The organism is Yoonia vestfoldensis, assembly GCF_002158905.1.
Classification (GTDB): Bacteria; Pseudomonadota; Alphaproteobacteria; order Rhodobacterales; family Rhodobacteraceae; genus Yoonia; species Yoonia vestfoldensis_B.
Genome location: NZ_CP021431.1, coordinates 2339744 through 2393491 on the forward strand (window position 1 = coordinate 2339744; position 53748 = coordinate 2393491).

General features: G+C 55.3%; 64 protein-coding genes and 1 tRNA gene (2 of these 65 only partly in view). 26 read left to right on the top strand and 39 right to left on the bottom strand.

Annotated features, from left to right (window positions below; genetic code table 11):
- Both LOKVESSMR4R_RS11650 and LOKVESSMR4R_RS11655 read right to left on the bottom strand, forming a co-directional pair.
- On the bottom strand, window positions 1-16 hold the 5' end (the start) of the coding sequence (locus LOKVESSMR4R_RS11650) for an ABC transporter permease (protein ID WP_087208575.1). The gene continues 2366 nt to the left of window position 1, outside the view; 16 of the gene's 2382 nt are visible here — the first part of the coding sequence; its start codon is at window positions 14-16; the stop codon falls past the left edge of the window.
- The gene (locus LOKVESSMR4R_RS11655; RefSeq protein WP_087208577.1) at window positions 13-672 is read right to left on the bottom strand and encodes an ABC transporter ATP-binding protein; all 660 of its coding nucleotides are present in this window, start codon (window positions 670-672) and stop codon (window positions 13-15) included. Before LOKVESSMR4R_RS11655 ends, LOKVESSMR4R_RS11650 begins: the two co-directional genes overlap by 4 nt.
- Window positions 673-800: 128 nt before the next feature.
- Here LOKVESSMR4R_RS11655 and bktB point away from each other — a divergent pair, with 128 nt between their 5' ends.
- From bktB to LOKVESSMR4R_RS11665, 3 genes are all read left to right on the top strand, one after another.
- Window positions 801-1976 carry a beta-ketothiolase BktB gene (gene bktB, locus LOKVESSMR4R_RS11660; protein ID WP_087208579.1) on the top strand — a complete coding sequence of 392 codons (1176 nt, stop codon included), beginning with the start codon at window positions 801-803 and terminating at the stop codon, window positions 1974-1976.
- A gap of 222 nt (window positions 1977-2198) precedes the next feature.
- Window positions 2199-2402 (top strand): hypothetical protein, encoded by a 204-nt coding sequence (locus tag LOKVESSMR4R_RS20165; RefSeq protein WP_157898193.1) that lies wholly within the window; start codon window positions 2199-2201, stop codon window positions 2400-2402.
- A gap of 52 nt (window positions 2403-2454) precedes the next feature.
- Entirely contained in the window at window positions 2455-2781 is a 327-nt protein-coding gene (locus tag LOKVESSMR4R_RS11665) for a type II toxin-antitoxin system death-on-curing family toxin (protein ID WP_157898194.1), read from the top strand.
- A gap of 16 nt (window positions 2782-2797) precedes the next feature.
- Here the strand turns inward: LOKVESSMR4R_RS11665 and yaaA are convergent, their stop codons facing one another.
- Together yaaA and hspQ are read right to left on the bottom strand one after the other, a co-directional pair.
- Window positions 2798-3568, bottom strand: coding sequence for a peroxide stress protein YaaA (gene yaaA, locus LOKVESSMR4R_RS11670; RefSeq protein ID WP_087208583.1), 771 nt, complete (start codon window positions 3566-3568; stop codon window positions 2798-2800).
- A 72-nt stretch (window positions 3569-3640) separates the two neighbouring features.
- Entirely contained in the window at window positions 3641-3967 is a 327-nt protein-coding gene (gene hspQ, locus LOKVESSMR4R_RS11675; RefSeq protein WP_087208585.1) for a heat shock protein HspQ, read from the bottom strand.
- Between the two features lie 197 nt (window positions 3968-4164).
- Between hspQ and LOKVESSMR4R_RS11680 the strand changes: the two genes are divergently transcribed.
- Window positions 4165-4752 (top strand): lytic transglycosylase, encoded by a 588-nt coding sequence (locus tag LOKVESSMR4R_RS11680; RefSeq protein WP_087213129.1) that lies wholly within the window; start codon window positions 4165-4167, stop codon window positions 4750-4752.
- 25 nt (window positions 4753-4777) lie between these two features.
- Here LOKVESSMR4R_RS11680 and LOKVESSMR4R_RS11685 read toward each other — a convergent pair whose 3' ends face one another.
- The 5 genes from LOKVESSMR4R_RS11685 to ttcA all read right to left on the bottom strand — a co-directional run bounded on the left by LOKVESSMR4R_RS11685 (window position 4778) and on the right by ttcA (window position 10137).
- A complete protein-coding gene (locus tag LOKVESSMR4R_RS11685) occupies window positions 4778-5386 on the bottom strand; it encodes a LolA family protein (RefSeq protein ID WP_087208586.1) in 609 nt (202 codons plus the stop codon).
- Window positions 5387-5458: 72 nt separating this feature from the next.
- The gene (locus LOKVESSMR4R_RS11690; protein ID WP_087208588.1) at window positions 5459-6604 is read right to left on the bottom strand and encodes an N-acetylglucosamine-6-phosphate deacetylase; all 1146 of its coding nucleotides are present in this window, start codon (window positions 6602-6604) and stop codon (window positions 5459-5461) included.
- On the bottom strand, window positions 6597-7505 hold the full coding sequence (locus LOKVESSMR4R_RS11695; RefSeq protein WP_087208591.1) for an ROK family protein: 909 nt from the start codon (window positions 7503-7505) through the stop codon (window positions 6597-6599). Before LOKVESSMR4R_RS11695 ends, LOKVESSMR4R_RS11690 begins: the two co-directional genes overlap by 8 nt.
- A 99-nt stretch (window positions 7506-7604) precedes the next feature.
- A complete protein-coding gene (locus LOKVESSMR4R_RS11700) occupies window positions 7605-9140 on the bottom strand; it encodes a PstS family phosphate ABC transporter substrate-binding protein (protein ID WP_157898195.1) in 1536 nt (511 codons plus the stop codon).
- Window positions 9141-9285: 145 nt separating this feature from the next.
- Window positions 9286-10137, bottom strand: a complete 852-nt coding sequence (ttcA, locus tag LOKVESSMR4R_RS11705) for a tRNA 2-thiocytidine(32) synthetase TtcA (protein WP_087208595.1) — start codon at window positions 10135-10137, stop codon at window positions 9286-9288.
- A 90-nt stretch (window positions 10138-10227) separates the two neighbouring features.
- On the opposite strand from ttcA, the gene LOKVESSMR4R_RS11710 reads away from it, so the two are divergent.
- On the top strand, window positions 10228-10764 hold the full coding sequence (locus tag LOKVESSMR4R_RS11710; protein WP_087213132.1) for a DUF3833 family protein: 537 nt from the start codon (window positions 10228-10230) through the stop codon (window positions 10762-10764).
- 55 nt (window positions 10765-10819) lie between these two features.
- Here LOKVESSMR4R_RS11710 and yidD read toward each other — a convergent pair whose 3' ends face one another.
- Genes yidD through rpmH form a run of 3 tightly spaced genes read right to left on the bottom strand, consistent with a single transcriptional unit; the run spans window position 10820 to window position 11581 of the window.
- Window positions 10820-11041, bottom strand: a complete 222-nt coding sequence (yidD, locus tag LOKVESSMR4R_RS11715) for a membrane protein insertion efficiency factor YidD (protein ID WP_087208598.1) — start codon at window positions 11039-11041, stop codon at window positions 10820-10822.
- On the bottom strand, window positions 11038-11421 hold the full coding sequence (gene rnpA, locus LOKVESSMR4R_RS11720; protein WP_420645915.1) for a ribonuclease P protein component: 384 nt from the start codon (window positions 11419-11421) through the stop codon (window positions 11038-11040). The genes yidD and rnpA overlap by 4 nt, the downstream gene beginning before the upstream one ends.
- A gap of 25 nt (window positions 11422-11446) precedes the next feature.
- Window positions 11447-11581, bottom strand: coding sequence for a 50S ribosomal protein L34 (gene rpmH, locus LOKVESSMR4R_RS11725; RefSeq protein WP_007204042.1), 135 nt, complete (start codon window positions 11579-11581; stop codon window positions 11447-11449).
- A 311-nt stretch (window positions 11582-11892) separates the two neighbouring features.
- Between rpmH and LOKVESSMR4R_RS11730 the strand changes: the two genes are divergently transcribed.
- The 3 genes from LOKVESSMR4R_RS11730 to LOKVESSMR4R_RS11740 all read left to right on the top strand — a co-directional run bounded on the left by LOKVESSMR4R_RS11730 (window position 11893) and on the right by LOKVESSMR4R_RS11740 (window position 14864).
- Window positions 11893-13311, top strand: coding sequence for a dihydrolipoyl dehydrogenase family protein (locus tag LOKVESSMR4R_RS11730; RefSeq protein WP_087208602.1), 1419 nt, complete (start codon window positions 11893-11895; stop codon window positions 13309-13311).
- 15 nt (window positions 13312-13326) lie between these two features.
- Window positions 13327-14727, top strand: a complete 1401-nt coding sequence (locus LOKVESSMR4R_RS11735) for a sensor histidine kinase (protein ID WP_087208604.1) — start codon at window positions 13327-13329, stop codon at window positions 14725-14727.
- A 60-nt stretch (window positions 14728-14787) separates the two neighbouring features.
- Window positions 14788-14864: transfer RNA gene (locus tag LOKVESSMR4R_RS11740), tRNA-Arg, on the top strand.
- 225 nt (window positions 14865-15089) lie between these two features.
- On the opposite strand, the gene LOKVESSMR4R_RS20785 is transcribed toward LOKVESSMR4R_RS11740, so the two are convergent.
- From LOKVESSMR4R_RS20785 to LOKVESSMR4R_RS11760, 4 genes are all read right to left on the bottom strand, one after another.
- Window positions 15090-15386 carry an HGGxSTG domain-containing protein gene (locus LOKVESSMR4R_RS20785; RefSeq protein WP_420645889.1) on the bottom strand — a complete coding sequence of 99 codons (297 nt, stop codon included), beginning with the start codon at window positions 15384-15386 and terminating at the stop codon, window positions 15090-15092.
- Window positions 15387-15718: 332 nt separating this feature from the next.
- The gene (locus tag LOKVESSMR4R_RS11750; RefSeq protein WP_237331774.1) at window positions 15719-15949 is read right to left on the bottom strand and encodes a helix-turn-helix domain-containing protein; all 231 of its coding nucleotides are present in this window, start codon (window positions 15947-15949) and stop codon (window positions 15719-15721) included.
- Window positions 15950-16022: 73 nt separating this feature from the next.
- On the bottom strand, window positions 16023-16298 hold the full coding sequence (locus tag LOKVESSMR4R_RS11755) for a BrnT family toxin (protein ID WP_087208608.1): 276 nt from the start codon (window positions 16296-16298) through the stop codon (window positions 16023-16025).
- Between the two features lie 159 nt (window positions 16299-16457).
- On the bottom strand, window positions 16458-17663 hold the full coding sequence (locus tag LOKVESSMR4R_RS11760) for a site-specific integrase (RefSeq protein ID WP_087208610.1): 1206 nt from the start codon (window positions 17661-17663) through the stop codon (window positions 16458-16460).
- A 702-nt stretch (window positions 17664-18365) separates the two neighbouring features.
- Between LOKVESSMR4R_RS11760 and LOKVESSMR4R_RS11765 the strand changes: the two genes are divergently transcribed.
- The 11 genes from LOKVESSMR4R_RS11765 to LOKVESSMR4R_RS11810 all read left to right on the top strand — a co-directional run bounded on the left by LOKVESSMR4R_RS11765 (window position 18366) and on the right by LOKVESSMR4R_RS11810 (window position 28358).
- A complete protein-coding gene (locus LOKVESSMR4R_RS11765) occupies window positions 18366-20669 on the top strand; it encodes a beta strand repeat-containing protein (protein WP_087208612.1) in 2304 nt (767 codons plus the stop codon).
- 234 nt (window positions 20670-20903) lie between these two features.
- A complete protein-coding gene (locus LOKVESSMR4R_RS11770; RefSeq protein WP_087208614.1) occupies window positions 20904-21779 on the top strand; it encodes a SapC family protein in 876 nt (291 codons plus the stop codon).
- Between the two features lie 62 nt (window positions 21780-21841).
- Window positions 21842-22045 carry a DUF6447 family protein gene (locus LOKVESSMR4R_RS11775; protein ID WP_087208615.1) on the top strand — a complete coding sequence of 68 codons (204 nt, stop codon included), beginning with the start codon at window positions 21842-21844 and terminating at the stop codon, window positions 22043-22045.
- A 45-nt stretch (window positions 22046-22090) separates the two neighbouring features.
- Entirely contained in the window at window positions 22091-22288 is a 198-nt protein-coding gene (locus tag LOKVESSMR4R_RS11780; RefSeq protein WP_087208617.1) for a DUF6447 family protein, read from the top strand.
- A 4-nt stretch (window positions 22289-22292) separates the two neighbouring features.
- Complete coding sequence (locus LOKVESSMR4R_RS11785; RefSeq protein WP_087208619.1) at window positions 22293-22571, top strand: hypothetical protein; 279 nt, start codon at window positions 22293-22295, stop codon at window positions 22569-22571.
- 455 nt (window positions 22572-23026) lie between these two features.
- The gene (locus LOKVESSMR4R_RS11790; protein ID WP_087208621.1) at window positions 23027-24301 is read left to right on the top strand and encodes a tyrosine-type recombinase/integrase; all 1275 of its coding nucleotides are present in this window, start codon (window positions 23027-23029) and stop codon (window positions 24299-24301) included.
- Window positions 24298-24948: a hypothetical protein gene (locus LOKVESSMR4R_RS20170; protein WP_157898196.1), complete on the top strand. Its 651-nt coding sequence runs from the start codon at window positions 24298-24300 to the stop codon at window positions 24946-24948. The genes LOKVESSMR4R_RS11790 and LOKVESSMR4R_RS20170 overlap by 4 nt, the downstream gene beginning before the upstream one ends.
- 83 nt (window positions 24949-25031) lie before the next feature.
- A complete protein-coding gene (locus LOKVESSMR4R_RS11795; RefSeq protein ID WP_087208623.1) occupies window positions 25032-25241 on the top strand; it encodes a helix-turn-helix domain-containing protein in 210 nt (69 codons plus the stop codon).
- Window positions 25238-25774, top strand: coding sequence for a DNA-primase RepB domain-containing protein (locus LOKVESSMR4R_RS11800; protein WP_087208625.1), 537 nt, complete (start codon window positions 25238-25240; stop codon window positions 25772-25774). The genes LOKVESSMR4R_RS11795 and LOKVESSMR4R_RS11800 overlap by 4 nt, the downstream gene beginning before the upstream one ends.
- 1 nt (window position 25775) lies before the next feature.
- Window positions 25776-27650 carry a phage/plasmid primase, P4 family gene (locus LOKVESSMR4R_RS11805; RefSeq protein ID WP_087208627.1) on the top strand — a complete coding sequence of 625 codons (1875 nt, stop codon included), beginning with the start codon at window positions 25776-25778 and terminating at the stop codon, window positions 27648-27650.
- A gap of 201 nt (window positions 27651-27851) precedes the next feature.
- Complete coding sequence (locus tag LOKVESSMR4R_RS11810) at window positions 27852-28358, top strand: hypothetical protein (RefSeq protein ID WP_087208629.1); 507 nt, start codon at window positions 27852-27854, stop codon at window positions 28356-28358.
- A 42-nt stretch (window positions 28359-28400) separates the two neighbouring features.
- Here LOKVESSMR4R_RS11810 and LOKVESSMR4R_RS20175 read toward each other — a convergent pair whose 3' ends face one another.
- The 7 genes from LOKVESSMR4R_RS20175 to LOKVESSMR4R_RS11845 all read right to left on the bottom strand — a co-directional run bounded on the left by LOKVESSMR4R_RS20175 (window position 28401) and on the right by LOKVESSMR4R_RS11845 (window position 33763).
- Complete coding sequence (locus LOKVESSMR4R_RS20175; RefSeq protein WP_157898197.1) at window positions 28401-29111, bottom strand: hypothetical protein; 711 nt, start codon at window positions 29109-29111, stop codon at window positions 28401-28403.
- Between the two features lie 173 nt (window positions 29112-29284).
- The gene (locus LOKVESSMR4R_RS11820) at window positions 29285-29566 is read right to left on the bottom strand and encodes a hypothetical protein (RefSeq protein WP_087208634.1); all 282 of its coding nucleotides are present in this window, start codon (window positions 29564-29566) and stop codon (window positions 29285-29287) included.
- A gap of 4 nt (window positions 29567-29570) precedes the next feature.
- Window positions 29571-29768 (bottom strand): DUF6447 family protein, encoded by a 198-nt coding sequence (locus tag LOKVESSMR4R_RS11825; protein ID WP_087208636.1) that lies wholly within the window; start codon window positions 29766-29768, stop codon window positions 29571-29573.
- A 45-nt stretch (window positions 29769-29813) separates the two neighbouring features.
- Window positions 29814-30017 carry a DUF6447 family protein gene (locus LOKVESSMR4R_RS11830; RefSeq protein WP_087208639.1) on the bottom strand — a complete coding sequence of 68 codons (204 nt, stop codon included), beginning with the start codon at window positions 30015-30017 and terminating at the stop codon, window positions 29814-29816.
- A 62-nt stretch (window positions 30018-30079) separates the two neighbouring features.
- Window positions 30080-30955 carry a SapC family protein gene (locus tag LOKVESSMR4R_RS11835; protein ID WP_087208641.1) on the bottom strand — a complete coding sequence of 292 codons (876 nt, stop codon included), beginning with the start codon at window positions 30953-30955 and terminating at the stop codon, window positions 30080-30082.
- Window positions 30956-31178: 223 nt separating this feature from the next.
- On the bottom strand, window positions 31179-33185 hold the full coding sequence (locus LOKVESSMR4R_RS11840) for a beta strand repeat-containing protein (protein ID WP_087208643.1): 2007 nt from the start codon (window positions 33183-33185) through the stop codon (window positions 31179-31181).
- A gap of 215 nt (window positions 33186-33400) precedes the next feature.
- On the bottom strand, window positions 33401-33763 hold the full coding sequence (locus LOKVESSMR4R_RS11845; protein ID WP_087208646.1) for a helix-turn-helix domain-containing protein: 363 nt from the start codon (window positions 33761-33763) through the stop codon (window positions 33401-33403).
- A gap of 57 nt (window positions 33764-33820) precedes the next feature.
- Between LOKVESSMR4R_RS11845 and LOKVESSMR4R_RS11850 the strand changes: the two genes are divergently transcribed.
- The gene (locus LOKVESSMR4R_RS11850) at window positions 33821-35026 is read left to right on the top strand and encodes a site-specific integrase (RefSeq protein WP_087208648.1); all 1206 of its coding nucleotides are present in this window, start codon (window positions 33821-33823) and stop codon (window positions 35024-35026) included.
- A gap of 81 nt (window positions 35027-35107) precedes the next feature.
- Here LOKVESSMR4R_RS11850 and LOKVESSMR4R_RS11855 read toward each other — a convergent pair whose 3' ends face one another.
- Both LOKVESSMR4R_RS11855 and LOKVESSMR4R_RS11860 read right to left on the bottom strand, forming a co-directional pair.
- A complete protein-coding gene (locus LOKVESSMR4R_RS11855; RefSeq protein WP_087208650.1) occupies window positions 35108-35494 on the bottom strand; it encodes a type II toxin-antitoxin system VapC family toxin in 387 nt (128 codons plus the stop codon).
- Window positions 35491-35730, bottom strand: a complete 240-nt coding sequence (locus tag LOKVESSMR4R_RS11860; protein WP_087208653.1) for a type II toxin-antitoxin system Phd/YefM family antitoxin — start codon at window positions 35728-35730, stop codon at window positions 35491-35493. Before LOKVESSMR4R_RS11860 ends, LOKVESSMR4R_RS11855 begins: the two co-directional genes overlap by 4 nt.
- 431 nt (window positions 35731-36161) lie before the next feature.
- On the opposite strand from LOKVESSMR4R_RS11860, the gene LOKVESSMR4R_RS11865 reads away from it, so the two are divergent.
- The gene (locus LOKVESSMR4R_RS11865; RefSeq protein WP_087208069.1) at window positions 36162-37547 is read left to right on the top strand and encodes a transposase; all 1386 of its coding nucleotides are present in this window, start codon (window positions 36162-36164) and stop codon (window positions 37545-37547) included.
- Window positions 37548-38004: 457 nt separating this feature from the next.
- Here LOKVESSMR4R_RS11865 and LOKVESSMR4R_RS11870 read toward each other — a convergent pair whose 3' ends face one another.
- The 10 genes from LOKVESSMR4R_RS11870 to LOKVESSMR4R_RS11915 all read right to left on the bottom strand — a co-directional run bounded on the left by LOKVESSMR4R_RS11870 (window position 38005) and on the right by LOKVESSMR4R_RS11915 (window position 47299).
- Window positions 38005-39435, bottom strand: coding sequence for a hypothetical protein (locus LOKVESSMR4R_RS11870; RefSeq protein WP_087208655.1), 1431 nt, complete (start codon window positions 39433-39435; stop codon window positions 38005-38007).
- A gap of 418 nt (window positions 39436-39853) precedes the next feature.
- The gene (locus LOKVESSMR4R_RS20185) at window positions 39854-40564 is read right to left on the bottom strand and encodes a hypothetical protein (protein WP_157898198.1); all 711 of its coding nucleotides are present in this window, start codon (window positions 40562-40564) and stop codon (window positions 39854-39856) included.
- Window positions 40565-40724: 160 nt separating this feature from the next.
- On the bottom strand, window positions 40725-41006 hold the full coding sequence (locus LOKVESSMR4R_RS11880) for a hypothetical protein (RefSeq protein ID WP_087208659.1): 282 nt from the start codon (window positions 41004-41006) through the stop codon (window positions 40725-40727).
- A 4-nt stretch (window positions 41007-41010) separates the two neighbouring features.
- Window positions 41011-41208, bottom strand: a complete 198-nt coding sequence (locus LOKVESSMR4R_RS11885; RefSeq protein WP_087208660.1) for a DUF6447 family protein — start codon at window positions 41206-41208, stop codon at window positions 41011-41013.
- Window positions 41209-41258: 50 nt separating this feature from the next.
- Entirely contained in the window at window positions 41259-41462 is a 204-nt protein-coding gene (locus tag LOKVESSMR4R_RS11890; protein ID WP_087208662.1) for a DUF6447 family protein, read from the bottom strand.
- A 62-nt stretch (window positions 41463-41524) separates the two neighbouring features.
- The gene (locus tag LOKVESSMR4R_RS11895) at window positions 41525-42406 is read right to left on the bottom strand and encodes a SapC family protein (RefSeq protein ID WP_087208664.1); all 882 of its coding nucleotides are present in this window, start codon (window positions 42404-42406) and stop codon (window positions 41525-41527) included.
- Window positions 42407-42480: 74 nt separating this feature from the next.
- Window positions 42481-43146 (bottom strand): class I SAM-dependent methyltransferase, encoded by a 666-nt coding sequence (locus LOKVESSMR4R_RS11900; RefSeq protein ID WP_087208666.1) that lies wholly within the window; start codon window positions 43144-43146, stop codon window positions 42481-42483.
- A gap of 4 nt (window positions 43147-43150) precedes the next feature.
- The gene (locus LOKVESSMR4R_RS11905; RefSeq protein WP_162290729.1) at window positions 43151-44359 is read right to left on the bottom strand and encodes a tetratricopeptide repeat protein; all 1209 of its coding nucleotides are present in this window, start codon (window positions 44357-44359) and stop codon (window positions 43151-43153) included.
- Complete coding sequence (locus LOKVESSMR4R_RS11910; protein WP_087208671.1) at window positions 44281-44706, bottom strand: tetratricopeptide repeat protein; 426 nt, start codon at window positions 44704-44706, stop codon at window positions 44281-44283. The genes LOKVESSMR4R_RS11905 and LOKVESSMR4R_RS11910 overlap by 79 nt, the downstream gene beginning before the upstream one ends.
- A 307-nt stretch (window positions 44707-45013) precedes the next feature.
- A complete protein-coding gene (locus LOKVESSMR4R_RS11915; RefSeq protein WP_087208673.1) occupies window positions 45014-47299 on the bottom strand; it encodes a beta strand repeat-containing protein in 2286 nt (761 codons plus the stop codon).
- Between the two features lie 196 nt (window positions 47300-47495).
- Here LOKVESSMR4R_RS11915 and LOKVESSMR4R_RS11920 point away from each other — a divergent pair, with 196 nt between their 5' ends.
- The 4 genes from LOKVESSMR4R_RS11920 (at window position 47496) to LOKVESSMR4R_RS11935 (ending at window position 49925) form a co-directional block, all read left to right on the top strand.
- Entirely contained in the window at window positions 47496-48650 is a 1155-nt protein-coding gene (locus tag LOKVESSMR4R_RS11920) for a site-specific integrase (RefSeq protein ID WP_087208676.1), read from the top strand.
- 219 nt (window positions 48651-48869) lie between these two features.
- Window positions 48870-49109 carry a type II toxin-antitoxin system ParD family antitoxin gene (locus LOKVESSMR4R_RS11925; protein ID WP_087208678.1) on the top strand — a complete coding sequence of 80 codons (240 nt, stop codon included), beginning with the start codon at window positions 48870-48872 and terminating at the stop codon, window positions 49107-49109.
- Window positions 49109-49411, top strand: coding sequence for a type II toxin-antitoxin system RelE/ParE family toxin (locus tag LOKVESSMR4R_RS11930; protein ID WP_087208680.1), 303 nt, complete (start codon window positions 49109-49111; stop codon window positions 49409-49411). Before LOKVESSMR4R_RS11925 ends, LOKVESSMR4R_RS11930 begins: the two co-directional genes overlap by 1 nt.
- A 34-nt stretch (window positions 49412-49445) precedes the next feature.
- Window positions 49446-49925 (top strand): hypothetical protein, encoded by a 480-nt coding sequence (locus tag LOKVESSMR4R_RS11935; RefSeq protein WP_087208681.1) that lies wholly within the window; start codon window positions 49446-49448, stop codon window positions 49923-49925.
- 57 nt (window positions 49926-49982) lie between these two features.
- On the opposite strand, the gene LOKVESSMR4R_RS11940 is transcribed toward LOKVESSMR4R_RS11935, so the two are convergent.
- A complete protein-coding gene (locus LOKVESSMR4R_RS11940; protein WP_087213136.1) occupies window positions 49983-50555 on the bottom strand; it encodes a tyrosine-type recombinase/integrase in 573 nt (190 codons plus the stop codon).
- Between the two features lie 923 nt (window positions 50556-51478).
- Complete coding sequence (locus tag LOKVESSMR4R_RS11945; protein ID WP_087208683.1) at window positions 51479-51802, bottom strand: DUF3768 domain-containing protein; 324 nt, start codon at window positions 51800-51802, stop codon at window positions 51479-51481.
- 83 nt (window positions 51803-51885) lie between these two features.
- On the opposite strand from LOKVESSMR4R_RS11945, the gene LOKVESSMR4R_RS20190 reads away from it, so the two are divergent.
- Window positions 51886-52203, top strand: a complete 318-nt coding sequence (locus tag LOKVESSMR4R_RS20190; protein ID WP_157898200.1) for a DUF6626 family protein — start codon at window positions 51886-51888, stop codon at window positions 52201-52203.
- Window positions 52204-52652: 449 nt separating this feature from the next.
- Here LOKVESSMR4R_RS20190 and LOKVESSMR4R_RS11955 read toward each other — a convergent pair whose 3' ends face one another.
- Both LOKVESSMR4R_RS11955 and LOKVESSMR4R_RS11960 read right to left on the bottom strand, forming a co-directional pair.
- Window positions 52653-53021: a hypothetical protein gene (locus LOKVESSMR4R_RS11955; protein ID WP_087208686.1), complete on the bottom strand. Its 369-nt coding sequence runs from the start codon at window positions 53019-53021 to the stop codon at window positions 52653-52655.
- Window positions 53022-53162: 141 nt separating this feature from the next.
- A protein-coding gene (locus LOKVESSMR4R_RS11960) for an AAA family ATPase (RefSeq protein ID WP_087208688.1) crosses the window boundary here: on the bottom strand, window positions 53163-53748 show its 3' portion. 98 nt of this gene lie beyond the right edge of the window; 586 of the gene's 684 nt are visible here — the last part of the coding sequence; its start codon lies off the right edge, out of view; the stop codon is at window positions 53163-53165.

Sequence of the window (53748 nt, forward strand, 5' to 3'; positions counted from 1 at the left end):
AGGCCGCGCGCGTCATGCCAGCTGACCCGCGCGCAGATGCAGGCGGCGTTGCAGACGGGCGGCCAAGACCTGCGAATGGGTGACCATCAAAAGGCCCGCGCCAGTCTCGGCCACCAGTTCCAGCAGCAGCGCCATCACGGTGGCGGCGGTGGTCTCGTCCAGATTGCCGGTCGGTTCATCCGCCAGCACCAATTTGGGGCGCGGGGCCAGCGTGCGGGCGATGGCGACGCGCTGTTGCTGACCGCCGGATAAGTGTTCGGGATATTTGCGCAGATGATCCGCCAGCCCCATCCGATCAGCCAGGGTCGCGCACCATGCCGGATCATACCGCCCCGCCAACCGCGCCTGAAACGCGATGTTATCGGCGATTTTCAGGCTGGGGATCAGGTTGAATTGCTGGAACACCACGCCGACCGTGCCGCGCCGCAAGGCCGCGCGGCCTGCGTCATCAAGGCGCGCGATATCCTGTCCATCCAGCATGATCCGCCCCGCATCCGCGCGGTCCAGCCCGCCGATCAGATGCAGCAGCGTGCTTTTGCCACTGCCCGATTCGCCGGTCAGCGCAAGGCTTTCGCCCGGCCCCAGCGTCAGGCTGACACCGCGCAGCACGGCAAAAGGGCCATCAGCGCTCGCATAGGTCTTGGACAGGTTTTCAACGCACAAAAGGGTCATGCCCCTGAATTAACACGCGCAAGGCCAAAGGAAACGCCCGCATCCCGGATTTCGGCCGTGCCGCGACGTTCGGGCTTTTGCGCGGGCGCTGTTGCGCTAAGCTTGCCGCAGGCATAACGGAGGCATCCATGACCGAGATCGTCATTCTGGGCGGCGCACGCACCGCCATCGGCACTTTCGGCGGCGCGCTGGCGGGCACCACGCCGATTGAACTGGGCGCGGTCGTGGCCAAGGCCGCGCTGGAACGCTCGGGTGTCGCGGGCGACCAGATCGGCCATGTCGCCTTTGGCCATGTCATCAATACCGAACCGCGTGACATGTATGTCAGCCGTGTCGCCGCCATGCAGGCGGGCATCCCCGACAGCGTGCCTGCGATGAACGTGAACCGGCTGTGCGGGTCCGGTGTGCAGGCGATCATTTCCGTCGCGCAATCGCTGATGCTGGGGGACGCCGATTTCGGCCTTGCCGGCGGGTCCGAGAATATGAGCCGCTCGCCCTTCATCATCACCGACCAGCGCTGGGGCGCCAAGATGGGCGATATCCGCACGCAGGATATGATGCTGGGCGCGCTGAATTGTCCCTTTGGCACCGGCCATATGGGGATCACGGCGGAAAATGTCGCAAGCGAATACGGGATCAGCCGCGACGCGATGGACGCCTTTGCCCTGCAAAGCCAAGAGCGCGCGGCAGCGGCCATCGCGGCGGGCTATTTCGACAGCCAGATCACGCCGGTGCAGCTCCGCAGCAAGCGCGAGACGGTCGATTTCATCCGCGACGAACACCCCAAACCCACCACCGCCGCCGCGCTGGCCGCCCTGCGCCCTGTGTTCCAGAAGGATGGCAGCGTCACGGCAGGCAATGCATCGGGCCTGAATGACGGGGCGGCGGCCATCGTGCTGGCGCGCGCGGATGCGGCGCAGGCGGCGGGCCTGACCCCGCGCTTTCGCATTCTGGGCTATGCCCATGCCGGTGTGCGCCCCGAGGTGATGGGCATCGGCCCCGTCCCCGCCGTGCGCGCGCTGCTGGAAAAAACCGGGCTGGCGGCGGATGATTTCGACGTGATCGAATCGAACGAGGCCTTTGCCGCCCAAGCGCTGGCTGTCAGCAAGGAACTGGGCCTTGACCCTGCACGCGTGAACCCCAACGGCGGCGCGATTGCGCTGGGCCATCCTGTCGGCGCGACAGGCGCAATCATCACTGTCAAGGCGATGTACGCGCTGGACCGCACCGGCGGCAAACGCGCGCTGATCACCATGTGCATCGGCGGCGGTCAAGGTATCGCGCTGGCGATTGAACGTGTTTAGGTGTGACTGGGTAGCAGGGTGATGTAGTGACGGTATAGCGCCGAGCTAGCCCAGTCGTTCTGGTGTGGTTTTTGGCTTTATGACAAAGGAGCCAATAGGTATGCGGAGGATCTGCACGTTTTCCAACGGTAAAGTGTTGCATCGACATACGACCGCTGTAATAGGAAAAACTTGATTTTTGCAGCAATAGTGTACAAGTCTTACACACCTCAGGATGAAACCATGAAATCGAAAACAACTCCCTCTGTTGCTGGAAAAGTTCTTACCACCTCAAATGGTAAACATGGTGCAAAGAGTATTGCGGCCAGCGCTCTAACCCAGCGATCTCTAACAAAATCGTTGAATGTGACCAACACTTCAGGAAAGGTCATCGCCCGCAGCGTCACTACGCATAGGGACGCGCTCAAGCGGCTTGCCGATAGGTAGGCGGCACTACCGCGTCACACTGGCCGACGCAGTCTACGCCAATAGTGTCTGTGTGGAAGAGTTCGGCGGACATCATGGCGCACATGACGTTTCGACACTGCTGGGTGCGTTGGGGCGTCCCTACCATGGCTATCACAAAAGAATATGGACCAAGGGCGCAGCCCTTTTACACGGCATTGCCACAGCGCATGGGTTTGCCGATGGGAACAAACGCACGTCCCTCTTGATGTTATTCTTGCTTTACGAACGCAGCCACTATTGGTTGCAAACGCGCGAAACGGATCGGTGGGACGATGTGGTTGTCAATGTCGTCACCGGAGAGATGACCCAAGCACAGCTTGAACAATTCTTGAAAGAACGCACGCTGCGGTTGGATTAGAGATGATAAACAGCCCCTAGGCCGGATAATCCCGCACAAACACCCACGTATCCCCCTCGGACAGATCCGCGTCATAGGCATAGCCGCCGCTGGTGAAATGCTTGATGCCCTCCGCCTCCGTCAGGCGGTTTTCCACGATGAACCGGGCCATGGCGCCGCGCGCGCGTTTGGCGAAAAAGCTGACGATGCGGGGCTTGTCGTCTTTGATTTCCATGAAACTGGGGGTGATCACCCGCAGGTTCAGCGCCTTGCGATCCACCGCGCCGAAATATTCCTGACTGGCGCAATTGACCAGCGTATCCGTGCCAACATCGGCGGCGCGCGCATTCAGCGCCTTGGCAATCGTATCGCCCCAATACTCGTAAAGCGACGCACCGCGCCGGGTTTTCAGCTTGCTGCCCATTTCCAGGCGATAGGGCTGGATTGCGTCCAGCGGGCGCAACAGGCCGTAAAGCCCCGACAGGATGCCCAGATGGTCCTGCGCCCAATGCAGATCATCGGCGGACAGCGTTTTCGCCTCCAGCCCCTGATAGGTGTCGCCGTTAAAGGCCAGGGCTGCGGGTTTCACCGCATCATCCGCAGGGTCCGCCGCGAAGGCCTTGAAACGGTCGCGGTTCAGCCGGGCCAGATCATCCGAAATCGCCATCAGGCTTTTCAGATCACCCAAGCTTAGGCCACGCGCGGTTTTCGCCAAGCGCAGCGCATCATCCTGAAATGCGGGGGCGGTGGCAGCGATCTGCACCGGGGTCATATCCAGCGATTTGGCGGGGGAAATCACAACAAGCATCACGGCATCCTTTCGACTTTGCGCAAGGATGTAACATGCCTGCGCGCGATGACCAGCACCGGCCGCCGCAGATCAGTTCAGTTGCAGCTGCAACGGGTAATGCCCATCCTCGAACGGGCCGAACATATCGTCCAGATCAGGATGGTCGATCGGTTCACCCGAATGATCCGCGACAAGGTTCTGTTCAGAGACATAGGCGACATAAAAGCTCTGCTCATTCTCGGCCAGCAGGTGATAAAACGGCTGATCCTTCAGCGGTCTGCTGTCTTCGGGGATGGCGTTATACCATTCATCGGTATTGGCGAACATGGCGTCCACATCGAAGATCACCCCGCGAAACGGATGTTTGCGGTGGCGGACGATCTGTCCGAGATGATATTTTGCGTGCTTTTTCAGCATGATTGCGGCCCTTTCACATCTGTATATGGGTTTTTGCCCGCCAGAGTCCACGGCTGACGACAGGTCACGGCACGGGCGCCTTTTGGCGGCTTTTTGCAGATTTGCAGTGAAAATATGATGCCCTTGGGCCGCCTTAGGCATTTGCAGATCGGTCCGGGCACGCTATGGTGGACAAAACAAAACATGGCGACGGGCGAATGAGCAGATATCTCCGCGCACTGGCACTCTTGATCTTTCTGGGCAGCTGCGGCGGCTCGGGGAATTTTTCGGCGCCGCGCAATCTTGATGACGCATGCAGCATCGCGCGCGAGCGGCCGCATTATTTCCGTGCATTCCAGGCGGCAGAGCGCAAACACGGCGTGCCCGTGCCGACGATGATGGCGATGATGTATCAGGAAAGCAAATTCATCGGCAATATCCGCCCGCCGCACACCTATGCGCTGGGGGTGATCCCGATCGGGCGGCAATCCTCGGCTTTGGGCTATAGCCAGGCGCTGGACGGCACATGGCGCGAATACCAGCGCGATGGTGGCGGATCGCGCGCGCGGCGCGACAATATCCGCGATGCGACCGATTTCATGGGCTGGTACATGACCAAGACCGTGGCGGAAACCGGGGTGCCGCTTTATGATACGCGCAACCAATATCTGGCCTATCACGACGGGCGGCAGGGCTATCTGCGCGGCACCTGGCGGTCCAAGTCCTGGCTGATCCGCATCGCCGGCGAGGTGGATTCCCGCGCCGTCATGTATGATGCGCAATTGCGCGCCTGCCGCAGACGCTGACCGCGCGCCGCGCGCCGCGCGGGGTTTAATCAAGCCCGCGCTTGCGCATTTCGGCAGAGATATTGAACATGATATCGCCGATCGTTGTGCCTGTCGTCAGCTCGTTCAGCACCATCGTGGTCTGATTGCCCAGATCATCGGTGATGATCCATTGGCGCAGCGCGACCGGATTGGCGGTGAAAACCAACTGGATATTGCCATATTGCGGATTGGCGGGGTCCTGCACGGTCACCGTTGTCGTGGTCCCATCAGAGACGGCATTGGTGACCATCCGCGCGGTCGTCAGATCCACATTGCGCTGCAAGATGATATGCAGCGGGGTCTGGTTCAGCGGATATCTGTCCGGCCCGGTATTCGCGCGCGGATCGAAAATCGCCAATTGCCCGCCGCTGGCCAGGACCAGCGATTGCTGGGGCGGGTTATATTCAAACCGGATCCGGCCGGGCCTTTTGATATAGATCTGGCCGGTGGACAGCGTCCCATCCCCATTGATCTGGGTGAACCCGCCCTGCGCGGTCTGCAATTGGTTCAGGTAATCGGAAATCTGCGACAGGCTGAGCGCCTGCGCCGCGACACTGCCTGCATGGGCCGACAGGGCGAGGATCATCAAGAAAGATAGAATGCGCGTTTTCATATGCCATACCTATGTTGCATGCAGGGCTTTTGCACCCTCTGGATATCGGCCACAACAGCAGCTCTGCCGCTGCTAGGCGATATCATGCCCGCTGTTGGCAGATAGCGGCTGCAGCGCAAGCGCGTCATCGAGCAAGACCAGATCTTCGATGCGCCGCCCCGTGATGCGCCCCAGATGCGGTTGGCCCAGCAAGGCCGCAGGCGCGCTGATCGCCATATGCAGCGCCTGTTCCAGCCCCAGCCCGACCCGGCCGACCAAGCGCTGCACCCCCCAGAGCATGGTGCTATGCGCCCCTGCCAGATTGCCCTCGGCATTGACAAGCCGGCCATCGCGCAGCGCGATCCGCTGGCCGTAAAGGTCAAAATGATCCGGCCCGCCCACGGTCGGCATCGCATCCGAGACCAGCACCATGCGCCCCGCGACAGGCCGCGCGCGACAGGCCAGCGCCACCATCGCATCATCGACATGCACCCCGTCGCAGATGATGCCAAGATAGGCCGCGCTATTGATCGCAGCCCCCACCAGACCGGGTGCGCGCCCCTGCAGCTGCGACATCGCATTGTAAAGATGCGTGACCGATTGCGCCCCTGCGGCAAAGGCGGCATCGGCCTGCGCGGCCGTCGCCTCTGAATGCCCCAGCGACACGATCACCCCCAGATCGACCAGCGCCGCGATCTGGTTTGGCGTCACCATCTCGGGCGCGAGGGTGATCATCACGGTCACATCGGCATCGCGCAACCGGTGCAGGATCTGCAACATGGCATCATCCAAGGGGCGCAGATATGCGGCGGCATGGGTGCCGCGACGCGCGGCGGCGATATGGGGGCCTTCGATATGCAGCGCGCCCAGCCTGCCCTGCCCGCCCAGCGCCTGTTGCGCGATCACCGCCGTTGCGACCTTGTCCAGCACCGCAGGCGCATCGGTGATCACCGTGGGCATCATCGCCACGGTGCCAAACCGCCGATGCGCCGCGGCAATCTGCATCAGCCCCGCAGCGCTCGGCGCTTGGTTCAGCAGGACACCGCCACCGCCATTGACTTGCAGATCGACAAAGCCGGGGGTCAGGACCCCCGCGACGGCCCGCCGCGCCACATCTGCGGGCACGGCACGCGCGGCACACAGATCAGTAACCCGCCCCGCCGCGACATGCACCGCCATCCCCGATTGCAAGCGGCCATTGTCGAACAGCTGCGTCGGGATGATCCATTCCTCAGCCATGCGCCACCTGCCATGCGGCATAGGCCGCCCCGCGCGCACCGCTGGCCGCCCCGCCCGTGGCGCGCAGGATAACAGGACAATCAAAGCCATCGAATTGCGCCAAAGCCACCGCGCGGGTCAGATCATCGACCACGCCAGCAATATCCGACAGCCCCCCGCCCAGCAGGATGCAATCAGGGTCAAGCGTCAGCACCAGTGTCTGCACAAGTTCAGCCGCCAGCGCGCACCAGACCTGCCAGAGCTGCGCCATGCGCGCATCATCCTTGCGCGCGGCGATGATCTGCGGCGCGCTGCGCCTTTCGCCGGTCAGCGCTTGGGCCATCCGGCTAAGGCCTGCGCCGCTGATCAGCGTCTCGATACAGCCGCGCCGCCCACAGGCGCAATCAACCACCGGCAACCCATGCGCCTGCACCAGATGGGCGGGCGCAGACAGATGGCCCACCTCGCCGCCAAGGCCGGAAAACCCGCTTTGCAGCCGCCCGTCGCGCACATGACCGCCGCCAATACCGGTGCCAAGCACCAGCGCAAAGACAGATGCAAAAGGCTGGCCCGCGCCAAAGACCGCCTCGGACAGGGCCAGCGCATGGCTGTCATTAAGATAGCTGACAGGCCGCCCCAGCCGCGCCACCAGATCCGCCGGCAGAAGCTGGCCATCCGCCACCAGATTTGCCGCCAGCACGCGTCCATCGCGCGGATTGACCGCGCCCGCCGCGCCAATGCCGACGCTGACCGGCCCGGCGGCCAGATGATCCGCCCAGCTGACCATATCCGCCAGCGCATCCAGCAGATCCGCATAGCTGCGCGGCGTGGCCACCCGCCTGCGCCCCTGTAGCTGCCAATCATCGGCAAAGACCTGCGCCTCAATCTTGGTGCCACCCAGATCGAGGCCCAGCGCCATCATCGGCCCAAACCTTTGCAAAGCATATCAGCATTCATGACCACGAGTGATGCCGCAAAGCCGACCGCCCGGCAAGCGCGGCCTGCATCCCGTGCCACTTTGCTATTTCACCCAGATTTCGATCCGGCTATGGGCAGGCCCCGCGACCTGCCCCCGAGCGCAGCTGGCCTGCGACAGGTCGCCAAACCCCAGCGCGGTCAGCGTCAGATCATTGCCAGCCAGCAGATCAGGGGCAAAAGCGGCAAAGGCTGCCGCCATCGCCTCTGCCGCCGCGGCTGAACGCTCCACCGCATCCGCGCCGCCAGCATCGCTATTGCCAAAGCCCGCGAAAATGACCTGTCGCCCGGCGAAATCGGGCGCGGCCAAGATCTGCGCCAGATTGCCCATCATCGCACGGTTCCATGCGCCTTCGACCGCGCTGGCCGGCCCGCCTGACATGGTGGGGCTCAGACGTGTCGCCGCAAACAGGGCCTGATACATCTGGGCGGCGACAGGCCGGTCCTCGGGGGGCGCTGTGCCGGTCAGCAGGCCGGTCAGCCGGATGTTACGCTCTACCGCGCTTTGGCGCAGGGCCGCGTGACTGACAAAGCCCTCGGGCGCGATCAGTTTTTGCGCTGCATCCGATGTGGCGAAATCGAACAGACGCGCAGGCAATGATGTTGCGGCAGGCCTGTCGATCCGCGCGATCACCGGGCCCAGCAACGGGTAATCCCCCGATGCGATGGTGAAATCATTGGGCAGGACCGCAACGCCGCACGCGCCTGCAACCGACAGCATCTTGGCCGGTCCGGCATTGCCAAAGGCGACAATGCTGATGCTGCCCGCAAAACCGTTGATCGCTGCGGCGATACTGTCTTCATCGGCCATCGTCAGGATATCATCCGCGATCACCTTATCCGCAGGGTCCATGACGGCAGCGATAAAGGCATCACGCAGTGCGGATGTCGCGGGCAATTGCAAGGGCAGCACATCAATTTCCGCCCCGCCGATCTGCGACCAGTTTGTCACCTCGCCCGCATAGATCGCGGCCAGATCGGCGATCCGGATCGATGCGACCCCCACATCGGGCGACGCAATGATTGCAAAGGCCCGCAAGGCGACCATCTGCGCAGGCGGCGCGCTGGCCATGGCCCAGTCAATCGGGGCTGCATAGACTTGCTCGGCCCGGCCCAAAAGCGAGGCAGGCCCCAAAAACACATCTGTCGGCCCTGTGCCGGTTGCCGGTGCAAGATCCACCGTCAGATCAGCCGGGTCAGAGGCCGCAAAGGCCGTGGTCAGATGGCGATAGAGACTTTCGTAGACCGGCCTTGCAAATCCGATTGTCAGAGCCTCGGGCAAGCTGTCGGTCGCAGGGGCTGCATCGGGCATCACATCGGCAAAAGCGGCGGCTGTCAGCCCAAAGCTGTTATCAGCCAGAACCGCGGCACAGCCCGGACCATAGCAGATCACGGCAGATGCGGGCAGGCTGACGGGGCCGACACTGGACCGGATCGTGACCATGGTGCCGTCAAAGCCGGTGATCTCGCCTGCGACGCTGATGAAATCATCCGACGAGCGCAATTCGACGGCCTGCCCGATCAGCATGCTCGGCGCGCAACAACATGCCAATGCGGTCGCCAGTCTTTTCAGCGATGTCATCACTTGCTCCTGTCGGCGGGCAAGGCGCAACCTGCGGCGCGTCACCCTGCCGTCAGCAAAGCAGCCAAATTTGGCAAAATTTGGATGATCCGCGCTCAATTGCGGCAGGGATGCGCGCGCAGAGTCGATCCAGCCGCCGGGCGGGTCAATCCTTGGGCAAGCCCGCCAGCGTCAGCCCGGCAAAATCAAACAGCTTGGGGTCCAGCAGATGCGAGGGCCGCGCATTCATCAACGCCCGGAACATCACCTGCCTGCGCCCGGGGCTGTTGCGTTCCCAGCCATCCAGGATCTGCTTGACCTGCTGGCGTTGCAACCCGTCTTGCGACCCGCATAGATCACAGGGGATGATCGGATATTGCATGGCCTGCGCGAATTTCTCGCAATCGATTTCGGCGACATGGGCCAGCGGGCGGTAGACGAACAGATCGCCTTCTTCATTGACCAGTTTCGGCGGCATCGTCGCGAGCCGGCCACCGTGGAACAGGTTCATGAAGAATGTTTCCAGAATGTCGTCGCGGTGATGGCCCAGCACGATTGCCGAACAGCCTTCTTCGCGGGCGACACGGTAAAGGTTGCCGCGCCGCAGCCGTGAACACAGCGCACAAAAGGTGCGACCGGCGGGGATCTTGTCCATCACGATGGAATAGGTGTCCTGATATTCGATCCGGTGCGGCACGCCCATCCGCGCCAGGAATTCGGGCAGCACCGTGGCAGGAAAGCCGGGCTGGCCTTGATCAAGATTGCAGGCCAGCAGATCGACCGGCAAGAGGCCGCGCCATTTGAGTTCATGAAGCACCGCCAAAAGGGTATAGCTGTCCTTGCCCCCCGACAGGCAAACCAGCCATTTCGGCCTAGTCCCATCGGCAGGGCGCGCGATCATCCCGTACTGCTCGATCGCTTCGCGCGTCTGACGCACGATCCGTTTGCGGAGCTTCTTGAACTCTGTCGTGCTCGGCGCGCCTGCGAACAGCGGGTGTATTTCGGTTTCATCCAGCATAGCCGCGCTATGCCAGATCGCGGCCCGCCTGCCTAGAGGCATCCGACCCGGCACCTGGGACGTATCACCAAAAAGCCGGAGTGAAGAATGATGCGCCTGATCGCCCTTGCCGCCCTGATGTTTCTGGCCGCCTGCACCGGCAAGCCCTCGTTCAATGATCCCGCCCTGAGCGACCGGCAATTGAACCTGGAGGAATTCTTTGACGGCGATCTGGTGGCCTATGGCCAGTTTCAGGACATTCTTGGCACAATGCGCCGCAGTTTTGTCGTCACCATCGCGGGCGATTGGGACGGCGACCGGCTGCGGCTGGTGGAGGATTTCGTCTATGAGGACGGATCGACCGAACAGCGCATCTGGACATTGGTCAAAACCGGCGCAGACAGCTGGGAAGGGACCGCCCCCGGTGTGATTGGCCGCGCGACCGGGCAGGAACAAGGCGACCGGTTCAATTGGCAATATGAGATCGCCCTGCCGGTGCCCTCTGCGGATGGGCCAACAGAGACGCTGCGGGTGCGTTTTGATGACTGGATGTGGCTGCTGGCCGATGACCGCTTGCTGAATGTGGCCTATGTCAGCCGCTTCGGGGTGCATATCGGCCAGGTCATAATCGCGTTCGAGAAGTTGTGACAAGAAATTTTGTCAAAATTTCTTGGGGGCGCGAAGATTTTTTGACAAAAAATCTTCACTCCGGGACGTTGTCTATCCCGCTGCGCCCCCAGGGATGGCAGCGCAGGATGCGGCGGAATGCGAGCCAACCGCCCTTGATCGCGCCGTGTTTTTCCAAGGCTTCCAGCGCATAGGCCGAACAGGTCGGCTGATAGCGGCAATTATGGCCGACCCAGGGTGAAAAGAGCAGCCGATAGGCGCGAACTGGCAGCGCTAACAGATAGGCAAAGGGTGTCATGCATGGATCTTTCGCAAGGCGCGCCGCAGATCTGCAACCAAGGCGTCAAACGGCAAAGAGGCGGTCACATCATGGCGTCCGACCAGCACATAATCCCAGCCATCACGGCCCTGCTCGGGCAAGACCAGCCGCGCGACATCGCGCAGGCGGCGTTTGGCGCGGTTGCGGGCCACCGCATTACCGACCTTTTTGGAACAGGTATATCCGACGCGGATGCCCGACGCCTCGCCCGGCGCGCGTTTGCGGGCCTGCAAATGGATACCGGGGGTGCCTTGACGCAGCGCCTGGGCCGCCCGCAGGAAATCGGCGCGCTTGGTCAGGGTTGTCAGACAAACGCAAACCGCCGGAGCGCCCGTGTCAGGCTCTGCCGGCGGTTTCAAAACGCTCAAGACGAAAGAAGAGCGCTTACGCGCTCAGCTTTGCGCGGCCTTTGGCGCGCCGGGCGTTCAGGATCTTGCGACCTGCTTTTGTCGCCATGCGCGCGCGAAAGCCGTGACGGTTCTTGCGAACCCGGTTGGATGGTTGGAACGTACGCTTCATCGCGTGTCCTCCGGTTGGTGGCCAAATCCCGACCGGGATTCGAAGCCGTATTACATGTCAGACCTGCTCCTTAGAGGTGGCATGGGATGCTGTCAACGCGCTTGCGGGGCAAGTCGGCAAGTTCACCCAACTTTCTGGGCTGCAGATTGAAACATCACCCCGCTTTGCATCAATGCCGCGTGAGGTGGCTAGCCCCGCCGCCCGCAACAGGCCATCAAGCGGTGGGCGGGCATCCCGCTGGCCATATCTGCAGGCGGTCCGCTGATCGTATCGCGGTCTTGGCCCTGTGTCGCAAGAAAGGACGATGACCCATGAACCGGATCACAACGGATATCTGCATCATCGGCGCGGGCTCTGGCGGGCTTTCGGTCGCGGCGGGGGCGGTGCAGATGGGGGCAAAGGTCGTGCTGATCGAAGGGCATAAGATGGGCGGCGATTGCCTGAATTACGGCTGCGTGCCGTCCAAGGCGCTGATCGCCTCGGCCAAGCAGGCGCATGCGATGGGGCATGGCGCGCCTTTGGGGATTGGCGCGACAGAGGCGCAGGTCGATTACGCCGCCGCCAAGGACCATGTGGCCGATGTCATCGCCACCATCGCGCCCGTCGATAGCGTAGAGCGGTTCACAGGGCTGGGCGTGCATGTCATTCAGGACTACGGGCGCTTTATCTCGCCAACCCAAGTGCAGGCCGGCGACACGATCATCACCGCGCGTCGTTTCGTCGTGGCGACAGGGTCCGGCCCGCTGGTGCCACCAATCCCCGGGTTGGCGGATGTGCCTTATCACACCAATGAGACCATCTTTGATCTGCGCGACAAACCCGATCACCTGATCATCATCGGCGGCGGGCCGATCGGGATGGAACTGGCGCAGGCGCACCGGCGGCTGGGCTGTGACGTGACCGTGATCGAAGGCGCCAAGGCCTTTGGCAAGGACGACCCCGAAACCGCGGCCATCGTGCTTGATAGCCTGCGCGACGAAGGCGTGGTGATTATAGAGGACGCGCAGGCCGAAAAGATCAGCCAGTCGGATGGCAAGATCACCGTGCACACCCCCAAGGGCGATGTGACCGGCAGCCATCTGCTGATCGCGGTGGGGCGCAAGGTCAATATAGACAGGCTGGATCTGGACAAAGGCGGCATCGCCTATGACCGCAAGGGCCTCAAGGTCGGGGCTGACCTGCGGTCCGTGACCAATCGGCGGGTTTATGCCGCCGGTGACGTGGCAGGCGGGCTGCAATTCACCCATGTCGCGGGCTATCACGCCAGCGTGCTGATCCGGTCGCTGCTGTTTGCGCTGCCCTCCAAGCAGCGGACCGACCATATCCCCTGGACATCCTATACCGACCCCGAACTGGCGCAGGTCGGCCTGACAGAGGCGCAGGCCCGCAAGAAACACGGGCCAAAGCTGGAAGTCGTGCGCTTCGCGTTCCACCACAACGACCGCCTGATTGCCGAACGCAAGACCAAGGGGCTGATCAAGGTGATGGTGGTCAAAGGCCGCCCCGTCGGTGTGTCGATGGCAGGGCATATGGCGGGCGAATTGATCGGCCTCTGGGCCATGGCCATCGCCAACGGGATGAAAATGTCCGCCATCGCACAGACCGTCCTGCCTTATCCCACAGTCAGCGAGGTTAACAAACGCGCGGCAGGTGCTTATTTTAGCCCAAGACTTTTTGAAAACCCCAAGGTAAAGCGGGTTGTCGGTCTGGTGCAGCGCTGGCTGCCCTGACCTCAGCGAGGGACGATGGCCAATTCTCTTTCAGGGCGATTTCTGATCCTGACAATCATCTTCGTGATGATCGCGGAAATCTTTATCTTCGTGCCCTCTGTCGCGCGGTTCCGCGAGGATTATCTGCTCGCCCGGCTGGAACGCGCGCAGATCGCGTCCCTGGCGGTCGAGGTCGATGCGATGATCAGCCCCGCGCTCGAGGCAGAGCTGCTGGAAAACGCCGAAATCTACAATGTCGTGTTGCGCCGCGACCAGATTCGGCAATTGGCGCTATCCTCTAAACTGCCCGCGCCGGTGGCGGCGACCTATGACATGCGCGCGCCATCCGGGTTTACACTGGTCGCGGATGCATTGCGCACGCTGGTCCAGCCCGAGGAGCGGATCATCCGCGTGATCGGCCATCCGGTGCGCGACGGTGGCCAGCTGATCGAGATCACGATGGATGAACGCCCGATGCAGCTGGCGATGCGCGATTACGGGCGCAATATCCTGATTCTGTCAGCCTTTATTTCGGTGATGACGGCGGGCTTGCTGTTCCTGGCGGTGCAGATCCTGCTGGTGCGGCCGATCAAGGGCGTGGTGGCGCATATGCAAAGCTATGCCAAGGCCCCCGAGGATGCGCGCCAGATCATCACGCCCCGCGCCAGCCTGCGCGAATTGCGCGACGCCGAAGTCGCCTTGCAGACAATGCAGACCCAGCTGACCACGGCGCTGCGGCAAAAGGAACGGCTGGCACAGCTGGGCGGCGCCGTGGCCAAGGTCAGCCATGATCTGCGCAATATCATGACTTCGGCGCAATTGTTCACCGACCGGATCGGCGGGTCCGATGATCCTTTGGTCAAGCGGATGGCGCCGAAGCTGGTCAATTCCATCACCCGCGCCGTGAACCTGTGCGAAACCACGCTGGCCTTTGGCCGGGTCGATGAACCCGCCCCCGCGCTGACCCGCGTGAACCTGTCGCGCATCGTCGAGGATGTGGTGGATAGCGAAAGACTGGCCGCAGGCGATTACCCTTTGTCCTTTGCCGAAGACATCCCCGCCACCATGACGCTGCGCGCGGATGGCGAACAATTGTACCGGGTGATCTTTAACCTTGTGCGCAATGCGCGTCAGGCGATCATGGCCACCGGCGTGCCCGGCGAGATCGGTCTGCGCGCCGACGAGGATGAGCTGGTCTGGCGGCTGATCATCCGCGACACCGGCCCCGGCATGCCCCAGAAGGCGCGTGAACACCTGTTCCAGCCGTTCCAGGGCGGCGTGCGCAAGGGCGGCGCAGGTCTTGGCCTTGTGATCGCGGCCGATCTGGTGCGCGGCCATGGCGGCCGGCTGGAATTGCAAGAGAGCAGCGCAGAGGGCACGACCTTTGTTATTCAGCTGCCCAAAGCCGACCTTGCGCTGGCCGATGCCGTACAATGACAAGAAATCCGTTTTGGCCCTTGCATCATCCAGCCCCTGAGTCTAAATCGAGCCTCACGCGGATTGGTAGCTCAGTTGGATAGAGTACTTGACTACGAATCAAGGGGTCGGGGGTTCGAATCCTCCCCAGTCCGCCATTAGCCCTTGAATTAATTTAATTTTTTGTGGTGCATGGTAACTGTTACCATAACAGCTCCCCAATAGCAGGAGCGCTTGCTTCAGCCCCCCACCCCAACACAAAAATCCGCCCCAAGGGCTGACCCCACCCAGGTAGTACCCCCCTTACACAACAAGACCCCCCTTTCCGCCTGTACATATGACTGTGCACAAACGACGGGCCGTCACGCTGTGATCGGAACTGGTTAGGATCTCTGGGTCATCCCAAGGGCACGCATGACCCCCTCAAGCGCATGTAAATCTTTCAGCTTCTCTGCACGTTTACGCCTGATCTCACGTGTTTCCCAACCGTGTACTGTCTTTGCCTGTGCGCAACGTTCTCGGCCTTGCTGCGTCTTCGGACCTGTGGACGCGCCACCATGCGTCCGGCACACGGTCTTGCCCCGCACCGCAGGCTTGCGGCACTGCACACCGCTGCGCTTGCTCTTGGCCTGACAGCGCGCCGCTACAGCGCCGAAACTGGTGATGAAGGGTTCTGTCACGGCTCAGAGCTCCCGCCTGCACAATCGTCCCACGATACCATATTTCAAAATTCTTTGTCAGCTTTCATTAAGCCGCCCACTGCAAGCCACCTCTCATACATGCTGATGCCGTTATGGTATTCTTGTGGCGCAGGCGATGGCTGAAGGCTTTGTGCTTCTCAGCAATGACGCGAAGCTGAAGGCCTATGGTTGGCCAGTGTTGGATGTTTGATCGCGAAGAAGGCCGCGCATTTTTGCCCAGCCCGTCTGCGGTAATGGTCGCGTTGCAGGGTGCACAGCCTCAGCACAGCCGACCTTAGATGACATCGGCAGTGTGACCCCAACGCCCCCCGCTACGCGCCGTTCAGCGCTGCCAGGGCCGCCTCTGGCGCACGGTCCAAGATCTTGAGGAGCGCCTTTGCAGGGCCGGTGGGGTAGCGCTTGCCTTGCTCCCAATTCCGAAGGGTGTCGATGGGTACGTCAAGCTTTGTGGCCAATTGGACCTGCGTCAGGCCTAGCCGCCTTCGGATCTGGCGCGCGTAATCGCCTGCGTCGGCAAGCGCAGCCATCTCGTCTTCAAGCATGTGGCTCTTGATCTCCACCTCAGTGGTGGCATCAACCCGCGAGATATCAATACGCCCTGCTGGGGCTGCGCCATCAGTTTTGTAAACGCCCATATCGTTTCACCTCTCTTTGGTTGGCCTTCCGCGCCGAGATAATCCTGAGCCGTCCACCGCGTTGAGTAAATACCACCACGAACAACCGTCCGGTAACGGTGCCATAAACTTGGTAGCGGGCTTCCCCGTAGATCATGCGGTCATCGGTCAACACAGTCCGGCCTGGATCGAAGAACACTTGCGTTGCATAAGCAAAGTCAAAGCCGCGCTCCTGAAAGCATGCCTCACTTTTATCATCGTCCCATTCGAACTCCATGCTTTGATGTAGGCCATTGAACGACCTCGTTCAAGTGGGATTACTCAGTGTCGTGCCTTGTTAATTCGATAGACCAGACCCCTTCATAACAACAGGCCGGACATTTCTGCCCGGCCCACCTGCTCTCAGGGTAGCGTTGCAGGGTGCACAGCTAGATGTTCAGCACAGCCGACCTTGGATGACATCGCCATGTGACCCCATCCCCAGCGTGGCGGCCATCGCTGCTGTGCCGATGTTAGATGCATCCAGCAGGGTTTCTTGCGTCAGATGTGCATAGCGTTGCGTCGTCTTGATCTGCGTATGGCCCAGCAGCTTTTGGACCTCATAGATCGACCGCCCGTTGTTGATCAGCAGGCTGGCCAATGTATGGCGCAGGTCATGCAGACGGACATCGGGCAGCCCTGCCTTTTTGCGCGCAGTGTTCCAGGCGTAAAAGACATGCACATAAGGCTTCCCCGTCTTTGGATTGCCAAAGATATATTGTGACCGCGAACACCCCTGCACCTGTTGCAGCACCGCCATAGCACCGTCATTGAGGGGAAGATGTCGCGCATAGCCGGACTTAGTCTCTGGTATCCGCCACATGCCCTTTACCAGATCAACATCCTGCCATGTGGCATGCAGCGCCTCATTACGCCGTGCCCCTGTTAGCAGCAGGTAGGCGACAATATGCTTAAGCATCGTGTTCTGAGATTTGCAGACCTCGTGATAAAGTCGTTTCACTTCTTCTGCTCTGACATACCTCTCTTTCTTGTTGTTCTCCTTGAGCAGACGGATGCCATGCGTTGGGTTTTCTGTGACGCCTGCGATCTTCCAATCGCGCCATGCGAGATTAAACATGTACCGCAGCAAGATGAGCCGCCGGTTAACGGAGCCCGGCGCAGCCCCCGCTGTCAAACCCGCCTGCTGCATCGTCAGAACGTCCTCAGTGGTGATTTCATCAAGATGCTTACTGCCAAAAGCTGGAATAAGGTGGGTACGGATCAACGTGTCATCGGTCTGCCAAGACCGCTTATTCGCCTGCGAAAACGGCATATAGCGGTCCCGCGCAAAATCCGCAAAAGTGGGGACCTGCCGCTTGACCGCCCTCTCAGCCAAAGGGTCAATGCCCATGGCAATCTTGTTGCGCATGCGGTCACAAAGCGTGCGGGCCTGAGGCAAGGTCACATGCTGTGCATCAGCCAGTTTCGCATAGCGGGTTTTGCCGCGGGTGTCGCGGTAGCGCAGATAAAACGTCCGCCCACCCGAGACACGAACCTCCAAACAGAGGCCTCTCATCGACGTATCGAAATATGTCTCTTTGCGTTTGCCGTCTGGACAGCAGGCGTGGGATAGGAATCGGGTGTCGAGTCTAGCTTTTGGCATAAGAGGCCTCCAAATAAGCGGTAAATCAGATAATTGGTCAAATAGTCCAAAAGCGACACCAACGCTTCACCCAAGCCGCGATGACACCACAAAGCTGGCCCCAGCCCTCAGGGCCGGTAGGTCAATATTAGGTATTCCGCAGGTCACCTTTGCGCATGATATGGGCATCTCGAAGTCCAAATTGGCGCGTGCAGAGACAACCGCGAGATCCATATCCAGCGGAGATATAGACGATGCATTAAGCGCATTCGTCGCGCAGGCGTGGTGATTGACCTGACGACAGAGGGCGCTCTGCGCCTCACTCTGCCCGATGACAAGCTGCATTTGATTGCAGCGGCAATGTCTGCGGATCTGGCCACGGATGAGGTGATCGAGGATACCACGCCTGAACACAGACCCTAAAACCACAGAAGATGGACTAGGTATAAATTAGGTCCGACGAAACATGGGGGTCTAGGTACTGCTCGGTGCCAAATAATACGGAAGTTTTGAAACTGCCGAGCTTGGTCGCTCACTACAGGGGTTGATCTGGGTGCAGCTTTTACAGGCGGTGCTGGCGATGATACGTTTGTTTCCGACAATACTGCGACTGCTAAGACCTCCTCTGCCGCTGATGAACTGGATGGCGGCGCTGGCACAGATACGCTTAAGGTTTATTCAGCTGGTAGCGGCGATGTTGTTGGGACGCTCACTGGTATCGAGGTGGTTTCGATCTACGATCTAGACGATGTATTGGATCTTACAGGCGCGTCCACTGTGGCAACGGTAAATGTTGTCCGTGGGGATGGTACGCAGTCGATTAAAGTCGATGGTGCTGGCGTAGTAAATCTTGAGAATTTCGCTCTATCGTCAACTAATGCGGCGGCTGACGTGTCTCTCGATTTTGGCGCGACTGCTACAACTGCAACAATTGGTCTCAATAAAATTGTTGCTGGTGCTACCGCCGCTGTTGATGATGTAACGCTAGTGGGCGCAAAGCTAACCACCGTGAATATTAATGTCACTGGCACCAAATCAGTTGTTGAGGCGATTGACACTGTGGCTGCATCGGCTGTCAACATTGATGCCGCAGTTGCGCTCGAGACAAACAACCTTGCCACAACTTCTTCGGCCGCAACCCTGACAGTATCTGGCGTTGGCAAGGTCGATGTTGGTGCGCTTGATGTCGGATTTACTACAGTGAACGCGTCCGGCAACTCGGGTGGTTTGGTCGCGCAGATAGGTACCAATGACCAGACAGTTCTGACGGGGTCATCTGGCGACGACGTTATCACTGCATCAACAACAGATGCATTAGCGTCGACTGATAAGCTAGCTGTGAATGCAGGTGCCGGCAACGATACACTGATCATAGCTGCGGCAGCTGACGTAAACACCGCTGCTGATGGTGCAAGGTATACCGGTTTTGAAACGGTACGAGTAACCGAAAATCTCGACATGTCTTTGATTGCTGGCGTTACTGGAATTGAAGTTGCGTCCGCTGGTGGCGTGTACACCAATATGACGGCCGCTCAACTGGCGAACATTACATTTTTGGCCGATAACACAACAAGCACTACATTTACACTCGCGAGCGCAACTGGACTTGCTGACACTGCTACTATCCGTTTGGCTTCCGCTACAGCCACGTCGAACGTAGACGTGATCGGTGTGTCCGTGATCGGTGTTGAGACTGTAAACATTATCGCCTCGACAGGCACTAACACGTCTGGTGACTCTGACTTTGGCTTTCTTGCTAATGCGGCAGACTCGGTAAAGGCTGTAAACATCTCGGGATCCGCAGATGTGGATCTCAATATTGTTGCTAATACTTTTGACGTTGTTGCAGTCGCAATTAATGCCTCGGGCCTGACTGGGACTGGTCACCTCGAAATTACGGGTGGTGTTTTGGTTTCCGGTTCTACGGTGGTTGGCTCGGCAAATGGTGATACAATTGTAGTGTCGACAACAACAGGTACCGCCTATAGCACTGGAGCGGGTGATGATAAAATCACAACTGCGGCAGCCAGCTTGGCTCAAACTGGTGCGAACGACAACAGCATCAACGGTGGTGACGGTACCGATACTATTCATATCTCGGACAACGGATCGACATTGACTGATAACCATTTTATCGGGTTGTCTAACGTCGAAAAGCTTTCGTATGATGACGGTGGTGCTGTTTCACTTACTACTGGTTCTGCTTTCAGTTCTGCTTTTGGTAGTGGCGTAACAATTACTGCCGCGGGTATGGATGACGCCGCGACTTTCACCTACGCTGGTGGTCTATTCTCTGGAAATGCAACGCTGGCTGTTACAACAGCCGGTGTCGGTAACGCGACTGGTGAGAACATTACAATCACCACTGGCGGTGGCACAGACTCGGTGACACTAACTGCGGCATCCTGGGTTGGCGTCGCTGGCGACACGTCAGTGATCGCTATCACCACTAATGCAGGTAACGACACCATCTCGTTGTCGGGCTATAATCTTGCGGCAAATACAACCACGATCGCGATTCAGATTGATGCTGGTACAGGGGCTGATACGATTACGTTGTCTGGTGATAACGGTGCTGGGGCAACGGCTTACGCTAACTTTGTGATCAATGGTGGCGATTCGACGATCGCAGCATATGATAGGATTACCGGCTTTGAGGTTGGTGACGCTACAAACTATTCAAGCGCACTCGACTTCGATGGTACTTCTGCAAAAGCGACTGCGGTTACAGCTGATGGTGTTGCCGGTTACTCATCCGCTGAATTGACTATGACCATCTCTGCTGCAGGTATCGTAACCTTTGCAGGAACGAGTGCGGCCGGACTTACTGCTACGAATGTCATTTCAATTCTTGACGCGGAGATTACCACATCTACCCATACCGCGATCTGGAGTGATGGTACGGACTCCTATGTGTTCAACGCTAATAGCACTGGGGATAGTGTTGTGATGCTCGTTGGGCTGACAGGAGTGGATGCATTGGTCACGAGTGCCGGGCTTGGTGCAAACGATCTGTTCATTGCCTAAGATCCGTCGGATAGCCTTGAAGTGTTTTCCTGCCCCTTTCGGGGCAGGAAAACACTAGCTAAGATATTCTTACCAAGCATCATCCTTGATGTTGAAGCTGCCGCTGCCACTGAGCATTCATTTGCTGCCAAACGCATTGGGCACCGTAGGTTTCTGAGTTTTGGTCCTTCTCATGGTAAGTAAAAGCCCCGTGCGCAAGTGCGGGGTTTTTCCATAAACATCGTCAGGAACGCTATGCCCCGCTATGAGCTGATCACCAAAACCGGCTTTGCCGCGCAGGCCTGGCGGCGCTATGACAGCTATGCCTTTGCCGCCACGGATGCCGTGGCCCCCTTGGTGGTGCAGGAACTGGCCAAGGCCTGCATGAGCCTGCCCATCGCCTTCATCCAGCAAAACGACGCCTTTGTTCCCCATGCCGTGCAGGGGCTGGAACCCGGCCGTAACCTCTTTGTTGTCAACGGAAAATGGGTCGCGCCCTATACCCCTGCGGCCTATCGCGGCTATCCGTTCGCGCTGGCCAAGGGCGAGGATGACCAGCTGCATCTGTGCATCGACATGGACAGCGGTCTGGTGGACGCGGATGGCGATCAGCCGTTTTTTGACGACGCGGGCGAGGCCGCGCAACCGGTCAAGGACGCGCTGAATTTCCTGCAACAGATCCACAACAACCGCGCCGTCACCCAGCGGGTCTGCGCCGCACTGGCCGCCGAAGACCTGTTCCAGCCGTGGCCGCTGAAGGTGCAAACCCCCGAAGGCGAACGCAATATCGACGGCCTGTTCCGCATCGACGAGGCACGGCTGAATAGCCTTTCCCCCGACGCCTTGGCGCGGGTGCAAAAGGCCGGTGGTCTGCCCGTCGCTTATTGCCAATTGCTCAGCATGGGCAATATCCAGACCCTCGGCCTGATTGCGCGCAAATTGGACGAGGTGAAAAACCGGATGCCCGAAATGAGCGACCAGATCGATGTTGACGGGATATTGCAGCGGCATAAATCTTCAGAACCGGTTCAGGATCTGGCACCGGTCGAAAACGACAATGTCGTCAATATCGCCGCCGATACCGGCGATTTCGATCTGTCGGCATTTGTGAAACCCGGCAAGAGCGATTAGATATATATCCAGCGCGGTTGGCCAATGACCCCGTAACACAACCCATGAAACGAGAGAGCGAAATGACCAAGACCAAAGCCGCCACAATTACCATTGACGATCAAACCTATGATCTGGCCGATCTGTCCGAGGCCGCACGCGCCCATATCGCCAATATCCAGTTTGTTGATCAACAAATCCAGCAGCTGAACAATGAATGGGCGGTCTGCGACACGGCCCGCATGGCCTATACCTCTGCATTCAGCCGGGAATTGGCCAAGGCCTGATCCGGCAAAAGATTTGACGACGACATTAAGAAGAGAAAGACTGAAATGCCCAAAATCACCGTAGACGGCACCGAATACGATACCGAGAACCTCAGCACGAATGGCAAGGCCCAATTGGCCAGCCTGCAATTTCTCGAAGTGCAGATGCAAAAGCTGAAGAACGAAATTGCGGTCTATCAGACAGCGCGCGCTGGTTATGCCGCCGCTTTGCAGAACGAACTTGCCAAAATCGAGGCAAAGTAACGCCATGAATGCCATCACAGCCATGATATTGGCGACCGGCATGATCGGGGCGGCAGCGATCCTGTCGCCCTATTCGCCGGTGGCAGTGGCGCAGACCCAGCCTGCGCCGCAGACTGGCGCGGTATCGCAGGGCAGCGACGCCTTGCTGACCATGCCGCTGTTGGCGGACAAAGGCTGGTTCGTGCACGCCCACGGCGGCCGCGTGCGCGCCTGCACCGCCGACGGTGCCAGTGTCGCAGGCGAAAGACCCGCGCCCAAATGTTCGCAGTGGAGCGACTATTGATCGGTGCGTAGGTGCATTGACGAAAACTGCTGCATAGACATGCAGGACGCCCCGGCGCGCAAATCCGCGCGTTCGAACAGACGCAGCGCGCGGGTAAATCGCCGGTTATCAGCCGTTTAGCTGGGCGTCTTGTGATTTCTTATCCCTTGACCGTGACAGGTTCTAAATCCCTGCCATGCGGGCCGGCGATTTGCTGGCATCATCCGCAGGCTTTGCCGGATCTTGCCGGGCGACGTATCATCTAGGGGGTAAATGGCGGACTGGGGATCCGCCTAACACTAATTCACTGCGGTTCTATCATGTTCTATATAACATGTTTTACAGTGACTTAGCGTGAGTGTGTAAATTGAAGTGTTCATGGCTGTTCGCTTGCGTTCCCATAAAACTACGCTATTTTCGGGGAACGTTTATGGGAACGATTGCCGCCTGGTCGCGGTACCGCCGGAGGATACCAGATGCCCAAGAAGCTGAGCAAAGCGCTGACACCACTGCAGGTAAAGAACGCCAAGCCGGGGCGCCACGCCGATGGCGATGGCCTGCACCTGCTGGTCAAGAAGACCGGAGCACGCTCTTGGGTCTATCGGTTCATGCTGGATGGCAATGCCCGGGATGTTGGCTTGTCTCGTTGTGCTGAGGCAATAGAGCTGCTGCGCAGGTCTGGCGGCGAGGAACTGACGCTAGCGCAGGCGCGCGATATCGCTGCGATATATCGCATGAAGGTCAAGGCCGGGATTGACCCGCTCATGGAGCGCGATGAGGCTGCGGCGCAGGCCGCTGCAGCCAAGCAAGCACAGCAAGTAGCCAGTGTTACGTTCAAGGCTACCGCAGAGGGGTATATTGAGGCCAATGAAGGCAGCTGGCGCAACGCCAAGCACCGTCAGCAATGGACAAATACACTTGCAACCTACGTTTACCCTATGATCGGGGATATGGCTGTCTCGGACGTGGACACGCCCCATGTGCTCGCAGTGCTGGAGCCGATATGGAAAGCCAAGCCTGAAACTGCTGCGCGGGTGCGCGGCAGGGTAGAAGCCATCCTCGATGCAGCCAAAGTGAGAGCGTACAGGACAGGCGAGAACCCTGCACGCTGGCGGGGCCATCTTGCGCAGATACTGCCAGCACGGACACGGCTGTCACGCGGGCATCACAAGGCCGCCCCCTATGCTGCTGTGCCAGGCATCCTGCAGGGGCTACGTACGCGCAAGGCGGTGGCTGCACTTGCGCTGGAGTTCACAATCCTGACTGCCGCGCGTACCGGAGAAGTGGTCGGCGCAACTTGGGCAGAGATCGATCTGGACAAGGCAGTATGGACTATCGCCGCAAACCGCATGAAGGCAGGCCGGGAACATCGGGTGCCGCTGTCTGATCGGGCCATATCGATACTTGCGGCTGTCAAGAAACTGGATAGCCCATGGGTTTTTCCCGGAGTGCGAGGCGGTCAGATGTCTAACATGGCGATGGCTATGCTGCTGCGTCGCATGAAAAGTGACGTGACCGTGCACGGCTTCCGCTCCAGCTTCCGCGACTGGGCTGCCGAATGCACAGGTTATCCGCATGAGGTCTGCGAAATGGCACTGGCGCATAGCATCGGCAACAAGGTCGAGGCTGCCTATCGGCGCGGCGATCTGTTCGAGAAGCGGAGACGCCTGATGGTCGACTGGGCTGAGTTCTGCGCTGGTGAACTGGCGTTTGGGGGCGAAGTTGTGCCAATCAGAATGGTGGCGCAATGAGCCGGGACCCAGTGAACATAAGTTTAACTGAAGCACTCACATGGCTGGCGTTTGGCGAGAGACTTGATCAACAGGGGTATATCAACGCCACTTCATCCATGAAATTTAACGATGAGAGACAGTTACTTTTGGACGCTTTGCAGAGATTGATTGGAAAGGCGCTAACAGGTTCGATTGAAATTTATGGGAAATACTGCGGGTCAAATGGTAACGTTTCACCTGTTGCGCGCGCAGTTACCGTACTGGAGCTGGCAAGTTATCGAGCATTCGATCTGACGATAGACGGCTTAAGGCATGGCAATGGCCTACAATGGCTTCCACATGAAGTCTCGGTATGGGAATATCAGCCACTGCAATCTTCAGCTCACTTTCAAGATGTTACAGTGAGGTACACCAGCTTAAAACATCACCTCAACCGAGGTACCAAGCCGCTCTCTGGAGCTGCCAGAAAAGAGAAGCTTGCTCCGTCTGAATATCAGGCATGGTTTGAAAAACTGTCAAAAGATCAGAAGGTTGCAAGCGAAAAGAACCTGATTGAAATCTGTCAGCGAGATCATCCAGATCATCGCATTATTCGCCAAAAAATACGCAACCTTAAAAAATCACAAGGGCCGTTGAAGCGGGGCCCAAAAACTCGAGACCTTTAAAAAACGGCGAAATTACCGCGAAACTATTCGGCGAAATTATTTCGTGTGAGTCCTGCCTCAGTCAATCACGACCGAGGTGAATCATGTCGACCACACATATCCAGAAGCTGGCCTACAGCATCCGCGAGGCTTGCGAGACGTCCAGCTTAGGCAAAACAACCATTTACGCACTGATAGGCCAAGGCAGGCTACAGGCTGTCCGCGTCGGTGGCCGTACCGTCATTCCTGCAGAAAGTCTGACTGCACTGATCAACGGCGATAATGTCCGTGTTGGGCGCGGAGACGCGCAATGACACACCCTGCCATCAAGTTCCTGAACATGCTCGACCGGAGCCCAGACGCAACGTTCAACATCGAGTGCTATACCGACTTGCCGAAGGGGGCTCAAAAACCCCAATCTGGCGCCATAGCCAAGCGCTTTCCTGATCTGACCATCGCCGACGCCGAGGAACTTCTTCCGCGCCTGCACGTCTTGAATGCGCGCGGGGCGGGCATCTTCGTCGCAGTCAATCAATTCAACGGGCAAAGGGGCAAGATCAACCTGTCCCGTGTTCGAGGCGTTCATGCCGATCTTGATGGAGTTGACCAGCACGCGCTCGACACGATCCGCGCTATTCTGCAACCAACTATTGAGGTCCAAAGCAGCGGCCCAATGAATTGGCATTTCTATTGGCTAGTGGCCGACGGACAATCCCTAGAAGCTGCGGATGCGGAAAGCATTAACCGGAGTCTTGTTCAGTTCGGCGCGGACCCTGCAGCGATCGATACTTCAAGGCTTCTGCGTCTGCCGGGTTTTTTACACATGAAGAATCGCGAGGTTGCCTAAAATGTTAGATGAACAAAAACAGGGTTCTAATCCACAAGTGCGGCTCGTTTCAAAGGGGCCTTACTACTCGGCTGTGGACTTGCGCACGGCTCTTGGGGGTAGTCTGCAACCGAAGGCCGATCATAATATGCCTGCCGTTTCACAGAGGTTTTCACCACTGTTTGATGCTACCGAAGTTACGGCTGCTGTCGGTCACTTCCAAGCCGCTGAGCCCCACCTGTGGGGCGGAGAATGGCAAGCGGCGTGGGACGCGCTTACAGGTGCTCTACGCTTCCCATCACAATCGGAAGCCGACATGTACTTGGCAAGTGAAATCGCGCGTTATGGTGCAGCCATCGGGTTTCGAGATGAAGAGCTGGAAGCCTACACCGAAGCGGTCTTTGAACACTCGGGTTTAGCCCAGCGTGACAAATGGCAGGACCGCCATGATTATCGGCAGAGGACCGTTGGAAAGGCATGCATGGGCCTAATGCCAACGCCGATGCCTGCCACGCATTCTGGCCAGACCGTCATACCTGAATGGAAACTCAAGGGTGATGTCCGCGCGGCGCAATATGTGCGCGACCTGTATCATGGCCGACTGGTGTACGTCCGGGGGATTGGGAGGTGGCTGCAATGGTGCAGCGCGACGGAGCGCTGGCTATGGTGCGAACTTGGCGAAGAAGTGAGGATGATCACAGAGGCGCTGATCCAGATGTATCAGCTGGCATGCACGGCGGCGCAAGAAATTGATCCCGACGCGGGTAAACGGCTGATCGGGGAGGTAGCCCAACTTCAGACAACGCATAAAATCCATGCCGTTCGCAATCTGATGCAGTCTATGACCGGCATGAGCATAAAGGCCGATGCACTTGACGCTCACCCAAAGCTTATTGGGGTTGGAAACGGCCTTGTCGAGCTATCGACCGGGGCGCTAATACCCAACCGCCCTGATCTCTACATCACCAAGCACATTGGCGTCGACTTCGACGACACAGCAAAAGCTCCCCGCTGGAGCGCGTTCTTGTCGGAAGTATTCTGCAATGATCCGTCGACGATTGCGGCAGTCCAGCAACTTTTGGGGATGACTATTGTAGGGGGAGCCACCGAGGAGAAAATGATTTTCAGCGTAGGCACAGGGGCTAACGGAAAGTCGCTAATGTCTAACGTAGTGCATTATATCCTAGAACCTTACGCTGTGACCGCGCCCCCAAGCTTGTTGGCTGCAAGACGTTCCGATGATCATGGACCACGGCCTGACTTAGCTATGCTGGCTGGTAACCGCCTTGTATCCATCAACGAGCTGCCGGGAGGCATGACACTCGATGAAACAGTTGTGAAACAGTTGGCAGGGCGGGAGCCGATTTCGGCGAGGTTCCTGTACCAAGGGCTTTTCACCTTCCAGCCGATGTTTTCGGTCTGGGTCCGGACAAACCACAAGCCGATCATCAAAGGCACAGATAACGGTATCTGGCGGCGCATCATCATCCTGCCTTTCCGTCGGACATTTTTGCCAGAGGAGCAAGACCCACAGCTTGAGTCAAAGCTGATGGCCGAGCGTGCGGGCATACTTGCGTGGATGGTGCAAGGTGCAACACAATATCTCAAAGATGGCGTCAAATTGAGTCAAGCCATGAAGGCCGAAGTGGCACAGTATCGCGCCGATAGTGATATCCTTGGAAGCTTTCTTGATGAGCACACAGACCAGGGGGCAGGATTCGAGGTGGCTCAACAGGTGCTATACATCCACTTCGGGATGTGGTGCGCGTCAAATGGGTTTAGGTGCCCTTCAAAGCGGAGCTTCACAGCGCAGTTGGGCGACCGAGGCTTTGGCCAGCGCAAGAGCGGTTCCGATCGCTACTATGTCGGCCTGCGTACAAGGCGTGCAGGAGAATGAGTTGGACAGGTTGGACAGGATGTGGGGCAGTTTGCGGAACTTCTCTTCTATGGATTTCTCGTAAGGAAAGTTGCGTAAACTGCCATAGAACTTGTCCAACACGTCCACCCCCACCTGTGAAAAAGGCGTGCGCTGGTCATCCGTCCAAGAGGTGCTGCGCAAACTCATCCTTTCACCCGCATTCAGCATCGGAGTATTGCAATGACCGAGATCAATGACATCGCCAACGTCGAAACCACCGACTTCCCTATTCATCGCATCATAGAGACGCGTGTCCGCTGGCGGCAGGTATACGAAGGGCTGCAGCTCATCGAAAGCTGCATTGAGCAGGGCATCCTCGTACCGCCTGACAGGCCCTTTGGAGGCATGCTGGGCCGCGAGTGGCAGTTGAGGCTTGCAGAGCTCCCAGAACAGCTGAGAGCCAACCTCAAGACGCGCGTGCTGCCTGCGATACGTGCATGCTGTAGACATCCGAGTGCGCCGCACCAGTTGCGCGAATTTGAGAAAAGTGCCGTATCGCAGATTACGGGAGCCATAACTGACGCCGCACGGGCTAGGGTGCAAATGAACAAAGCGTGCAGCAGCCGCCCCTCACGCGCAACGCAGCTTAAGGCATTAAGAGCCGCGCAAAACCTGCTTTCGGGGGTGCTGATGGTGCTTGACGACATCTTGGCGGTCGCAGGGGCGCGAGATGGATCGGTAAAATAGATTTTGCTGAGCTGACCTGCATCGCTGATCTAAAAAACACGCTTACGCAGCAGCCTCAGGCGCATCGAAGCCAAACAGCCATGCAGTTCGTTCAATCTGTTCCTGCGTGGACCCAGCGCCGCGAAGCAAGAGACCGGTGCTGGATACAGCCATCGTGGTGCGCGTATCGCCCCCTGTGGCAATATCCGCGAAGTTACCTGAACGGCTCAACACGGTTTTCGAACTCAGTGAGCTTTCGGCCAAGGTGTCGGGGAAGCGCACAGTCCCGTAATCAGCATGATTGACCAGCGCATATTCTTTGTCGCTGTTATAAAGCTGCCTGGTTGCAGCGCGGGCTGCATCAATCGGATTTCCAGATGACATAATCTTTGACCAGTCGCGCAAGTCAGCATTGCTGCCGATAACACCATAAAGAAGCTCGCTGGCGTTTGCTGCGGATGCACCGGTAGCATCCATGAATTCTTTCATGTTTGGTCGTGCGGCTGTTGCATCGCTTTGGCTATCAACCAACCAATCCCCCGTCTGAAACGCTGCAAAAGACGCAGCCTTTGGCTGGAACGTAACGGGTGCGTTATCAATGTCAGCCGCGTTCACTGCGACCGGCACCACATTAGGCTGGTCAAGTTTCGACAAAGCGTCAGAAAACAGTTCATCAAATTCAGAGCGTTGCTGGCTATTTGGAACAGTTGGTGTGGACTCCTTGAAGGTCTCAAGGGTTGAAATCAAACGATCAACACTTGCTGCGATATCCATCCGAAATTCCCCACGATCAATTGCCTGTTACGCCCTGCTCTGCAGGAAACATGCCAATCATGGTGCAAGTTATCGGTTTGCGCGCCGCTATTTCTGGTCGATAGTCGAGACTTGTTAAGCTGCGCATCACACATAGTGATAAGATTATGCGTGACAGTGCACTCACGCATCGATCAGTATTCGCTCCACTGCGAACATTTGGGCGCGGGTCTTTCGCCTGCGACACTGGCACCGTCGGCGGTACAGGCCCGCACACGGCCGCCGTAGGCGTGGATGAACCACCCCTTATCTGCCAACAGCGGCATGGTCAGCAGCGCATCGGTGCCGGTGTTCAATACAGTATTGGTATCTGGTGCAGGCTGGGTCTGCGCCACTGCCACCGGCGAATAGGGCGACAGGATCGCTGCCGCCCCGATCATGCCGGTCGCCAATATCATGGCTGTCATGGCATTCATGGCGTTACTTTGCCTCGATTTTGGCAAGCTCGTTCTGCAAAGCGGCGGCATAACCAGCGCGCGCTGTCTGATACACAGCAATTTCGTTTTTCAGCTTTTGCATCTGCACTTCGAGAAATTGCAGGCTGGCCAATTGCGCCTTTCCATTATCGGAGAGGTTCTCGGTATCGTATTCGGTGCCGTCTACGGTGATTTTGGGCATCTTAATCTTTCTCTTCCTAATGTCGTCGTCAAATCTTTTGCCGGATCAGGCCTTGGCCAATTCCCGGCTGAATGCAGAGGTATAGGCCATGCGGGCCGTGTCGCAGACCGCCCATTCATTGTTCAGCTGCTGGATTTGCTGATCAACAAACTGGATATTGGCGATATGGGCGCGTGCGGCCTCGGACAGATCGGCCAGAGCATAGGTTTGATCGTCAATGGTAATTGTGGCGGCTTTGGTCTTGGTCATTTCGCTCTCTCGTTTCATGGGTTGTTTTACGGGGTCATTGGCCAACCGCGCTCGATATATATCTAATCGCTCTTGCCGGGTTTCACAAATGCCGACAGGTCGAAATCGCCGGTATCGGCGGCGATATTGACGACATTGTCGTTTTCGGCCGGTGCCAGATCCTGATCCGGCTCTGTTGATTTATGCCGCTGCAATATCCCGTCAACATCGATCTGGTCGCTCATTTCGGGCATCCGGTTTTTCACCTCGTCCAATTTGCGCGCAATCAGGCCGAGGGTCTGGATATTGCCCATGCTGAGCAATTGGCAATAAGCGACGGGCAGGCCACCGGCCTTTTGCACCCGCGCCAAGGCTTCGGGGTCGAGGCTGTTCAAACGGGCCTCGTCGATGCGGAACAGGCCGTCGATATTGCGTTCACCTGCGGGGGTTTGCACCTTCAACGGCCAGGGCTGGAACAGGTCTTCGGCGGCCAGAGCGGCGCAGACCCGCTGGGTGACGGCGCGGTTATTATGGATCTGTTGCAGGAAATTCAGCGCGTCCTTGACCGGTTGCGCGACCTCGCCCGCCGCGTCGAAAAACGGCTGATCGCCATCCGCGTCCACCAGCCCGCTGTCCATGTCGATGCACAGATGCAGCTGGTCATCCTCGCCCTTGGCCAGCGCGAACGGATAGCCGCGATAGGCCGCCGGGGTATAGGGCGCGACCCATTTTCCGTTGACAACAAAGAGGTTACGGCCCGGTTCCAGCCCCTGCACGGCATGGGGGACAAAGGCGTCATTTTGCCGGATGAAGGCGATGGGCAGGCTCATGCAGGCCTTGGCCAGTTCCTGCACCACCAAGGGGGCCACGGCATCACTGGCGGCAAAGGCATAGCTGTCATAGCGCCGCCAGCCCTGCGCGGCAAAGCCGGTTTTGGTGATCAGCTCATAGCGGGGCATGGTGTTCCTGACGTTGTTTATGGAAAAATGTGCCACGTGCTAGTGGCTTAAACTATTTCGCCAATCTAAGCACACATAGTCAGTGACTGATCAATTTTATCGTTGTCATCACGCGAACTTTGGCAGAGCTACAGTGTCAAATATCAATATAAATCATAATTCTAATAAAAAAAGGAAAAGGGCCACCAATAGGTGGCCCAATTCATATCTCTAAAGAAGAAGTTTACGCAACCAAGGCTACAAAATTTGCATCCAGTATTGTTGTTGCGTCTGCAATCCCCGTGAAGGTAACAAAGTTGGTCGCAATGAGATCACCCACTGCGGCCGGATCATTATCTGCAATACCAGCGCGGCTTTCCACAGTTGCGAGATAGGAATTTACCCCATCATCGTACAGCACCAAGAAGCCGTCACCAGCTTCGACGGTTCCATTAATGGTAAGTTCAAAAGCACCGCCAAGCTCAAGTGCATCTTCGAGTGCCGCCGCGGTGGCGATATTGCCATTAACGACAAGGATCATCGAGTCCGCTGTTGCATCCGCCAAATCAGTGGCTCCAGTGATAGTTGTGCGCGCAGCGGCACCTGCGCCAACACTAACGAAGTCATCCAAGAACACCAAGTCCATGCCGGAGATCGCTTCAACCGCCGAGATGTCAATCCGGATATCATCGCCTGTAGCGCCAACCACAAAATCAGTAATTGTGTCAGTCCCAAAACCTACCACAAATACATCAACACCTGCACCGCCTGTAAGCGTGTTAGTACCCGCCCCACCCGTGATTGTGTCGGCGCCAGCGCCGCCATTGATGGTGTCATTCCCCGCCCCACCAACTAGAACATCCGCGGCTGCGCCACCGTTGATGGTGTCGTTACCAGCACCACCAGTTACGGTAGCTACGCCCGTACCAGCCGTGAACGTGAGTGCGCCGGTAGCAGACGTAAACACACCAGTAAAGGCTGCCTCAAGACCAGAGGCATCGACAGACGTTAGGCTAGCGGCCGTAACAGTACCAACGTTAGCTGCATTGTCACCGACCAGAACCAAAGAAGTCATATCGGTTGCGGACATGGTCTCCAATGCCAACGCGCCATCAGCAGTGTTGATCGTGATCGTTTCCTCGTCATTTGCGTTGATCGCGGAGATTTCGCCGCCGCCAGCCGCAGTCACTGCAATAGTCAAAGCGTTGGCAGTACCATCGATTAGACGCGCAAAGGAAACAACAGCGTCGTCTCCGTCAGCATCCGCAATGTTAATACCGAGGGTTGCAACATCACGCGCATTTGTAATCGCAAAAATATCGTTTGCACTGTCATCTTCAGTTGCTAATGCACCCGCGACGTTGACACGATTAATAGCATTCTCGGCACCAAATACCGCCAAATCGAGAGTTGTGGTGGCCGCGTCAGCAATTGCGACAGTCGAGGTTAAAACCTCAAAACCAGTCACACCTACCGCTGTAGCGACTGTCGGCAACGCGTTGAAGGAAAGCGTGTCTGTGCCAGCACCGCCATTGATCGTGTAGTCGTTTGCGATTGTGCCAATCACTACTGTATCGTCGCCTGCGCCCGTATTTACGACAACGGCACCTACAGTGGTTGCGTCCAATGCGGCGATGTTAACTGTGTCATCACCAGAACCCATTGTGACTGTCTTAGTGTTTGTCGCACCTGTCACACCATCAGCAGCAAGGATAAGGCTCACGTTTCCGGTAGCATTTCCGGCAGCAACTGTCTCGATGTTTGCGAACGAAGCAGCACCAAGCGCAAGGTTACCACTACCGCTGATGTTGAGCGTCGCGACATCACCGTCGATGTTAGTGGCGTCAAACGCAGAAGAACCGCCTGTAGCGACAATATTCAGCGTTTCAAAATCCCCGTCAGCATCTGTCACAGTACCGATAGTGACGGCGCCTGTCGCGCCATTAACGTTGAGCGTCACTGTATCAGCTGTGCCCGACAAGACTGCGTCGGCAAACTGAACTGTCGTCGCCGCACCGGTATTGTTCAAGTTGATGGTGGCAAGCTCGGTCACTCGAGCGAAGGTCAGCCCGTCTGTCGATGCGAGGTTTGTGATTGCAGTAACGCCAGAGATGAATGTTTGGGTCGCAGTCGAAAATGTTACGGTAAGGTCATCCGCCGCCGCCGCATTAGCATTGGTCACGGTTAGGTTTTCAACACCTGTCAATCCGCCTACACCTGGTTGAACGCTAGCCGTGATGATCGCGGACAAGCTATCAGTGCCGGCACCACCATCAATCGTGTCAGCTGAGTTCCATGTCTGCAAAATGTCAACGCGAGCGCCGCTGATTGTATCGTCGCCAGCAGTGCCGGTTACCGTGTCAGAACCCGTTGTGAGCGAACAGACTCTGCAGATTTAAAAGTTGAGCCTTACGAGTCACTTAGCGACTATACTAGTCATATAAGACTACTGTACCCACTTTTGACCTAATCGTCCGCGCCGTCAGGCACCGTTTTGCTTTTGCCAAAACGCTTCTCTATCGCAGAAGCCGCCAGATCACGCTGACGCGTACTCTCTTTGTCATGGAGAGTTTCAAACATCCGCGAATTGAAGACAATCGTTGGATTATTCTCAAGAATGCCAGCAATATCAATATCATGCGCCCTAAAAAAGCTGATGGCGCGTAACAGAACATTCGCTGGAAACGAGCCTGTACCCCGCTCACAGCGGGTTATGGTGGACTGCGAGACGTCCAATTCCGCTGCCAAATCAGCCTGCGAAATACCTAAACCAGACCGCGCAGCCCGCAGCACGATTGATATCTTCATCTCGTCTGTTCTGCTTGACATCAGCCCCTCATGACTACTATATTCATATTTGCTCAATATTAACCACAGGAGACTACAATGCCCGTTACAGACCTCACACCCGCGTTCATGGCTACCATAGTCTGTCCAGACTCAAAACGGAAGGAGGTTTTCTTTGACCGCCGCGCAAAGGGCCTCGCGCTTGAAGTGCGGATATCAGGCGGAAAGACCTACTTTTTGCGCTACACAGATGTTCGGGGCAAGACCCGTTACGTTAAGCTTGCCAGTGCTGGTGATGTGACACTCCCACAGGCCCGTGCGTTGTGTGAGCGGATGCGCAACAAGCTGGCGATGGGTATCGACCCGCTTGAAGAGAAATCCACCAAAAAGCAGGTCCCGACATTTGAGACCTTTGCATGGGATCGATACATGCCGTTTTCTCAAGCCAATAAGCGGTCGTGGAAGACAGATGAGACGTTGATCCGCACCCACCTCGTTCCGGCTTTCGGCAAGAAACATCTGGATGAGATCACCACCGAGGATGTTCTCAACATGCAGCAAGCAGGCTTGAAGGCTGGGGCAGCACCTGGGTCCGTCAATCGTCGGCTCATATTGCTGCGTTACATGTTCAATACGGCTTGGCGCGATTGGAAGATCGCAGGGGTGACGGAAAATCCGACACTTGGCGTTCGTCTGCTCAAGGAGAACAACAAAAAAGAACGCTATGTCAGAGCAGATGAGGTCGCACGGCTTTATGACGAGGTCTGCAAGTCCCAAAACACGATGCTTAAGCATATCGTTGCGTTCCTGTTGCTGACGGGGGTACGACGTAATGAAGCCCTCCACGCGACATGGCAGGATGTTGATTTGATCAGAGGTATGTGGCGGATACCCGATACCAAATCTGGGTACGCACGACATGTACCCCTCAATGATGGCGCACTAGCGATCTTGCACCGAATGAAAGGCGTATCACGATCGCAGTATATTTTTGGCAACCCAAAGACTGGCAAACCTTATGTGCATATCTATCAAGCATGGGACACAGCACGAAAGAAGGCAGGGTTGCCAGATGTCCGTCTGCACGATCTGCGGCACACCTTCGCAAGCCTGCTGATCAACAACGGGCGCTCAATCTACGAGGTGCAAAAGCTTCTTGGGCATACGCAGATCAAGACCACGCAGCGCTACGCACATCTGACTCAAGAAACACTGCTGGACGCATCCAACATTGGCACAGCATCGATAGCCGCATTTCTGGGGATGGGTTCACATTCCCATACGATTGAAGGACGGCTGTGCTGACAAGGCGGACAATCTACGATGACCAAAGTGTCAAACAGACGGGCCGGACAGCAATGTCTGGCCTGTTTTGCTATCGAAGGATCACAGATCCCACACTGGCCCACCATAGGCCTTCAGCTTCGCGTCGTTACTCACCAGCACAAAGCCCTCCGCCATCGCCTGCGCCACAAGAATGCGATCAAAGGGGTCCGCATGGATCGGCGGCAGCGTCGGCACACGCAGAACATGCGCACTCTCTATGGCCAGTTCAGTATAGTCATTGGCCACAAGCCCCAGCCGCAGTTCCGCCACATCCACCCGAAAGTCATCGCGCCCCAGTGACGCCTTGATGGCCACCTCCCACAAGCTTGCCACGCTGAAATACAAGCTGTTTGCAGGGTCAGCGATCATCGCCTGCGCCTTTGCCGACAATCGATCAGGCGTATATGCAGCCCACAACAGGATATGCGTGTCTAAAAGCAGCTTCATGCCTCAGTGCCCGCAAACATCTGTGCGATCTCGTCGGCAGACATGTCGTCAAAATCCAGCGGTACTGTGCCTTTACCAGCCAAAAAGCCAAGCCGCTTTTGGGCCTGCCCTTTCAGCATGGTCACCTTGACCATTGGCCTGCCGGACTTGGCAATGACAAACGCCTCGCCTTTTGCTGCTGCCTCGACCAGTTTGGACAGATGCGTCTTGGCTTCATGGATGTTGATGGTTTTCATATGCGGGGCCTCTGCTGGATAGACTTAGTCTGTTGAGCTTAGTTTACATGTTGATCTGGCAGTCAGTCAATAGCGCCCAAAGTGAACAGAGCGGTCTAGATGTTGACTGAACTTTCGGTAAAAGCACTACATCTGCCTTATCAACGGCTCACAATTGTCGAACAGGGCCAGCCCAGGGCCTCAGGTATGCTTCGGCGGATTGCGGGACTGGACCAGATGGTCAGACGGATGAAATTGGATGTGATTGGTTTGCAGGATGGCGGCTTGACAGTTTTCATCCGGCGCGGGGCGGGGTCAGCCCGTGTATGAACGCAGCGCACCCCTCAGAGCGCCACAGACGGCCACACAGGGGCTTATTCCGTTGAAAAACTCTTGTTGATTTGGGTGCCTGTCGCTGATTCAATTCCTCGTATGATACGGGGGGAACTGCGATGTTGGGACCGAAGCAAGAGGCGCAAGGCGCGTTGTTTTACGAGTTCTCGATCGAGGGTCACGTTCCTCAGGATCACTTATTGCGTTCGATCGACCGCTTCGTCGATCTGTCCGGTATCCGGCATCACTTGGCTCCGTTCTACAGCAACACAGGCCGCCCTTCGATTGATCCCGAGTTGCTGATCCGCATGCTGTTGGTGGGGTATTGCTTGGGAATCCGGTCCGAGCGGCGGCTTTGCGAAGAGGTGCATCTGAACCTCGCCTATCGGTGGTTTTGCCGCCTCGATCTGGCGGACCGTGTGCCGGATCACTCGACCTTCTCCAAGAACCGCCATGGCCGTTTCCGCGACAGCGACCTGCTGCGCCACCTATTCGAGACGACTGTGGCGCGGTGCATTGCAGAGGGTCTGGTCAGCGGCCAACGCTTTGCGGCGGATGCCAGCCTGATCGAGGCCGATGCCAACAAGCAGAACTCGACCGCGAAGGAAGGCTGGAACCCGTCAACCATCGATCCGGATGATGCGCCACGCGCAGTTCGGGAATATCTGGAGGTTCTGGATGATGCAGCCTTTGGCGCGGCCACGACCGTCGAGCCCAAGTTCACGTCCCACTCCGACCCGTCCAGCCAGTGGACGGCAGCGCGCAAGGGCCCAGCATTCTTTGCCTATTCCACCAACTACCTGATCGATACCGACCACGCCGTGATCGTCGATGTCGAGGCGACCAGGTCGATCCGGCAGGCCGAGGTCGGGTCCGTGCGCACGATGCTGGACCGTGTCAAAGACACGTTCGATCTGCATCCCGAGCGCATCATCGCGGACACGGCATACGGCTCCGGCCCGATGCTGGGCTGGCTTGTGGATCGCAAGATCGCGCCACATATCCCCGTCATTGATAAGGCAGGCCGGACAGACGGCACCTGGAGCCGCGCTGATTTCGAATGGGACGCTGACAACAACCAATACATCTGCCCCGAAGGCGAAGCCCTCAAGCAATTCCGCCGCAACTATTCTGATCCAAACAGAGGCCCGGACGGCAAAGGTGTCGCCAAATATCGCGCCCTGAAACTGACGTGCCAAGCTTGCCCCTCAAAAGCGAAATGCTGCCCAAATGCCGACTTCCGCTCCATCACGCGCGAAGAACACGAAGACGCCCGTCAGGTCGCCCGCGACATTGCCAAGACCAAGCAATACGTCATCTCGATGCGGCTCAGAAAGAAGGTGGAAATGCTCTTCGCCCATCTCAAACGTATTCTCGGGTTGGGCAGACTCCGATTGCGCGGCCCGAACGGTGCAAATGACGAATTTCTCCTCGCCGCAACCGCCCAAAACCTCCGCAAACTAGCCAAGATCTTTCCTGCACCGCAGCAAACGCGCAAAGCCTGATAAGAAAGGCGCTCGCGCCCTGTTCAGACCGCTAATTTCTGCACCAGCAACACGGTGTTTTTCCACAGAATCGGCTACAAGCCGATTTTGGCTACACACGCATACCAAATATCCAGAGCGGCTGTACGATTCTAAAAACACGCCCTGCGATCACTTGCCGATGGGGGAGCATTATTGTCTCAGGTTTTACCGGAACACCATAGACGATCACGGGTGCCATTGTCATCGCAAAAGGCAACTGGGTGCGACCACTTTCAGAAGAGAGGCAATCGATCTCGGCAAGCTGTCATGCAAACCTCATCACCTCAAAGCCAACCGTATCGACACACAGACACGATCTCCCGCCGTTTAAACGCCATATTAGGGCCATCGAACTCGGTTTGGTCACAAGGGTAGCCAACACAAGCAAAAGCCCCATAATACGGGCCTTAAACGCAGCCAGACGTCAATATGCGCCTCAGGGTATTTCCTTCATCGCTATCTCCGCATTTGGAAACCGTGCCGACCATGCCAACATCATCGCGGCTTTCAGTTGGTCGCGGTATCGATCCTGTACGATGAAGCTGTCATGAACGGGAATGGCGCATATCCCATCGTCATAGAGCAATCGCAGCACATGCAATGCGATCTCGGAATCAACCAGGTTGGTCTGCGGCCAGATCGCTTTGGTGCTGTGATCTTTGTGCGGGCACAGATCCTCATGTGCAGACCAAAACGTATCGTACAGCAGATCACCCGTTGCCAGATCAGTTTTGTTGGCCGCTCTCAGTGCGTAGTCTATCGAACGCTTTGTCTCTTCTGCAGTGGCGCATCCCATTGATTTTGTCAGGACCATTTTAAACAGATCCCGTTCCCCGAACATATTGGCGTAGGCATCATGCTCAGGCAGCTTGCGACCCGCCAGCGCGTACAAAATACGCAAGTGATAGTTGGAATAATCCACCTCAACCACAGCCATCCGATTGATGCGCAAATAGCGACGGATCTTGGCAGGCATTTGCTGCACGAAATGGCCATATAATCGACCACCGCGGCCATCTTCACCTTGGAACTGACGGTACAACGTTTGCTTGCCAGACATCTGGAATTTCAGCCGATGGTCTTCATAGGACCAGTATGACTTGTACGTCGCATAATCGGGCAGATGTACGGACAGCTTTTGCTTTGCCAGATCCACATTCAGTAACGGCAATACAGCTTCTGAGGCTGATACTGGACGCAAGAGCGCCTCAGCCTTTGCCGCCCTACCTTCGGGCTTCACACGCAGTACAGGCGTATCCAAATCTGCCTTTACTGGCGTCTTTTGCAGACGAACGGGAACCAGGCGATGCTCTGTTAAGAAATCCAACATCGGTGTCATTGGCTCAATACGGGTGACGAGACCTTTGGCGGTCTCAGTTACAAATCTGCCAGGGGTCATGCGTATCCAGCCACCATCAAACACAACCAACGCATACAGCAATGACGCCAATTGAGCCTGGTGCTGAACTTTGTTGTTCAACGGCACCGATTGGTATTTGTGGTCACGGTGACCAGTCTTGAGCGGAAAAGTCGGACGAGACGCCAATTCTGACATATTGTTCAGCAACGCAACGATCACCCTGACATCGTGATACCTGCGGGTTGGTTTGAACGGCTTGATCACGCCTCGGACTTTATCGTCGCCAAACACGCAGGTCTGCTGATCAATATGCTGCCGAACAACATCTGATGCGATCAATCGGTCATAAAGGACATCCGCTGCCTTATGCAGCCGTGACAAGGTGGTTTTGTCCAAAGGCAGTGTTGGCGTCCATTGACGACTGTTCGTCTTCAACCCTTCAGGCTGATCGACATATTCGCGCTTGAGGCCAAGCCGATATGACAGGTCATCAGGAATGTTTGCCATTGCCCATAAATGGAATGAACCATGCCTGTGTGCAAGCAAAGATGGGTTAACGCTGACGATAAGCTTGGCAAGAAAGAGAGAGGGGGGAAGAGGAGGAAGGGGGCTTATTACTATACTGTCGACGATATCGGCATTAACCCATTGTCACATATCAATAATCCCGTTTCAAAAAACAGCCTCTTTATCCCCATCAGGCAAGGCTATTTTTACCAACAAATTGGAGTATTGAACTGGGCTAATCAGACTTGGTTGACAGTCTTCAATACTCAAACTTGGGGCGGGCTTGAGTACGACATCGGTGTACCCCCCCACCTGGCAGTTGCCCCCCCCTGTTACCGGAAACGCATATTCAGCCAGATCTGGTTATCTGCGCATCTTAAGACCAGCGCAGGCATTATAATATCAGATTTAAATTTTCTTAGGCAACAGCCTCAGGCGCATCGAACCCAAACAGCCATGCTGTGCGTTCAATCTGTTCCTGCGTAGACCCAGCTCCGCGCAGCAAGAGACCGGTGCTGGATACAGCCATCGTGGTGCGCGTATCGGCCCCTGTGGCAATATCCGCGAAGTTACCTGAACGGCTCAACACGGTTTTCGAACTCAGTGAGCTTTCGGCCAACGTGTCGGCGAAGCGCACAGTGCCGTAATCAGCATGATTAACCAGCGCATATTCTTTGTCACTGTTATAAAGCTGCCTTGTCGCCGCACGTGCCGCATCTATCGGGTTGCCAGATGACATGATCTTTGACCAATCACGCAGGTCAGCGTTGCTGCCAATCACACCATAAAGAAGCTCGCTGGCGTTTGCTGCGGATGCACCGGTGGCATCCATGAATTCTTTCATGTTTGGTCGTGCGGCTGTTGCATCGCTTTGGCTATCAACCAACCAATCCGCCGTCTGAAACGCTGCAAAAGAAACAGCGTTTGGCTGAAAGGTAACGGGTGTGTTATCAATGTCAGCCGCGTTCACTGCGACCGGTACCACATTAGGCTGGTCAAGTTTCGACAAAGCGTCAGAAAACAGTGCATCAAACTCAGAGCGTTGCTGGCTATTTGGAACACTTGGTGTGGACGCCTTGAAGGTCTCAAGGGTTGAAATCAAACGATCAACACTTGCTGCGATGTCCATCCGAAATTCCCCACGATCAATTGCCTGTTACGCCCTGCTCTGCAGGAAACATGCCAATCATGGTGCAAGTTATCGGTTTGCGAGCAGCTATCTAAGCTAGATGGGCGTAATGATCTAAGTACCGCACACAATGACAAGATCGTGCGTGACGGTGCGATGATCAGTATTCACTCCACTGCGAACACTTTGGCGCGGGTCTTTCGCCTGCGACACTGGCACCATCCGCGGTACATGCTCTCACACGCCCGCCATAGGCGTGGATGAACCAGCCTTTGTCCGCCAGCAGCGGCATGGTCAGCAGCGCATCGGTACCGGTGTTCAATACAGTACTGGTATCTGGTGCAGGCTGGGTCTGGGCAACGGCCATCGGTGAATAGGACGACAGAAATGCTGCCGCCCCAATCATGCCGACAGCCAGTATTGAGGCGGTGATTGCGTTCATGGCGTTACGCTGCCTCAATCTTTGCAAGCTCGCTTTTCAGAGCGGCGGCGTAACCAGCACGGGCTGTCTGATAGACCGCAATTTCGTTTTTCAGCTTTTGCATCTGCACTTCGAGGAATTGCAGGCTGGCCAATTGGGCCTTGCCATTCACGCTGAGCTTTTCGGTGTCGTATTCGGTACCGTCTACGGTTATTTTTGGCATGGTAGTCTTTCTATCGGTCAATGTATGTATTCAGTGCGCGTTTTGCCGGTTTAGGTCTTTGCCAACTCGCGCTTGAAAGCTGCCTCGTAGGCCATCCGAGCCGTATCGCAGACCGCCCATTCGTTGTTCAACTGCTGGATTTGCGCATCGACGAACTGGATGTTCGCAACATGAGCACGAGCAGCCTCGGTCAAATCGGCCAGATCATAGGTCTTGTCGTCGATAGTGATGGTGGCGGCTTTGGTTTCGGTCATTATTCACTCTCAATTCTTTGATAATTCTACGGGGCTGGGTGGCAGCCGCGCTGTGCCTTTGTTTAATCGTTTTGCCTCGGCTTCACAAACGCTGACAGATCGAAATCGCCCTCGTCTGCGGCAATATTCACGACATTGTCGTTTTCGGCTGGTGCCAGATCCTGTTCCGGCAATGACGATTTGTGCCGCTGCAATATCCCGTCAACATCGATTTGATCCGACATCTCTGGCATCCGTGTTTTGACCTCCGCCAGCTTGCGCTGAATCAGGCCCAGGGTTTGGATATTCGACATACTGATTAATTGGCAATAAGCCACAGGCAGACCACCGGCTTGTTGGACGCGATGAAGTGCGTCGGCATCAAGGCTGTTCAAACAGGCCTCGTCGATGCGGAACAGGCCGTCGATGCGGCGTTCGCCGTCGGGGCCTTGGACTTTCAGGGGCCAGGGCTGGAACAGGTCTTCGGCGGCCAGTGCGGCGCAGACCCGTTGGGTCACGGCGCGGTTGCGGTGGATCTGCTGCAGAAAATTCAGCGCGTCCTTGACCGGTTGCGCGGCCTCGCCCGCGTCGTCAAAAAACGGCTGGTCGAAACCCTCGCCCGCGCCCACCAGCCCGCTGTCCATGTCCACGCAAAGATGAAGATCATCGCCATCGCCCTGCGCCAGTGCGAACGGATACCCGCGATAGGCGGCGGGGGTGTAGGGCGCGACCCATTTGCCGTTGACCACGAACAGGTTGCGGCCGGGTTCCAGCCCCTGCACGGCATGTGGGACAAACACATCGTTCTGCCGGATGAACGCGATGGGCAGGCTCACGCAAGCTTTCGCTAGCTCTTGTACCACCAAGGGGGCCACGGCATCCGTGGCGGCAAAGGCATAGCTGTCAACTCTCCGCCAGGCCTGCGCGGCAAAGCCGGATTTGGTGATCAACTCATAGCGGGGCATGGTGTTCCTGACGTTGTTTACGGAAAAACCCCGCACTTGCGCACTGGGATTGAACAATACTTATAAGACTGTATTTATACTTTCCGAGCTACGACGCGCCCCAGAACGGGATCATCATCGCCCAACTTGGACCAGCCTCTCGATTCTTCAGAGTACTCAACATTCCACACACCAGATGAAACAAGATCTTGGACAAAATCTGTAAAGTTTATAAATCGCCTCATGTGATCAGTAAACTTGATATTCTCATCAATAATCTCACCGCGATCAAATAACGGATCGTTCAAAGTTCTAAATTCAAAAGCAAAGCAACTTCCTAGGCGCAATGACGACGCAAGGATCTCCAAAACACGTTGCTGCTCAATCGCTGATATAGAGTGAATAAAAAAACGAGAATAAACAAAATTGATATTATGCTCACTGAGCAAACGTTCAAGATTTGAAACAACATCTCCAGTTACAAAAATCGGTGCCGACCTAACCGCCGCCAATGGTGAACCCTCACATGATCGCTGGGCAAAATTAATAGCGTCAGTGCAAAGATCAATGCCAACATACCGATCTGCAAACCTTGAGAGATGAATTGCATCTCGACCATCGCCACAACCCAACTCCAAAACGGCATCAGTGGTACTAAGAAACTGAGCACCCACGAATTTTGAGAATGACGAAGGTGGAAAACCAACCTCCTTGCCTCTATAAAAAGAAGCCCAAAAGTCATTATTTTCAAGAGACGACATGGTGCTATAATTCCTTTTGAAGCCTTAGCTTCAGTTCTTTAAGTGGCAAGTTGGCATCGAAGCCCTGGATAACATCTAAGTAGTATATTGCCTTTTCGATACGACCAGTCCGAACGCTGTTAATTAACCGCTGCAGCCCAAATAGCGTCGAAGTTTCCAAGGAGCTCCGACATAAATTGTGTGCCGACAAAACAGTATCAAAAAGCTTATCTGGAACCATCCAATTCGGCCCATAAATCTTCTCAAGGTGCTTGGACGGATCATCAGGCACCGGAAAGTCATTCCCGTCTACGGTTATTTTTCCTAATCTGGGAATGTTATCAAACGACCACGTTACAGGGACTGGGTGTTTCCAAAACCCACATGCAAAAGAACCATCTCTGTTCTGGTTGTAGAAAAATATATCAATCAAAATACCTAGCTTCTTGTGAACAATAGAGAAAGAATAATGAATCTTCTGCTCATCTAAACTTGACTTAGGATGCAAGTCGAAAATTATTGAATTCTTTATTAATTGCGTCAGAGCGGTGCGATCGATATTACCACTCACGCCGATGTCGGCATCCTTATCATGTTTTAACGGACCACCCTCGCGGATGAACCCAAGGAGTGTTCCGAAATCAAGCCAATAGTTACCGCTAATCGGCTCAAGCACCTTCTTCAAATCGATAAGAGCTATTACAGCATCCTCAGGATTAAATGACACCCTTTTCGGTGACGGTTCAGTCTGTAAGAATTCTTTGTTTTGGATTATTTCACAACAATCCAGAAATATTTGACGTGCGGTGTGGCATTCATCTTGTCCCCATAGGGCCGTCGCATACGCTGAAGCGATACCATCATCTAACGGCTTCATATCGTAAGCATGTTTGATAAATGCTATGTCATTTCCACGCTTCATTATCGCTGAGTGAAGAAAATAATATGTTTCGGCTGTTGCAAAACCCTCGTCGACTAACCTTGTTAGAATTTCAGTCGCAGGTTCAATGCATTCGAGATCGAACAAGGCTCGTGCGAGATTATTTGTCACAGATACATTTGATGGTGACAGAATATTTCCGCGCTCAAAGTGTTTCTTTGCCTCATTCGCCTGACCAAGCGCTAAATACACCAATCCAATATTGTTAATGACATTTACGTCGCCTGGTCGCTGTGCATCAACTTCTTCAAGCAGCTCAAGAGCATCTTTATATTTATCTGTGCAATCCTGCACATTCCAAGGTTAGCCAACGCATCTAAATAAGTAGGGTCTAATTTCCTTGCGTCACTGAGAAGCATTTCAGCCTCTTTAATTTTTCCCTTTTCAATATAGATTAGCGCAAGGTGATTTAATTGAACTGGGTTGTTTGGGTTTAGTGAGATCGCTTTTGAAACTTTTTCATAAGCTGCATCATAATGCCCCAGTTGATAAAGACATACACCAGCATAATGATTTGTATCCGCATGTAACGGTGCAGATATCAAAATCTCTTCATATAAAGCTAAAGCAGAATATAAGTTACCAGCTTGATGTAGCGCTTGCGCCTTTTGGTATTTATTTACAAGTTGGGATACGTCCAAGGCACCAAATTCCTAATAGTATGAGTAGTTTTATTCTATAAACAGGAGAATCTAGTATACCAGTGTATTCAATTAATAAGAATAAATATTTTCTGCCAAAAACCCCGCACTTGCGTACAGGGCTTTACCTTACCATGAGAGAACCAAACTCAGAATCCAGCGGTGCCCAATGCGTTTGGCGGCAAATGAATGCCCAGTGGCACCGGCGGCTTCAACATCAAACTTGATGCTTGGTGAGATCAATATTTTATTGGTGATACCTACCCCAAGAAGGGGTAGGTAAATCTTGATCTGTATTTATTACAGGTTACGCAATCACATCGTTTGCAAAAAGTGGCAACGTCGTTACACCTTCCAGCTTAATAAACACATCTTCTGCAAGGACAAATGTATTACCAGCCGCAGCTCCTTCCAACAACACGTAGGTATCACCGCCAAATGTAGCGAAAGAAACACCATCAGCCGTAGCGTTCGCTGTTAGCATGGCGTTAACAATGGCTGTTTCCGATGAACCTGCGGCCAAAGCAGTAACTGCCGCTTGAACGGCGGCTTGCTCAGCCGACACAACTTCAGTCACACCTGTGAACTGCAACTTATCTGTACCAACCACAAAGTCAGTAATGACATCTGCAACCACTGCGCCGTCAGCACCACCGGTATGACCCTTTGCGAACGCGAAGGTGTCAACACCCGCACCACCAGTCATGGTGTCAGAACCAGTTCCACCAGTGATTGTATCGGTGCCATCACCACCATTGATGACATCGTTTCCAGCACCACCAGTGATAGTATCATTGCCAGCACCAGCGTTGATTACATCAGCACCTGCAGAACCGATGATGATATCGTTATTACCGGTACCTGTAATACGGGCCGCACCCGCCATGCTGCCACCTGTCATGTTCAACAGCGCCGAACCAGTAAGGCCAGCTGCATCGACCTCTGACGCTGTTACTGCCCCAGCAAGCAGAAGGCTATTCCCACCCGTCGCGACGATTTTCGCAGTACCGCCAGCCGTTGCAGTCATCGTAACTGCACCACCGAAGGTGAAATCGCCGGTTCCGGCAGTACCAGTGGCTACATTGAGGGTCTCAATGCCGGTGAAGGTTTGTGCAGTTGTCCCGAGGTTTGTTCCCGCAACACCAGTGATAGTAAGCGCATCAGCTGTCCCGGTGCCAGCAACAACAAAGCTACGTGCCGCGTTTCCAGCAGCACCAGTCGGTACGATGAAATTGCTTCCGCTGTTGAATGTAAATGTTGCTGCACCAATGGTAGAGTCCACGCGAAGCGTGTCGGCCGAAGCGAACTTCGTCAAATCGATGTTGTTAGCAACTGCATCCGAGATACGGATGATCTCAACATTGGTGACGTTAGCTTGATTTACGGATGTGTTAGCCACCGCAGAAGTCAACGTCAACGTATCACGCCCTGCGCCACCGTTGATGATGTCGCGAGTAGAACCACTTGCACCACCAACATATGTTGCACCCAGAACAATCGTATCCGCTCCTGTGCCGCCCGTGATTGTAACCACCGCCGCGTTCACAGAATGGTCAACCGTCAAATCACCCGTAAATGTGCTTGCATCCACAGTTGTGGTAACTGCGGCAAGTGCCGACGACAGCGTCAAGTCTGCAGAACCAGTAACGTTGAGTGTCGTCGCGGCTGCGGAAGTCAACGCGACTGTGCTTTCCGCACTAGTACTATTAATTGTCAGAGTTTCAATACCAGCAACTGTAAGTGTTCCCGCATCGGTTCCATCGACACCAACCACGTTTGCCGTTGTGAATGCTACTGTAGGCGTCGTGATGCCACCCGTAACTGCTCCGAACGTAATTGCTGGCAGTGCAGTACCAGCAGTCGGAGCTGTTACTGTCACTGATTGATCGGAGCCAGTGGCTGTTCCTGCGACGGCAATAGTAGCTCCGGCCGCATTGTTGATGGCTGCGGCAAAAGAAGTTGCGATAGCGTCTGCATCAGCGTTAGCTGCAACCGAAATCGTAGAAGTCGTAGTGCCAACGTTTATTACAAGAGTTGCAAGCCCAGTTGCAGCCGTCGCCAAATCGTCAATGGTATATGTGTTTACTTGCGCAACTGCGTCAACTGCGTCAACTGCGCCGCCCGATACGTAGTTGTTCACTGCAACCGTTGCGGCATCAGCAGAACCAGTTACGGACGAGTATGTCAGCGTGTGTGCGGCTGTCGTGTTTTGGATTGTCACAGCATCTGAGGTAGCAATGCCAGAGATCGTCACTGCAGCAGTGCTGCCGATCGACTTAACAGTCTCCAGGTCAGTTGAGCCGGCCAAGTTAACTGTTGCAGCGGCGGTTGCTGTGAAAATCACGTTCTCAATTGATGTCAAAGCCGGTGTCACGCTGCCTGCGATAACAACCGTTAGAGTGTCGGTACCAGCACCACCATTGATCGTGTCAGCTGCCGAGAACGTTGTCGCAAGGCCAGTGAATGTATCGTCACCAGCGGTACCCGTCAGGGCATCGATAGCTGTAGTGAGCGTATTAGTTTGGCGAAACGCTAACCTTTTGAAACTGTGTGAAAAACCAGCTGTTTGAGCAGTGAAAAATCTACCTGACATAGCGTATGTTTCACAACAGGTGCGCTAAATGCACTACAGATCGCATTGTGTAAGTCGAAATTACTGAATGAATTCAGCAGTGTAGATGTGTTCGATCTGCAGCAGATGACATAGTCTATGCCAACACCGAGGCTGAATTTTCTTGTCCAAAACCACGGATAGACCGCACACAACAGGTGCAACGGAAGGGCTGTTGATGAAGCAGAAATTCACCAAACAATTCGTGGACAAGCTGAGCTGCACCAAAGCCACAGCGAGACTGTTTGTGCGGGACACGGTGTGCAGAGGGCTGTGCGTGGAAGTGCGCTCAACGGGCGGCAAAACATATTATCTCAGTTACCGTGACGCACAGGGCAAGCAACGGCTGTGCAAACTGGCCAATGCTGCTGATGTATCGCCAGCACAGGCACGGCAGCTGTGTGAGCAGGCACGCAGCCAAGTTGTTATGGGTGTGTCAGAACCTGTGTGCAAAATCACCACAGATGATTTCTTCTACCTCAGCTATCTGCCCTATGTGAAAACCTACAAGCGCAGCTGGGACACAGATGTCAGCGTGTATCGCACACATGTTGCGCCAGTGATTGGCAAAACAGCTCTCGCCGCAGTGGGCTATGATGATGTGACGCGGCTGATGACAGTTGCTGCTGTGAAGCTGTCCACAGGCAGCCAGTATCGGCTGTATGTGTTGACCCGCTATATGTTCAACTTGGCCAAGCGGTGGGAAGTTGCGGGCATTGAGCACAACCCCACTGACCGCTACACCATCAAGCAGAGTAAGCAGCACAGAGAACGCTACCTCAACCGCGCTGAAACCCAAACCTTGCTCACTGCCATCGCGCACAGTGTCAATCCGCAGCTGCAGTATATCGTGCCCATGTTGTTGTTGACGGGGGCACGCAAGCGCGAGGTGTTGGACGCACAGTGGCAGGACATGGATTATGAGCGCCGTTTCTGGCGCATTCCTTTCACCAAAAGCGGGCGCGAACGACATGTGCCATTGAGTGATGCAGTGTTGACGCTGTTGGCACAGGTGCCACGCTATGCAGACTGTGACTGGGTGTTTCCCAATCCCAAAACGCTCAAGCCCTTTCGTTCAATCTATCATTCTTGGCACACGGCACGCACAGCAGCAGGCTTGGGAGAGGTACGAATGCATGACCTACGCCACAGCTTTGCCAGCTTTCTCGTTAATGCAGGCTGTAGCATCTATGACGTACAAAAGCTGCTGGGACACGCGAATGTCAGCATGACGCAGCGCTACAGCCATCTCAGCCAAGAGCGCCTGCTCAGTGCTGCCAACACAGCTGGGGATTATGTGCAGTTCCGCAGCGATGATGACGCACAGGCTTGAGTTGCGGGGTGACTAGCGCATTAGGAGAACAAATCGTGTTAACACGATTTCTGTGTCACAGCTGAATGGGCACAAGCGCCAACACGAGAACCAGCACCACTGCCACCACCCTGCCGTCTGTCATTGCCTTTGAGTAACATGAGGTTGGCTGAGTGCGGAGACAGGTGCTTGACGTGTAGAGAGCACGAACATATTATTTGCTCATATATGGAGGATACTATGGGCAAGGCAACGTCGATTATTCTGGGTGAGCACTTTGACCAGCTGATATCTCAGCAGGTGCAGACAGGGCGTTATGGCACGGCCAGTGAGGTTGTGCGTGATGCGCTACGTATTTTTGAGGAACGGCAGGCAGCTGTTCAGCGCCTGAACGATGCCATCGAAGAAGGCTATGCCAGTGGTATCAGTGAAGCATTTGACTGGGATGAATTGTTCGCTGAAGCGGCTGCTGAAGCCTGATGACGCAAATCCAGTTTACGAATGCTGCACGGCAGGATTTGAAGAATATATTCAGCTACACCATTCATACTTGGGGCAAACCACAAGCTCAAAAATACTCAGAACAGTTAAAGCAGCACGTCAAAAAGATTGCGCAGAACGCAGCATTCTGCAAGCCTGTGCTGCATGGTCAACGCAATTTGAAGCAAAGTACTGTTGGGCGGCACCTAATCATATTTGAGAAAACTGAGGATAAATTGCTAATCGTTCGCATCTTGCATGAGGCAATGGATATTCCTCGACACATATCATCCACCCACTAGTCGTCATCTTTCAACAACATAAGAAGGAACAGAAATGGTCGACATCGCAACGATGCTCACACCTGCTATTGCGGATTTGTTTAAGAAGTTCGCTGAAAAAGGGCTAGACAGCCATGAAGCTGCCAAAGAACTTGACACGTTACGCATGGTTATGCGCGAACGTGTGCGACGCGACATGCGCTATAACGCAGAACTGATGAGTGATGCTCGGTTGGATCCACCAGTCAAAATACTCAACTTTGAGATGGAGGCACTGGACTTCGTTTGTGAGCAAGGCATTCCACTGGCTATGTTGTTCGATCGCTCATTGAGTGAAGCGCAGCAGTTGAGCTTTGCTGGCGCTGATAAATCTCACATCAAATGGTTCCGTGAGCTTGATACCGAAGCAAAACTGGTTGAGCGTACCTTGCATCGGGCGAAAATAGCTCAGCTGAAAGCGAAATATGATTTACCAGTTGGTGATATCACTTATCTACGCAAGTTGGCTCGTGCAGTAGAAATTGTGCTATCCTAATTGACGCAAAACGGCTCTTGAGGAATGCGTCTTGTAAGGCGCATTTCTAGGGGCACATTAAAGTAGCTCCACAGCACTGGCCAGCTGTGCGTCGTTCACATCAATGTAGCGTTGCGTGACAGCGATTGAGCTGTGACCTGCCAAAGCTGCCAACACACGCACACCCACGCCCTTGTTCGCCAGTCGTGTTATGAAGGTTCTGCGCCCCGAATGGCTGCTTGCGTCACTGAGCCCACATGCCTTGTAGATATTGAGAAACAGCTGACACATGGTGTTGGCTGAGAAATGGTTGCCCTTTTGACTGCGGAACAGTGCTGCTGTGCAGAGTGACGGCTTGATGTTGCGCCACGCAGCATAACGCAGCAGTTGCGCTGCCAGTGCACCATTGATGAACACGGTACGCGCCCGCGCACCTTTGGTTTGTTCAGCACGCAGCGTGAACTGTGTACGTGGTATGCCTTCCTCATCGTACACGTCGCCCACACACAGTGCTGCCAATTCTTTGGCGCGCAGCCCTGTGTAGATGCTGAACAGCAGTATGGTTGTATCACGTGTCACATACCTGCGTGTTTGGCACCAGCGCAGCGCGCGTTTGATTTGTGCGTCACTGAGTGTTGCTGCTTGTGCCATCTTGCCCTCAAATATCATGTTTGCTGTGTATTACGCTAAAGTCTGATATTCGGTTTGAGCAACCACTTAGACAGTGATAGTTGAGTTGTTCGATTTCAAACAGTTATGCGAAAATGTCATAGAATACATATTCTCTGAGATTTTATTTTGATCGCATTTGAGCCGCTTTTTTGCGCAAGTTGATAAATAAACTTGTAAGGCAAGAACAGGCAAGAACAGGCAGCACAGGCAATACAAACGAGATCAAGGCTGGCACGCCGATTATGATAGTGCTGCAAACCCGTTCTGATGTGAGACGGTACGCAAACGGATTGCTCGTTATCTGCTTCAATCAACTACCCCATCGTCTGGTGGGATGCCGTAAGCTGTAGAGACGCAAATGTTCGGTCTGCCCTCAGCTTTGATTGTCGTAATGGTGTGCGGTTAATAAGGCAGCGCTGACGTGTTCAGTGCTGCTTGCAAGTGAGATGGACGACAACCTCGGCAACGAGACCCATCGTCATATAGGAGTGCCTGACTGTATAGGTCCTATATGTGTGTATGATACGCTGGTAATAGAGATGATAGCAAAACCTGCTCTTCCAATTTGGTTCAGTGATACAGTCTGACTGCGACGTGCAATGGATATTGTGGTGCGCAGTTTTTAGATCGACGCCTTTATAGGCGTTGATCTGACTGCTCCTTGCAATGTCAAAGAAAAAATAATCAAAGAAAATATTAGATCAAAAGAAGATAAAACAAATCAAAGACGAAGAACAAAAGCGAAGCAGAGCTGAAGCTTCGACAGAAACGCAGTTGATGTCGCTGAACATCATACAAGATATCACATGCGTTTGAGTTCTTTAGCAAAGCGATGATGATCGTAGTGGCCAAACTATGGATTGAGCACAGAACAAAGCCACAGCTCACATCACAAGATGATGTCAGTATTCGTCCACGAACATGATGGTCAGCACACGACAGGTGACGTTTGGGTCAGCTGGGTCAGGTGAGTGATACTGCAGGTCACAGTCGTAATAATCCCATTTCCAAAACACCACGTCATCTTCAACGGCAAATGAGCCAAAGTCATGTTCGTTATAGGGATCATTGTCTGTGGTGAAACTGCTGTAGTGCTGAACATCATGCAGTATCTGATTGAGGCTGTCATGGTCGCGCACAGCGGGGGTGAGGTGCACTCGGCACTCAGCAAAGCTCTGGCGTGCACGGTCATTGAGGTCTCGTATGCGGGTGGTTTTGCACTTCATCACAGCACAAGCAATATGGTCACTTACAGCGTTGGACGACCGAATTCTGCGTGCGTGATAAATACTGCCACAAGGAGAAGCCCATGAGCCAACAAACCCTACGCGAAGTACGCGACAGCCTGCTGCACTTGAACGCCGTCAACAGCGAGCGCGAGTTCTGTGAACGCTGGTTGTGCAAAAGTGAGTGCTATCTGCGCACACTCAAAATCAACCACATCGATGCCAGCGCAGATGCCCTTGCCACGCTTGCCAGCAAACTGGGGCATTACGCAATTGAACTCAGCAACAGCACGCAAAGCCATCACCGCCATCACGCACAGGAGTTCGCACGCCTCAAGCGATTGTGTGAACACAGCTTGTTTGCGCAGGCAGAGCGCAAGTGGCGCAGGGTCACAGCGTGAACAGTTTGGCGAAATGGGTTTTGCGCGGGAAAAGATCTGCTGTGCAAAATCTTAGGGGCCAGTACTTACACATTTGGGCTGGTGATTTTGCATCACCACATCGCCACAGGTGGGCACAATGCGGATAAATGACGTTGTGGGCGAGGCTGTATGTAGACACCACCCCAAGCCCAAACCGCTGCCCATACCCAAGCCCAAGAAGTCAAAGCCACCAGCGCCAAAGAAGAGCTCAAAGCCACGCCCGTTCAACGAACCAAAGCCAGATGATTTAAGCTGACCAAACACGTCAAACTCAATTGACACAAAAAACGTGTTAACACGAATTGTGTGATAAACAGCTCAAAACACATACAAATCTTCGGGTTGAGGTACGCTACGTTATCGGTTGAAACAATGGCGGAGAGGCTATGTGTAGAAGGCTGCCGCAGAACGCAGCAGCCTTCATTTTGTTATGCATTTGTGAGGATAGCGTCGAATTCACGAGCTGAACGCTTTAACCAAAAGAATTGCGCCGCTGCAAAATCAGCCTCACTCACAACCTCCTTCGCTGTGTTGAATATCTTCCCATCCGATCCTAGCTCAAGATTAGCATAGTTGAACGCATTATTGGCCCGACGCACTGCTTCACTGTCAAATTTTCCGCCTTCAACATACAGCACCCAGAGCTCGCCAAATTCGACACTCAACTGCGTATGTGCGTTGTTTGCACTCCAGTTGCCAAAACTCTGCGCTGTCCTGTACAGAGCCTTTTTATAAATCTGCTTCGCCCGCCGCTTTTGTTCGTCGCCCAAAGAGTATGCTTGCTTAATAAGGTTCATATCATTATCCTTTGTATATGGTGATTGTTTCCGTTTCCGCCCGCATCAAGGTAGCCACCGAGCTTGAACTGAGGACTGTGATTAACACGGGCGGAATATGGCTTAATTTTTCTTACGCTCGCACATGAAGAATTTGTAAGCTTATACCACCTTGAACTTGTGCTGCTTTGGCGGATTAGGTCGTATAGAATTACACAGATACATGACGTAGGGCACAATATCGCGCCAGTCCCCATCTGCATTGTCAATCTTTTCCAACAACTCCGCATCACTTGGCATGGGCAAATTATTTTGACGAATGATTTGTTTGACCCGTGGCAAGTAGTTTGAGGTTTGAGTTGCGTTGAAGTTTATCATATGACAGCGGCTTTTGACGCCATCGTCCACTTTGTCCACGTAGTTTGTTGTGAGCACGCACACGATGTTTTTATTATTGAGAAAAGCTTTGAGTTTGCGCTGAGCTTCTGGCGTTAAATTGTCCACCTCGTCAAAGATGAAGTAGTGTAGATTGCTTTCATTGAAGGATACTAACTCCCGAATGCTTTCGCAGCGCTTGAGTATTTGAGTGATGTTTTCTGTGCTGTCACAGGACACAAATTCAACTGCTAGCTCGCCTTTGCCATTGCTGCGTTGCCGCTCAAAGTCCTCGCAAAAAATAGATGCATAGGTTGTCTTGCCGCTGCCAAATGTACCGTACAACATCACTGCGCTTTTGCCTGCTATTGGA

Excerpts from the sequence above, each read along its gene's own strand:
- LOKVESSMR4R_RS11655 (WP_087208577.1), bottom strand. The coding sequence starts at position 672 with ATGACCCTTTTGTGCGTTGAAAACCTGTCCAAGACCTATGCGAGCGCT.
- bktB (WP_087208579.1), top strand. The coding sequence starts at position 801 with ATGACCGAGATCGTCATTCTGGGCGGCGCACGCACCGCCATCGGCACT.
- LOKVESSMR4R_RS20165 (WP_157898193.1), top strand. The coding sequence starts at position 2,199 with ATGAAATCGAAAACAACTCCCTCTGTTGCTGGAAAAGTTCTTACCACC.
- yaaA (WP_087208583.1), bottom strand. The coding sequence starts at position 3,568 with ATGCTTGTTGTGATTTCCCCCGCCAAATCGCTGGATATGACCCCGGTG.
- hspQ (WP_087208585.1), bottom strand. The coding sequence starts at position 3,967 with ATGCTGAAAAAGCACGCAAAATATCATCTCGGACAGATCGTCCGCCAC.
- LOKVESSMR4R_RS11680 (WP_087213129.1), top strand. The coding sequence starts at position 4,165 with ATGAGCAGATATCTCCGCGCACTGGCACTCTTGATCTTTCTGGGCAGC.
- LOKVESSMR4R_RS11685 (WP_087208586.1), bottom strand. The coding sequence starts at position 5,386 with ATGAAAACGCGCATTCTATCTTTCTTGATGATCCTCGCCCTGTCGGCC.
- LOKVESSMR4R_RS11690 (WP_087208588.1), bottom strand. The coding sequence starts at position 6,604 with ATGGCTGAGGAATGGATCATCCCGACGCAGCTGTTCGACAATGGCCGC.
- LOKVESSMR4R_RS11695 (WP_087208591.1), bottom strand. The coding sequence starts at position 7,505 with ATGATGGCGCTGGGCCTCGATCTGGGTGGCACCAAGATTGAGGCGCAG.
- LOKVESSMR4R_RS11700 (WP_157898195.1), bottom strand. The coding sequence starts at position 9,140 with ATGACATCGCTGAAAAGACTGGCGACCGCATTGGCATGTTGTTGCGCG.
- ttcA (WP_087208595.1), bottom strand. The coding sequence starts at position 10,137 with ATGCTGGATGAAACCGAAATACACCCGCTGTTCGCAGGCGCGCCGAGC.
- LOKVESSMR4R_RS11710 (WP_087213132.1), top strand. The coding sequence starts at position 10,228 with ATGCGCCTGATCGCCCTTGCCGCCCTGATGTTTCTGGCCGCCTGCACC.
- yidD (WP_087208598.1), bottom strand. The coding sequence starts at position 11,041 with ATGACACCCTTTGCCTATCTGTTAGCGCTGCCAGTTCGCGCCTATCGG.
- rpmH (WP_007204042.1), bottom strand. The coding sequence starts at position 11,581 with ATGAAGCGTACGTTCCAACCATCCAACCGGGTTCGCAAGAACCGTCAC.
- LOKVESSMR4R_RS11730 (WP_087208602.1), top strand. The coding sequence starts at position 11,893 with ATGAACCGGATCACAACGGATATCTGCATCATCGGCGCGGGCTCTGGC.
- LOKVESSMR4R_RS11735 (WP_087208604.1), top strand. The coding sequence starts at position 13,327 with ATGGCCAATTCTCTTTCAGGGCGATTTCTGATCCTGACAATCATCTTC.
- LOKVESSMR4R_RS11750 (WP_237331774.1), bottom strand. The coding sequence starts at position 15,949 with ATGCTTGAAGACGAGATGGCTGCGCTTGCCGACGCAGGCGATTACGCG.
- LOKVESSMR4R_RS11755 (WP_087208608.1), bottom strand. The coding sequence starts at position 16,298 with ATGGAGTTCGAATGGGACGATGATAAAAGTGAGGCATGCTTTCAGGAG.
- LOKVESSMR4R_RS11760 (WP_087208610.1), bottom strand. The coding sequence starts at position 17,663 with ATGCCAAAAGCTAGACTCGACACCCGATTCCTATCCCACGCCTGCTGT.
- LOKVESSMR4R_RS11770 (WP_087208614.1), top strand. The coding sequence starts at position 20,904 with ATGCCCCGCTATGAGCTGATCACCAAAACCGGCTTTGCCGCGCAGGCC.
- LOKVESSMR4R_RS11775 (WP_087208615.1), top strand. The coding sequence starts at position 21,842 with ATGACCAAGACCAAAGCCGCCACAATTACCATTGACGATCAAACCTAT.
- LOKVESSMR4R_RS11780 (WP_087208617.1), top strand. The coding sequence starts at position 22,091 with ATGCCCAAAATCACCGTAGACGGCACCGAATACGATACCGAGAACCTC.
- LOKVESSMR4R_RS11785 (WP_087208619.1), top strand. The coding sequence starts at position 22,293 with ATGAATGCCATCACAGCCATGATATTGGCGACCGGCATGATCGGGGCG.
- LOKVESSMR4R_RS11790 (WP_087208621.1), top strand. The coding sequence starts at position 23,027 with ATGCCCAAGAAGCTGAGCAAAGCGCTGACACCACTGCAGGTAAAGAAC.
- LOKVESSMR4R_RS20170 (WP_157898196.1), top strand. The coding sequence starts at position 24,298 with ATGAGCCGGGACCCAGTGAACATAAGTTTAACTGAAGCACTCACATGG.
- LOKVESSMR4R_RS11795 (WP_087208623.1), top strand. The coding sequence starts at position 25,032 with ATGTCGACCACACATATCCAGAAGCTGGCCTACAGCATCCGCGAGGCT.
- LOKVESSMR4R_RS11800 (WP_087208625.1), top strand. The coding sequence starts at position 25,238 with ATGACACACCCTGCCATCAAGTTCCTGAACATGCTCGACCGGAGCCCA.
- LOKVESSMR4R_RS11805 (WP_087208627.1), top strand. The coding sequence starts at position 25,776 with ATGTTAGATGAACAAAAACAGGGTTCTAATCCACAAGTGCGGCTCGTT.
- LOKVESSMR4R_RS11810 (WP_087208629.1), top strand. The coding sequence starts at position 27,852 with ATGACCGAGATCAATGACATCGCCAACGTCGAAACCACCGACTTCCCT.
- LOKVESSMR4R_RS20175 (WP_157898197.1), bottom strand. The coding sequence starts at position 29,111 with ATGGATATCGCAGCAAGTGTTGATCGTTTGATTTCAACCCTTGAGACC.
- LOKVESSMR4R_RS11820 (WP_087208634.1), bottom strand. The coding sequence starts at position 29,566 with ATGAATGCCATGACAGCCATGATATTGGCGACCGGCATGATCGGGGCG.
- LOKVESSMR4R_RS11825 (WP_087208636.1), bottom strand. The coding sequence starts at position 29,768 with ATGCCCAAAATCACCGTAGACGGCACCGAATACGATACCGAGAACCTC.
- LOKVESSMR4R_RS11830 (WP_087208639.1), bottom strand. The coding sequence starts at position 30,017 with ATGACCAAGACCAAAGCCGCCACAATTACCATTGACGATCAAACCTAT.
- LOKVESSMR4R_RS11835 (WP_087208641.1), bottom strand. The coding sequence starts at position 30,955 with ATGCCCCGCTATGAGCTGATCACCAAAACCGGCTTTGCCGCGCAGGGC.
- LOKVESSMR4R_RS11845 (WP_087208646.1), bottom strand. The coding sequence starts at position 33,763 with ATGTCAAGCAGAACAGACGAGATGAAGATATCAATCGTGCTGCGGGCT.
- LOKVESSMR4R_RS11850 (WP_087208648.1), top strand. The coding sequence starts at position 33,821 with ATGCCCGTTACAGACCTCACACCCGCGTTCATGGCTACCATAGTCTGT.
- LOKVESSMR4R_RS11855 (WP_087208650.1), bottom strand. The coding sequence starts at position 35,494 with ATGAAGCTGCTTTTAGACACGCATATCCTGTTGTGGGCTGCATATACG.
- LOKVESSMR4R_RS11860 (WP_087208653.1), bottom strand. The coding sequence starts at position 35,730 with ATGAAAACCATCAACATCCATGAAGCCAAGACGCATCTGTCCAAACTG.
- LOKVESSMR4R_RS11865 (WP_087208069.1), top strand. The coding sequence starts at position 36,162 with ATGTTGGGACCGAAGCAAGAGGCGCAAGGCGCGTTGTTTTACGAGTTC.
- LOKVESSMR4R_RS11870 (WP_087208655.1), bottom strand. The coding sequence starts at position 39,435 with ATGGCAAACATTCCTGATGACCTGTCATATCGGCTTGGCCTCAAGCGC.
- LOKVESSMR4R_RS20185 (WP_157898198.1), bottom strand. The coding sequence starts at position 40,564 with ATGGACATCGCAGCAAGTGTTGATCGTTTGATTTCAACCCTTGAGACC.
- LOKVESSMR4R_RS11880 (WP_087208659.1), bottom strand. The coding sequence starts at position 41,006 with ATGAACGCAATCACCGCCTCAATACTGGCTGTCGGCATGATTGGGGCG.
- LOKVESSMR4R_RS11885 (WP_087208660.1), bottom strand. The coding sequence starts at position 41,208 with ATGCCAAAAATAACCGTAGACGGTACCGAATACGACACCGAAAAGCTC.
- LOKVESSMR4R_RS11890 (WP_087208662.1), bottom strand. The coding sequence starts at position 41,462 with ATGACCGAAACCAAAGCCGCCACCATCACTATCGACGACAAGACCTAT.
- LOKVESSMR4R_RS11895 (WP_087208664.1), bottom strand. The coding sequence starts at position 42,406 with ATGCCCCGCTATGAGTTGATCACCAAATCCGGCTTTGCCGCGCAGGCC.
- LOKVESSMR4R_RS11900 (WP_087208666.1), bottom strand. The coding sequence starts at position 43,146 with ATGTCGTCTCTTGAAAATAATGACTTTTGGGCTTCTTTTTATAGAGGC.
- LOKVESSMR4R_RS11915 (WP_087208673.1), bottom strand. The coding sequence starts at position 47,299 with ATGTCAGGTAGATTTTTCACTGCTCAAACAGCTGGTTTTTCACACAGT.
- LOKVESSMR4R_RS11920 (WP_087208676.1), top strand. The coding sequence starts at position 47,496 with ATGAAGCAGAAATTCACCAAACAATTCGTGGACAAGCTGAGCTGCACC.
- LOKVESSMR4R_RS11925 (WP_087208678.1), top strand. The coding sequence starts at position 48,870 with ATGGGCAAGGCAACGTCGATTATTCTGGGTGAGCACTTTGACCAGCTG.
- LOKVESSMR4R_RS11930 (WP_087208680.1), top strand. The coding sequence starts at position 49,109 with ATGACGCAAATCCAGTTTACGAATGCTGCACGGCAGGATTTGAAGAAT.
- LOKVESSMR4R_RS11935 (WP_087208681.1), top strand. The coding sequence starts at position 49,446 with ATGGTCGACATCGCAACGATGCTCACACCTGCTATTGCGGATTTGTTT.
- LOKVESSMR4R_RS11940 (WP_087213136.1), bottom strand. The coding sequence starts at position 50,555 with ATGGCACAAGCAGCAACACTCAGTGACGCACAAATCAAACGCGCGCTG.
- LOKVESSMR4R_RS11945 (WP_087208683.1), bottom strand. The coding sequence starts at position 51,802 with ATGAAGTGCAAAACCACCCGCATACGAGACCTCAATGACCGTGCACGC.
- LOKVESSMR4R_RS20190 (WP_157898200.1), top strand. The coding sequence starts at position 51,886 with ATGAGCCAACAAACCCTACGCGAAGTACGCGACAGCCTGCTGCACTTG.
- LOKVESSMR4R_RS11955 (WP_087208686.1), bottom strand. The coding sequence starts at position 53,021 with ATGAACCTTATTAAGCAAGCATACTCTTTGGGCGACGAACAAAAGCGG.